This is a genomic window from Algibacter pacificus (assembly GCF_008033385.1).
Taxonomy (GTDB): domain Bacteria; phylum Bacteroidota; class Bacteroidia; order Flavobacteriales; family Flavobacteriaceae; genus Algibacter; species Algibacter pacificus.
Window position 1 is genome coordinate 402,210 of sequence record NZ_VOGY01000002.1, and the last position, 57,671, is coordinate 459,880.

The following is a 57,671-nucleotide window of genomic DNA, read 5'->3' on the forward strand; positions in this document are numbered from 1 at the left end:
TTTAAAGAATCTAAAAAACTTTTAGATGATGTTTTAGATGCGGCAACACAGGTTTCTATAATAGCTGCCAATTTGGAAGGAACCATTACCGTTTTTAATAAAGGAGCAGAAAAACTATTAGGTTATACTGCAAGCGAAATGGTAAACAAACAATCTCCACTTATTTTACATGATAGTAATGAGGTTTTAAATAGAAGTACAGAGTTAAGTATTCTTGAAAATAAAACGATAGAAGGTTTTGATGTTTTTACTCATATTGCCAAAATAAAAGGAGTAGAAGAGCGAGAGTGGACTTATATTACTAAAAAAGGTGATCGTTTAACAATGTCTTTGGTAGCTACACCAATTAATAATAGCCTAAATAAAATTATAGGATTTTTAGTAGTGGGAACAAACATTACTAAAAGAAAAAAAATAGAAACAGATCTTCAAAATGAACAAGTTAGATTAGCATCCTTTGTAGAAAATGCTCCCGCTGCTGTAGCCATGTTAGACAAAAACATAAATTATATAAATGTAAGTCGTAAATGGCGAGAAATGTATCATTTAAAAGATATAGACATTGTGGGGATGTCGCACTCAAAAGTCTTCCCAGACCCTGATGGAGAAAGAAAAAAAAGATATAAAGCTGTACTTAATGGAGAAATTATAAACAAAGATGAAGAAATTTATATTTCTCAAAAAACAGGAAGTAAAAAAACAATTAGCTGGGAAATGAGGCCTTGGTACAATTACCTAGGAGAGGTTGATGGTTTTATGGTTTCCACTCAAAATATAACTCCTATTATAGAACAGCGTGAAGAACTAAAAAAAGCAAAAAAACAGGCAGAACAGGCAAGTGTAGCTAAATCAGAGTTTTTAGCAAACATGAGTCATGAAATAAGAACCCCTTTAAACGGGGTTATCGGTTTTACAGATTTAGTATTAAAAACAGAATTATCCGAAGCTCAAGAGCAATACTTAAACATTGTAAACCAATCTGCAAATGGACTTTTAAATATTATTAACGACATTTTAGATTTTTCTAAAATTGAAGCCGGAAAATTAGAGCTCGATATTGATAAATGTGATCTATACGAAATTGGTTGTTATGCATCCGATATTGTTAACTACCAAATAGAAAAGAAAAATTTAGAACTCCTATTAAACCTTTCTCCAGAATTACCACGGTTTATTTGGGCAGATTCTATTCGGTTAAAACAAATTTTAATTAATCTACTTGGCAATGCGGCAAAGTTTACCGAAAAAGGAGAAATAGAATTAAAAATTGAAAGTATTAAAGCAAATAAAAATAGTGATATCTTTCGTTTTAGCGTTAGAGATACTGGCGTAGGCATAAAAAAGCAAAAACAATCCAAAATTTTTGATGCCTTCTCTCAGGAAGATAGCTCTACCACAAAAAAATATGGAGGAACTGGACTTGGGCTTGCCATTTCTAATAAACTTTTAAAAATGATGGATAGTCAACTTCAGCTTAAAAGTGAATTAGGAGTTGGAAGTACCTTTTATTTTGATGTAGAATTTAAAAGTGAACATGGAAAAAAAACGGAATGGGAAAATTTAACCCAAATAAAAAATGTTCTCATTGTGGATGACAACCAAAACAATAGAAATATTCTCAATCAAATTTTAAGATTAAAGGATATTAAAACAGAGGAAGCCAAAAGTGGTTTTGAAGCCTTACAATTACTATCCGAGAATAAATTATATGATGTAATTATTATGGATTACCATATGCCGTATATGAATGGTATAGAAACCATAAAAAAAATAAGAGAAAACTTTTACAACGTAGATAAAAAAAATCAACCTGCTATTTTGTTGTATAGTTCTTCGAGTGATACAGAGGTAATTAATGAAGTAAAGGATTTAGGTATTACCAAGAGGCTTACAAAACCAGCAAAAATGAGAGAAATTTATGCGTGTTTGTCTGATTTATACTCTAAAGATAGTAATCCAATAATTAATAAAAAGCAAAAAATAAACGCCTTAAAACTAGAAGAAAACACCATTCTTTTAGTAGAAGATAATATTGTAAACCGACTTTTAGCTAGAACCGTAATAGAAAGAAATTTTCCAAACTTTACCGTTGTCGATGCTGTTAATGGAGCTGTAGCTGTAGATTTATTTAAAAAACAACACTTCGATGTAGTTATAATGGATGTCCAAATGCCTATAATGAATGGCTATGAGGCTACTCGTTTAATTAGAGACATTGAAATCGGAAAATCCCAAACTCCAATTGTAGCAATTACCGCAGGTAACGTAAAAGGTGAAAGAGAAAGATGTTTAAGTATGGGGATGAGTGATTTTATTGTAAAGCCAATGGTAGAAAACGATTTAGTAAATATTATAAATAAATGGCTGCCAGCTACCATAGAAATATCTAATGGTAATACCAGAATAACTCCAGAAACAACCAATTGGGATACCCATTTTAATATACAACAGCTAAAAACATATTTTGGTGATGATATAGAAAGTATTGACCGAATGAAATTGGTAATGATTGATCAGGTAATAGAAAGTAAACAGACTATGAAATTAGCAATTAAAGCAAAAGACCTAGATTCAATTAGGGGAATTGGTCATAAATTGTATGGCACTAGCGTAAATACAGGGTTACCAGTATTAACAAAAATAGCTGCCAAGTTTGAACTTTTGGAAAATTATGATGAAAATATTATTGATGATCTTTGGGTACAACTAAAACAAGAAATTGAAATTGTTTTAGAGATTCTTCAAGATTAAAGAAGAGCAGGTATAGTGTTTTTGCAAGGAGGTTAATTATTGCGTTCAATATTGTTTTTGTTCTATACGATCTAAAAAAACAAAATCTAACCGATGTTAAGGTGTTATTTTAAATATATGATTGTAAGCGTTTTAAGGTAAGTCGTTTTGTAAAAACAATGACTAAAAAAGATAAAATTGTCACAATTATTTTAATAGTAATTGGCGCTTGTTTTCGGATTCTATGCTCAAGTTAATAATGCATTCATCTCCTGATAAAATAGGCTCAATAATTTGAGGCCATTCTATAATAACCCAGTGGTTAGAATCTAAATAATCTTCTATTCCAAAATTATAAGCCTCTTCCAAATCGTTAATTCTATATAAATCAAAATGATAAATGTTTTCATTATCCAAGTCATATTCATTTACTAAAGAAAACGTGGGGCTACTTACATTATCCAGACTCCCTAAGGCTTTTACTAGGGCTTTTATTAGTGTGGTTTTACCAACCCCCATATCACCATAAAACAATAAGGTTTTTGATGTTGCTGAAGAAATAAGTTGCTTGGCAACTGCTTCAACTTGGTCTATGCTATAGGTTATATTCAATGCTACAAAATTTACACAACAATATTAATAAATAAAGTTTAAAAACCCCAAAAATCTAATTATGGATTGTTGGGGGTATATTCTATTTTGGGTTGAATACAATAAAAGGAATAATCATTTCTTCCAAGGAAACGCCACCGTGTTGATAAGTATTTCTATAATAACTAACATAGTGATTGTAGTTGTTGGGGTAGGCTAAAAACAAATCGTTTTTAGCGAAAATAAACGAACTGCTCATGTTTATAGCTGGCAAATGGATACTTTTAGGGTCTTTTGCTGCAAATACGTCTTTGTTTTCATAGGTTAAACTTTTACCTGTTTTATAACGAAGATTTAAACTGGTGTCGCGATCTCCAATTACTTTTGATGGGTTTTTTACGTTTATAGTACCGTGGTCTGTGGTTAAAATAAGTTTAAAACCCAATAACTGTGCTTGCTGTACCATTTCTAAAAGTGGAGAATTTTTAAACCAGCTATGCGTTAAAGAGCGATAGGCTTTATCATTCGAGGCTAATTCTTTAACCACTTCCATTTCGGTTTTAGAATGCGAAAGCATATCCACAAAATTATAAACCACTACGGTTAAATCGTTCTTTTTTAAGTTTTTAAAATTGTCTACTAGTTTTTTACCAGATTTTAAGTTGGTTATTTTAAAGTACTCATGTTCTAAATTACTTAAACCTAAACGCTTTAATTGTGCTTCTAAAAATTCGGCTTCAAATAGATTTTTACCACCTTCATCGGTATCATTTTTCCAGTAATTTGGAAAGAGTTTTTCCATATCGCTTGGCATTAAGCCAGAAAATATGGCATTTCTAGCATATTGCGTAGCAGTAGGGAGTATGCTAAAAAAAGCGTCTTCACGTTCTTTTTTGTAATAATTGTTTATTATCGGTTCAAAAACTTTCCATTGGTCATAGCGTAAATTATCGATAACTACTAATAAAGTCGGTTGCTCTTTGCTAAGCTCTGGTGCTATTTTTTCTTTAAAAAGCGTATGAGACATTATCGGAGCTTCGGTGTTTCGCTCAAACCAATCGGCATAGTTTTTTTCAATAAATTTTCCAAAATGAGAATTTGCTTCATTTTTTTGAGACTCTAAAATCTCAAACATCCCAACATCTTCAATATCTTCTAACTGAATTTCCCAATAAATAAGTTTTTGGTATAGGCTAACCCATTCTTCAAAACTATTTACCATAGATAAATCCATAGCTATTTTTCTAAATTCCTGCTGATAGTTGGATGTGGTTTTCTCTGAAACTAAGCGCGAATGATCTAAATTCTTTTTTAAACTTAAAAGGATTTGATTGGGGTTTACAGGTTTTATCAGGTAATCGGCTATTTTGTTTCCAATAGCATCTTCCATAATATATTCTTCCTCACTTTTGGTAATCATAACCACCGGAAGACTAGATTTTTTCTCTTTAAGTTCATTTAAAGTTTCTAGTCCTGAAAGTCCAGGCATATTTTCATCTAAAAATACAATATCGAAATTTTCTTCATCTAAAATATCAATAGCTTCAGATCCATTATTGCATTTGGTTACCAAGTAATTTTTCTTCTCAAGAAATAAAATATGTGGTTTCAATAAATCAATTTCATCATCTACCCAAAGTATTTTTATTTTATTCATTTGTATGTGTTTTGTAAAGATTTATAAGGTATAAAATAAAGCCTATAATTGAAATTTACCACTTGTAAATTGTTAGTTATGCTCATTTCATATACCTATATTTGTATTATAATAATTGTAAAGACTTAAAGTTTGAACAAATTAAAAATATTAAACGACCCAATTTACGGATTTATTACTATTCCAAATTCGCTAATTTTCGATTTAATTCAACATAAATACTTTCAACGTTTACGCAGAGTTACCCAAATGGGCTTGTCTTACATGGTATATCCGGGCGCACATCACACCCGTTTTCATCATGCTATTGGTTGTGTTCATTTAATGCAACAAGCTGTTAAAGTACTACGTTTTAAAGGGGTTAACATTAATAATGAAGAAGAAAACGCCTTGTACATTGCTATTTTATTGCACGATATTGGGCACGGGCCATTCTCGCATGCTATGGAACATAGTATTGTAAATAATATATCGCACGAGGAAATTTCATTGCTTTTTATGGAGCGTTTAAATAAAGAATTTAACGGAAGTTTAACGCTTGCGATAGAAATATTCAAGGGTAATTATCACCGTAAATTTATGTATCAGCTTATTTCGGGGCAGTTTGATATGGATCGGGCCGATTATTTAAAACGCGATAGTTTTTATACCGGTGTAGCCGAAGGACATGTAAATAGCGAGCGTTTAATTACCATGCTTAATGCGGTTGATGATAAATTGGTGGTTGAAGAAAAAGGGATTTATAGTGTTGAAAAATTTATTATTGCGCGTCGTTTAATGTATTGGCAAGTGTATTTGCACAAAACAGGAATTGTAGCCGAACAGCTATTAATTCGGGTTTTAAAACGCGCGAAGGAGTTAACTTTAAAAGGGATAAAACTAGAAGCTAGCTTGCCGCTTCAGTATTTTTTAAATCATAGTATCTCTATAGACGATTTTAATAACGACATATTAAATTTATTTTCGCAATTAGACGATTTTGATATTATTTCGGCTATGAAAGCTTGGCAATATCATAACGATTTTGTTTTAAGTAACATTTGTGAAATGATTATTAACAGGAACTTATTAAAAATTAAGATTAAAAATAAGCCTATAAAAAATCAAAGCTTAGAAAAACAAATTTTAGCCTTTATTCAAACCCATAATATAAGCAGGGCAGAGGCCGAATATTTTGTGTTTTCAGGTAGTATTTCTAACCAAGCCTATCAACTAAAACAGCAGGGAATTAATATCTTACACAAATCTGGAAAAATTGAAGATATTGTAAAGGCATCCGATCAACTCAATTTAAAAGCACTATCAAAACCAGTTACTAAATATTATATATGTTACCCTAAGGTTAAAGTTTAGGACATTTTTCCTATTTTTGCCTAAATTAAATTAAAACTATAAATTTTTAGTGTGAAGTTTACTGCACAGCAAATAGCGGATATTTTAGAAGGAGAAGTCGTAGGAAACCCAGAAATGGAAGTATCTAAGCTATCTAAAATAGAAGAGGGAGTACAAGGTTCGTTAACGTTCTTGTCGAACCCTAAATATAAGTCTTACATATACAAAACAGAAGCATCTGTTACTATTGTTAATAAAACGTTTAATCCTGATAATCCATTAAAAACAACACTTATTAAGGTCGATGATGCCTATATGGCATTTTCTAAATTACTAGAATATTACAATTCGGTAAAACAAAATAAGGTTGGTATAGAGCAACCATCATTTATATCAGAATCTGCCAAATATGGCGATAAAGTTTATGTTGGAGCTTTTAGTTACGTTGGTAATAACGTGGTTATAGCTGATAATGTAAAAATTTATCCAAATTGCTATATTGGAGATAATGTAACTTTAGGCGAGAATACCATTCTGTTTTCTGGGGCTAAAATATATTCAGATAGCATTATAGGAAAAAACTGTGTAGTTAATTCTGGTGTTATTATTGGTGCCGATGGGTTTGGATATGCTCCAAATGAAAATGGAGGGTACAACAAGGTGCCGCAAACAGGAAACGTCATTCTTGAGGATTATGTTGATGTTGGGGCTTGTACCACTATAGATAGAGCCACATTAGGATCAACTATAATTAGAGAAGGTGTTAAATTGGATAATCAAATTCAAATAGCACATAATGTTGAAATAGGTAAAAACACCGTAATTGCCGCTCAAACCGGGGTTGCTGGATCTACTCATATTGGTGAACATTGCCAAATTGGTGGTCAAGTAGGTATTGCAGGGCATATTACTATTGGTAATAATGTAAAAATACAAGCACAATCTGGTATCGCCAGACATGTAAAAGATAATGAAATTCTCCAAGGCTCACCAGCATTGGCCATAAGTGATTATAATAAGTCGTATGTTCACTTTAAAAATCTTCCAAAGATTGTTAAAAATTTAAATGATTTAGAAAAAATAAATGGGAATAGTTAATACTGAGATCAAGCAAAAAACCATTCAAAACGATGTTACATTAACTGGAGTTGGTTTACACACGGGTAAAAATGTAACCTTAACTTTTAAACCAGCACCAGCAAATTCGGGCTTATCCTTTAAACGTGTCGATTTAGAAGGGTCACCTGTAATAGAAGCCGATGCTAACTATGTTACAAGCACTCAACGTGGCACTTGTTTAGAAAAAAATGGAGTTACTATCCAAACTTCCGAGCATGTTTTAGCAGCTTTTGTAGGTTTAGATATCGATAATGCTATTATTGAACTTAATGCAGCCGAACCACCAATTATGGATGGGTCTTCTAAGTTTTTTGTTGAAGCTTTAGAAAAAGCTAAAATTGTAGAACAAGATGCTTTTAGAGAAGAATATGAAGTTACCGATATTATTTCTTACGTGGATGAAGAATCGGGGAGCGAGATTTTAGTTATGCCAGCTAAACAGTACCAAATTACAACTATGGTCGATTTTGGAACTAAAATTTTAGGAACTCAAAACGCGACTTTAAATCAAATGTCAGATTTTAAAGCCGATATTTCAAATTCTAGAACCTTTAGTTTTCTTCATGAAATTGAAATGCTTTTAGAGCACGGATTAATAAAAGGAGGCGATTTAAATAATGCCATAGTATATGTTGATAAAGCATTATCTCCAGAAACTATGGAAAAATTAAGAGTCGCTTTTAATAAAGATAATATTGCCGTTAAGCCTAACGGAATTTTAGATAATTTAACTTTGCATCACCCCAATGAAGCGGCTCGCCATAAACTGTTAGATGTTCTAGGCGATTTGGCTTTAGTAGGAACCCGTATTCGCGGAAAAATAATTGCAAACAAACCTGGGCACTATATTAATACACAGTTTGCAAAAAAATTAGCAAAACTTATAAAAATTGAACGTAGAAATAATGTTCCTAATATAGATTTGAATCAACCGCCTTTAATGGACGTTAATCAAATTATGGAAATGTTGCCTCATCGTCAACCATTTTTATTAATCGATAAAGTTTTCGAATTATCGGATAGCCACGTTATTGCCCAAAAAAATGTAACCATGAACGAAGAGTTCTTTAAAGGTCATTTTCCAGGTGCACCAGTAATGCCAGGAGTTTTAATAGTTGAGGCTATGGCGCAAACGGGAGGTGTTTTAGTTTTAAACACGGTTCCGGATCCTGAAAATTATTTAACGTTCTTTATGAAAATGGATAATGTTAAGTTTAAACAAAAAGTGGTTCCTGGAGATACTTTAATTTTCAAATGTTCGTTAATTACTCCTATACGTCGTGGTATATGCCACATGCAAGGTTACGCTTATGCCAATGGAAAACTTTGTGCTGAGGCAGAATTAATGGCGCAAATTTCAAAAGTAAAATAAAACGTGATTTTTTAGATATCATGAAATTTAAGATAATAAGCTAAAGGCTGAAAGATCTTGTATTTCATTTTTCTACTAAACTAAAATATAAAAAATGAATCAACCATTAGCATACGTGCATCCTGGTGCAAAAATTGCAAAAAATGTGGTCATAGAGCCTTTTACAACTATTCATAACAATGTTATAATTGGCGATGGCACATGGATAGGAAGCAATGTTACAATTATGGAGGGGGCACGCATTGGAAAAAATTGTAATATTTTTCCAGGCGCAGTCATTTCTGCAGTGCCACAAGATTTAAAATATAACGACGAAGAAACAACGGTAGAAATTGGAAACAATGTCACTATTCGCGAATGCGTTACCATTAATAGAGGGACAACCGACAGAATGAAAACAGTAATTGGCGATAATTGTTTAATTATGGCTTATTGCCACATTGCACACGATTGCGTTGTAGGTAAAAACTGTATTTTTTCTAATAATAGTACGCTTGCAGGACATGTTACTGTTGGAGACTTTGTGGTTATGGCCGGAATGACAGCTGTGCATCAATTTGTCTCTGTTGGTAACCATGCCTTTGTTACAGGAGGGTCTTTAGTGAGAAAAGATGTACCTCCCTACGTTAAAGCAGCTCGTGAACCCCTTTCTTATGTAGGGATAAATTCTGTAGGTTTACGTCGTCGTGGCTATGAGTCTGAAAAAATTAGAGAAATTCAAGATATTTATAGAATCTTATATCAAAAGAATTACAACAATACACAGGCTGCTGATTTAATTGAAGCAGAAATGGAGGCTACGCCAGAGCGGGACGAAATTCTTCATTTTGTTAGAAATTCGCATCGCGGAATTATGAAAGGATATTTTAAATCAAATTAAAACCAATTAGTCTTTTTTATCGGCTAAAATCAAACAATAAATTTCAAAAAAAACATTATGGTTACTACAAGTGATATTAGAAACGGATTATGCATTAGATACAGTAATGATATATATAAAATTGTAGAATTTTTACATGTTAAACCAGGAAAAGGTCCCGCGTTTGTAAGAACAAAAATGAAAAGTGTTACTAGTGGAAAAGTTATAGACAATACCTTTTCCGCTGGGCATAAATTAGAAGATGTTCGTGTAGAAACACATAAATTCCAATATTTATATAATGATGGTGAATTTTATCATTTTATGAATGAAGCCGATTATACCCAAATTCGTTTGTTAGAAGCCGCTTTAGATAATCCTGGATTAATGAAAGAAGGTGAAGTGGTTACAGTTTTAATTAACACAGAGGATAATATGCCACTTTCGGTAGATTTACCAGCAAGTGTTATTTTAGAAATTACTGCAACCGAACCTGGAGTTAAAGGAAATACAGCAACCAATGCAACTAAACCAGCAACGGTGGAAACAGGCGCTATTGTAAATGTTCCTTTATTTATCAATGAAGGAGATAAAATTAAAGTAGAAACAGCAAAAGGAACCTATAAAGAAAGAGTTAAGGAATAAAAACAGTATTCTATCAAATTTTTAAACAAAAACGATGAAATTTCCACAGCAACAGAGTCTAAAACAAATTGCAGATCTTATTGGTTGTAAATTTATTGGCGATAAAAACTTTCCTGTTTTAGGCATGAACGAAATTCATGTGGTTGAAGCTGGAGACATTGTTTTTGTAGATCATCCAAAATATTACGATAAAGCATTAAATTCGGCGGCCACTATTATTTTAATTAATAAAGAAGTAGAGTGCCCGAAAGGAAAAGCCTTATTAGTAAGTGATGATCCGTTTAGAGATTTCAATACTTTAACCAATCATTTTAAGCCTTTTCAATCGGCTCATTCTGCTATTTCAGCCTCAGCTAAAATAGGTCAAAACACGGTCATTCAACCTAATTGTTTTATTGGTCATAATGTAACTATTGGCGATAATTGTATCATTCATGCCAACGTTAGTATTTATGACGACGCAGTGATTGGTAATAACGTCACCATTCATTCGGGAACGGTTTTAGGTGCAAATGCTTTCTATTATAAAAAGCGCCCAGAGGGTTATGATCGATTAAAATCTGGTGGACGTGTAGTTATAGAAGATTACGTTGATATTGGCGCAGCTTGTACCATTGATAGAGGCGTAACCGCAGATACACGTATTGGATATGGTTCTAAATTGGATAATCAAATTCAAATAGGACATGATACAGTGCTTGGTAAAAAATGCCTTATAGCATCGCAAGTAGGAATAGCGGGTTGTGTTATTGTTGAAGATGGAGTTGTTATTTGGGGACAAGCAGGCGTTAAAAGTGGTATTACACTTGCGAAAGGAACCGAGCTTTTTGCGCAATCAGGATTAGGGCATTCAACCGACGAAAATAAAGTCTATTTTGGAACTCCGGCTGGTGAAGCTAGAGCAAAATTTAAGGAATTAGCTTATATCCGAAAGATTCCTGAAATATTAAAATCAATTAAGAAATAACCCCAAAAGTAATTCGGTTTTTACTTTAAAAATAGAATTCAAAAAATTACTTTTGTTAAGTAAATATAATAATGATAAAAAATCTTCTATGAGCGTTTTAGTAAACAAAGATTCAAAAATAATAGTTCAAGGTTTTACAGGAAGTGAAGGTACATTTCACGCCAGCCAAATGATTGAATACGGAACCAACGTTGTTGGTGGGGTAACACCAGGAAAAGGTGGTCAAACACATTTAGATAGACCAGTTTTCAATACTGTTTTAGAGGCAGTAGAACAAGTAGGAGCAGACACAACCATTATATTTGTACCGCCAGCTTTTGCTGCCGATGCTATTATGGAAGCTGCCGATGCAGGTATTAAAGTTATTATAACCATTACAGAAGGTATTCCTGTTGCCGACATGATTAAGGCTTCAACATATATTAAAAATAAATCATGCCGTTTAATTGGTCCTAACTGCCCAGGTGTTATTACGCCAGGTGAAGCTAAAGTTGGTATTATGCCAGGTTTTGTTTTCAAAAAAGGTAAAGTAGGTATTGTTTCAAAATCTGGAACTTTAACTTATGAAGCGGCAGACCAAGTGGTAAAACAAGGTTTAGGAATTACTACGGCTATTGGTATTGGTGGAGATCCAATTATTGGAACAACCACTAAAGAGGCGGTTGAATTATTAATCAACGATCCAGAAACTGAAGCGGTAGTCATGATTGGTGAAATTGGAGGTCAATTAGAAGCCGATGCTGCAAACTGGTACAAAGCTAGTGGAAGTAAAAAACCAGTTGTTGGTTTTATCGCTGGTGAAACGGCGCCTGCAGGTCGTACTATGGGACATGCTGGAGCGATTGTTGGTGGAAGTGATGATACGGCACAAGCTAAAAAGAAAATTATGAGAGCATGTGGAATTCACGTGGTTGATTCTCCTGCTGAAATTGGAAAGAAAATTGCTGAAGTTTTAGCTTAAATATTTGCTGAAATAAAAATATAATTCATTTTAAAAATCGTTAACTTCGTTTAGTTAACGATTTTTTTATACTTAATTTTAAGTCCCTTATTAAATGTATTAATATGAATGGAGTAAAATCATTTTTTATTTTTTGAATTTTATACCTTGACATACATTTAATATATATAAATATCGATTTTGAAGGTTTTATAAAATCTAATAAAATTTGAGATATGAATATTTATTTAATTTTAAAAGATTGAACAAATTTGAAATTTAGAAAAAAAGCCTATAGTTTTTTAGTCTAACGGCTTTTTTTAGGTTGAATTATATTTGGAATTATTATATTTGATTTTGGTTAAAATTTAATTCAAATAATAAAACTATAAGATGTTAATTTAAGCGGAATAAATCATAATTAGTAACCGCTTAGTTTTAAAGAACATTCAATTTGTGCTTAGATTTATTTAAGATACAATTGATATAAAAAATAAGTAAATACATGAAATTATTAGAAGGAAAAACAGCTATAATTACCGGAGCGAGTAGAGGAATAGGTAAAGGAATTGCTCAAGTTTTTGCAAAAGAAGGTGCAAACGTCGCATTTACATACAGCGCTTCTGTTGAAGCTGCAAATGAATTAGAAAAAGAATTAAATGCACTGGGCATTAAAGCTAAAGGCTATCAAAGTAATGCAGCCAATTTTGATGAGGCTCAAAAACTAGCCGCTGAAGTGGTTGCAGAATTTGGAAGTATTGATATTCTTGTAAACAATGCTGGTATTACTAAAGATAATTTATTAATGCGTATTAGTGAAGAAGATTTTGATTCCGTTATTGAAGTCAATTTAAAATCGGTTTTCAATATGACCAAAGCAGTGCAACGCACCATGTTAAAGCAACGTAAAGGCTCTATTATTAACATGAGTTCGGTAGTTGGCGTAAAAGGGAATGCGGGACAAACTAATTATGCAGCATCAAAAGCGGGGATTATAGGTTTTTCTAAATCTGTAGCTTTGGAGTTAGGGTCTAGAAATATTAGAAGTAACGTAGTGGCTCCTGGATTTATTGAAACTGAAATGACGGCAAAATTAGATGAAGAGGTTGTAAAAGGATGGCGCGCAGGAATTCCATTAAAACGTGGTGGAACTCCAGAAGATATCGCTAATGTTTGCGTGTTTTTAGCTAGCGATATGTCGGCTTATATGACGGGGCAAACGTTAAATGTGGATGGCGGTATGCTGACTTAATTTAAGTTTTGTTTTTCATATTTCTACGTTGGTGGAAATTTTTTTCACATTGAATTTAAAAACTTAAATGCAAACAGAAACAATACTATATATTTTACTTGCTGGAATTATAGCACTTGGGCTATCTGTTTTTCAGTATGTTAATAAAACGAAAAGCATGTCTAAATTAAACATGCTTTTCGCTTTTTTACGATTTATTACTATTTTTTCAGTACTTATATTATTAATAAATCCAAAATTTACACAAACTACCTTTACTACCGAAAAACCCAATTTGGTTATTGCGGTCGATAATTCCAACTCCATAAAACATTTAAATCAATCTGAAAAAGTTAAAACTTTGGTTAAAACCATTTCAGAGAATACGGAATTAAAAAATAAATTTAATCTAGAATTTTACACTTTTGGAGCTAAGTTTCAAGCGTCCGATATGTTATCATTTTCAGAAAAACAATCGAATATAAACGAAGCCTTTACCCAATTATCCCAAATTTATAAAACAAGCAATGCTCCAACGGTATTAATTTCCGATGGAAATCAAACACTTGGTAACGACTATGAGTTTGCGAGTACAACCTATAAACAGCCAGTTTATCCTATAATTTTAGGGGACACCATTACTTATACCGATTTAAAAATACAACAGCTTAACGTTAATAAGTATGCGTATTTAAAAAATAAATTTCCTGTTGAAGCTATTGTGGTTTACAACGGAAACCAGAAGGTAACTTCAAAATTTGTCGTAAAACAAGGGAACTCAGTTGTGTTTTCTAAAGATGTGGTGTTTTCAAAAAATAATAATTCTTCACTTCTTAACTTTTCTTTACCGGCATCTCGTGTTGGTGTTAGTGCTTATACAGCTACATTAATTCCTATTGAAACTGAAAAAAACAAGGTCAATAATTCTAAAAATTTTGCTGTTGAAGTTATCGATCAGAAAACAAATATTGCCATTGTTTCTAGTTTTTATCATCCCGATTTAGGTAGTTTTAAAAAGAGTATTGAAAGCAATGAACGTAGTACGGTTTCAATTTTAAAACCAAATGAAATAATTTCGAAGTTAAATGATTTTCAGTTGGTTATATTGTATCAACCAAACTATGACTTTAAAGAATTATTTACGCTTTTAAATACTGAAAATAAAAATAGGTTTCTTGTTGAAGGGACTAAAACTGATCTTGATTTTCTTAATGAAAATAATAAAACCTTCGATCACGAAATCACAGATCAAACTGAAGATTATCAAGCAGAATTAAACTCAAATTACACACCATTTATTATTGATGATATTAATTATGAATCTTTTCCACCATTAAAATCCAATTACGGATCGGTGGTTTTTGCTGTGCCTTTTCAAACCATGTTATTTAAAAATGTTAACGGCATTGCTACCCAAGAACCACTATTAGCAACATTAGAAACTAACGGCAGGCGAGAAGCGGTTCTTTTTGGCGAGAACATTTGGCAATGGCGCGCACAGAGTTTTTTGCAAACTAAATCATTCCAACAGTTCGATGATTTTATTGGTAAAATCGTGCAGTATTTGGCATCGAATAAAAAGCGTAGCCGTTTAAATGTAGATTATGAATCTTTCTATAACGGAAGCGGAGAAATTGTAATTAAAGCCGAGTTTTTCGATAAAAATTATGTTTTTGATACTCGTGAAAATCTTCAAATAAAAATTACAGATAAATTATCAAAGGAAGAAAAAACATTGCCTTTAATTCTGAAACACAATAATTACCAAGTGGATTTAAGTCGTTTAGCACCTTCGGAATACGATTTTACCGTGTATTCAAATAATGAAAATTTATCTAAATCGGGGAGTTTTCAAATTTTACAATATAATGTAGAAGAACAGTTCTTAAATGCCAATGTTTCTAAATTACAACAGTTGGCTAAAAGTAGTGAAGGAACAAGTTATTTTATTGATCATACGGATACTTTTATAAACGATTTAATAAAGGACAACCGGTATCAAACGGTTCAAAAAAAGCATAATACAAGTCTTCCGTTAATCGATTGGAAATATCTTCTTGGTATAATAGCCATCAGTTTAGCTGCGGAGTGGTTTTTAAGAAAATATAATGGCCTGATATAGCTTGAAATTAGTTGGGAATGCTAGTACTTAGCTTTTGTGAGTTTTTCAGAAAATAAGTCTTATATTTATTTTGAAGTAGTAATTAAAAATGATGCTTTGGTTAAAACTATTGATTTAAATTTTTATAAAAACATTTCTAAAAGCAACTTGTCTTTGTCCGAACTTTTAAAAGATAACAGTTTGTTTTTTAAAGTTCCAAGTGAATGGTTTATAGTTATTACCGATATTGAAAATTCGACCAATGCGGTTTCCATAGGTTTGCATAACGAGGTTAATTTAAGTGCCACAGGAAGTATTATTACCGTTTTAAATACTTTAAAAAAACTAAATAATAACATTAAGATTCCCTATTTTTTTGGAGGAGATGGCGCCACATTTATAATGCCTAAAACCGTTTTGCCTCCGGTGTTATTGGCTTTAAATAATTACAGCCAGCATATAAAACAAACAACACAATTAAATTTAAGAGTAGGGCATTTACAGGTGCAAAATGTTTACGATAATCAGGTGAGCTTGCGCATTAGTAAAGTGAGTTATAATAAGTATTTAACAATGCCTGTTGTTTTAGGAAATGGTCTAAAATACGCCGAGGATATTATTAAAGCACGTTTTAAACCGTCGGATATACCTAATATCGTTACTACTGAGCTAAATTTGGACGGTATGGAATGCCGGTGGGATAAAATTTACCCCAATAAAACCGATAAAAAGGTGGTCTGTATACTGGTTGATTGTGATAACGAAAGTATACAAGCGCAAGTTTATAGCGAAATAATCAATGCTATTGATGTTATATTTGGAACCTTAGAACAACGTAATCCTATTTCTACAAAAACTTTAAAGTTAGATCTTTCAATCCGAAAGATAAAAAAAGAAATGTATGCTAGGTTGGGCAAGTATCAATTGAAATATTTAATTAGTAATTGGTTTATTACCTTCATTGGTGTTATTTATTTTAAGTTTTTTAAAGCAGGAAAAAAACAGAAACAGCGTATTGTAAAACTTACCGATACCCTCATGATTGATGGCGTGTTAAACACCGTAATTTCCGGAACCTATGAACAAGTGGATCGATTGAAAATAACACTCGATAATTTAGAAAAAAGCAATAAAATAATCTACGGTATCCATGTAACTCACGCCTCTATTATGTCTTGTTATATTGAAGATCGCCAAGAAAAACACATTCATTTTGTTGATGGTACAGAAGGCGGTTACACAAGTGCAGCTATGATGTTTAAGGAAAAACTAAAAAAGGTTAAAGCAAGATCGTAAATTAACGGTGTTTAGAAAGTAGATATTGATTTTAAAAATTGTCAAATGTCATGATGTCAATGGTTTATATGAATTTTTGACAATGATTCTGAAAAAATGACAGCAAGATAAACTCATAATGTAATAGAATTGGTTTGGTATTTTTTTTGTTTTATACCGTATGAAATCGAAAAGGTTTCAAGTTTGAAAAACATGTTTAATTTAAAATTTTGTAATTATGAGCAATTTAGTAAATGTTCCTAAAAACGGAAGTTTATCAAACGTAAATTCAAATGTAAACTTCCCCAATAACTCTAGTTGGTTAGATGATATTTTTAACAGAGATTTATCTTCTGTATTTACTTCAAATTTTAATACCGGGTTGTCGTTACCAAAAGTAAATATCAAAGAAACGGCTGATGCCTACATAGTTGAAATGGCTGTACCAGGCTTAAAAAAATCCGATTTTAAATTGGATTTAGACAATCAAGTGTTATCTATTTCTACAGAGAAAAAAGAAACACACGAACAAAAAGAAGACAATTATACACGTAAAGAGTTTGGTTACGCGTCTTTTAAAAGGACTTTCACTTTACCAGAAACGGTAGATGATGAAAAAATTACTGCCAATTATCAAGATGGTATTTTAAATATCTTTTTACCTAAAAAAGAGGAAGCCAAGCAAAAACCAGCGAGAAGCATTAAAATTTCGTAAAGTATAACGAAACTTTAAAGTAAAAGAGTTTTTAAAGGATTTAGTGAGGCTAATGTTTTTAGCCTCACTTTATTAAATTTTTTGTGTTACATGATATGTTTAATTTAAAATTTAGAATAATGAAAAAGTGTGTTTTATTATTTACTATAGCATTATTAAGTTTGAATTGCAGTGGGCAAAACAACGAAAATAAACAGACCGAAAAACTGAGTAAAGAACAACCAAAAGGATCATGGAAAGTAGATAAAGAATTTGATGAAAATGGAAATTTAATTAAATATGATAGTATTTATTCTTGGTCTTCTAGCAAAAATATAGCGGGGTTATCGGCTAAAGAAAGAGATAGTATGCTGCAAAGTTTTAAGTCGAAGTTTTTTAATAATTATTCAAGATTTGAACATCAAGGATTTGAAAATCTGTTTTCTGAGGATTCTCCTTTTAGCGAGCATTTTTTTAATGACGATTTCTTCGGAAGTGATTTTGGTAGGGACTTTATGGATTTAGATAGTATAACCGAGCAAATGTTTTCTCGTCAAAAAAAGTTTTTAGAAAAGTACCAATCGGAATTTGTTTTACCAGAAGCGTATAAGAATAAGATTTAGAAAAGGAATACCTAAAACGATGTTTTGGTTATCACTAGTTGATGCCTCATAAGAGGGACTAAATATCCAAATCGAAAGTACGGCGTAAAAGTTCTAGATTTGGATTGGCCTCTTTTAGTTTTTCGTATTTATCGGCATCGGTAAACACGTATTTTTTATCCATCACTTCATTGACCGTTATCACTAAACTAATATCAAAATTTTTGAGTTTAGTTCTAATATGAGTCATAAGGTCGTATTGTCCTTGCATAACTTCCTTTTTATTCGTTTCGGTCGGGAAGGTTAAATGGATATTGGTGCCTTTAATTTTTGGCGTATCCATATTTAAAATAGAAGCGAGGTTATGCTGGCCATCTTTGGCTAGTTTATCTACAAAATAATTCCATTCTTTTAAAAAAGCTTCGTCTGTAAAAGGTTCGGTTGGGAGGTTTTCCTCATCGACCACCACTTCCATTTGCTTTATTTGATGCTCTTTTTTAGCGCGAATACTACTTAATGAAAGTCCCGATCTACGTTCTCTACCTTTAGATAAATCTATTTTTATATGAGTGTTTTCCGGTGGTTTTACCGTAGGTTTAACCTTTGCCGGATCTAATGCCGTATTTTCTGTTTTCGCTTGCGCGGAAGGGTTTTGGCTAGGTTCTTTTTTAGGAACTTTTACAGGAACAGGCGTAACACCTTTCTTTTTAAAGTACGACGCTGGAATTATGTAATGTTTGCTATTTTTTTTTTCTCCATCGAAAGTGATAGAGGCAAGCTGCATGAGACATAATTCAACGAGGAGTCGCTGATTTTTACTGGTTTTATACTTGAGATCGCAGTCGTTTGCGAGGTTGATACCTTGCATTAAAAACTCTTGCGAGGTTTTTTGCGATTGTTCTAAGTATTTTACTTGGGTTTGTTCTCCAACTTCTAGCAATTCTATAGTTGAAGGCGTTTTACTTACCAGCAAGTCTCTAAAATGCGATGCTAAACCAGCAATAAAATGGTGCCCATCGAAACCTTTGGATAAGGTGTGATTGAATTGAATGAGTAATTCGGGTATGTTGTTTTCGAGAATTAAATCGGTACTTTCAAAATAGGTTTCGTAATCGAGTACGTTTAAGTTCTCGGTAACCGCTTGGCGCGTTAAATTTTTTCCAGAAAAACTAACCACACGATCGAAAATAGAAAGGGCGTCTCGCATAGCGCCATCGGCCTTTTGTGCAATAATATGCAAAGCATCATCTTCGGCGGTTATGCCTTGTTCTTCAGCAATATATTTTAAATAATTTTTAGCGTCTTTTACGGTGATACGTTTAAAATCGAAAATCTGGCAACGTGATAAAATAGTGGGGATTATTTTATGTTTTTCGGTAGTTGCAAGAATGAAAATACAATGTTTTGGAGGCTCCTCTAATGTTTTTAAAAAGGCATTAAAAGCGGCCTGAGAGAGCATGTGTACCTCGTCAATAATATAAACCTTGTATTTACCAACTTGTGGCGGGATACGCACCTGGTCGGTTAGACTTCTAATATCGTCTACCGAGTTGTTTGACGCCGCATCGAGTTCGAAAATATTAAAAGCGAAATCTTCGTCGCCTGTTTCTTTACCGTCACTATTTATCATTTTAGCTAAAATACGTGCGCAGGTTGTTTTACCAACACCACGTGGTCCTGTAAATAAAAGGGCTTGTGCTAAATGATTGTTTTCAATAGCATTTAACAACGTATTGGTAATGGCTTGTTGCCCAACTACATCCTTAAATGTTTGTGGTCTGTATTTACGTGCCGATACTATAAAATGTTCCAAATTTATTCGCTATTGAGTGAATAACAAAGTTAAAAATTCAATTGGAATTATTAAACTGTAAAATCGAAATTTAAAAGGAGTTATTAACAACGGTGTTTTGAGAAGAATTGAGATTGGTAGAATTAAGTATTAAGTATTAAGTATTAAGAATATAGAAAATAGAGAAAAGTGAATAGACTATAAGATTTTAGAGCTTGGAGTTTAGAATTGGGGATCATAGAATGCAGTTTAAGAGTTTGTTTTTTCTTAATTCTTAATACTAGTATCTTAATTCTAGTTTTTTGATTTTTTAAAACCTAATAAATAAGTTTTATCGTCATCCAAACTACCTGCTTTTGCAAAAGTGCCTGCGTTAGGGATTGGAGCATTGTTGGAGCTCTTTTTGTGTTGTTGCACCTATGCAACACAAAAAAGCGACTGCGGAAAGCCCGACCCTTGGGGAACGCCCAAATTTATATTTTAATGTTTAGCTTTATAATGTTGCATTTTATTATTTGTTTGTTGTAATTTTGACGGCTAGTAGATCGCCTTATCGCTGTCTTGATTTAATTGAGATGGAGGAAAGTCCGGACACCATAGTTCAATATAGTGGCTAACGGCCACCAACCGAGAGGTTAGGACTAGTGCAGCAGAAAGTATGTACAGGTTATGCTGTAGTGAAACCAGGTAAACTCTATGTGGTGCAATGTTATGTAAACCAGTGCTTGAGGGTTGAACGCCCGATGCTGGAGGGTAAGCAGCTAAAGTGTTTTGGTAACAAAACACGTAGATAAATGATAAGGGCTTTTTTTACTTGTTTGGCTTTGGCTTAAACAGGTTTTTAGAAGTACAGAATCCGGCTTATAGATTTACTTACTTATAAAAAAAACCTTCTTGGCTTTGGCCTTGAAGGTTTTTTTAGTTAAAAAAATTTAAGTTAGTAGTTGTTATTCGTTTTCGAAAAAGCTAAACATATTACCACCGTAACTTTTTGAGTAGCTATAGTTTGTTAGTTTAGATAGATCGGTATGTTTAGAGTGTTCTACAACAAGTACACCGTCTGGCAGTAGCATATTGTTTTTAAATACTAATTCTGGTATTTTTCCGAATAGATTTTCGTCGAAATTATATGGTGGATCGGCAAAAATAATAGTGGATTGTAACGTTGATTTTTCTAAAAATTTAAACACATCACTTTTAATGGTGTTTATAGGCATATCGAATTGCTCGGCCGTTTTATTAATAAATTTTATACATCCAAAATCTTGATCTACGCAAGTAATATTTTCAGTGCCGCGAGAGGCAAATTCGTAGCTTATATTGCCTGTTCCTGCGAATAAATCGAGCACGGAAACATCGTCAAAATAATAGGTATTGTTTAAGATATTGAATAGAGATTCCTTAGCCATATCGGTTGTTGGGCGAACGGGTAGGTTTTTTGGAGCTACTATTTTTCTGCTTTTATATAATCCTGATATTATGCGCATTAAAAGCTATTTATTAAAGTGAAATTTGAATGATTTGGTTTTAAAACATTAGTAAATTTGTAGTTATTTTTTAGACTACCAAAACTAACGTTTCTTATGTATTTGTATGCTATATTATATAGTTCGTCGTTTTTATTTACAGCTCCAAGTAAAATAAGATTTAAGGTTTCTGTGTCTAGTTTTAATTGCTCGGCCGTAAAGAGGATGTAATATATAAAATCTTCTTTTGTAGCATATTCAAAACTATTATAAAATTGAAGTTTTCCTTGATTTGTAACAACAATTTCGAAACGATTTTGGTTTACGTTTACATAAAAGTTTGAACTTTCCGAGTTTTTTTCCCATTCTAAAATAGTTTCAATTAGAACAGTAGAGGCGTGCTTATAAGTAAAATCGCCATATAAATCGAAAATATAATTATTCACGTTTACGTAAGGAATATATACGTTTACGCTTTGGTTGATGTCTATGTTGTCGAAGGTTACAAAATCGGACTTTAAAATTTTTGAGTTGAATTTTAAATAGTCGGCTATGGCATTTTCGTTAAAAATAGTTTGGGGCACTAGGGTTGATAATTCATTTTCATGAATCACGTTTAAGGACTCAAATTTGTTTTGTAGCAGTGCCTCGTTATCAAAACATTGCTTTACTTGGTCTAATAACTCTAAAGGGTTTAATTGCTTTTTAAACTGAATTTCTTCTAAAGCAATTATGGTATTATCATTTCGGTTTAGAATACAAAAAGAAAGTCCACTCAAGCTTATTTGAATGGACAGTTCTAAATTTATTTGTGTGTTTATATTATTCGTTATCGCCATAATTTTTTGGCCAGTTTCCGGTTGTTTTAACTTCGGTCATAGAGCCTACTTTTAAAGCATCTCCATTAACGCCATCCACAGCTATTACTTGGTTTTCTTGTACCACTAAATCTGGATTTTGATCGTAAAGAATAACATCTTTTTTAACCAAAGTTTCAAATACAGGAATGTTAATATCATTTTGTTTAATAAATCCTGCTTTTAATTCAAATTTAGCACCTTCTTTTCCAACAGGTACATTCATCATTTTTTTATAACGATCAGAGTTTTTAAACAATGAATCTTTTACAGAAACCGTTCCTAAGGTATCAATAATAACAATATCCATATAGGTATCTACACCGTAACGTCTTGTTAACTCTTTATCAATAACGCTAGAATCACGACGCTGAGTAATGGTAAATTCAGCCGTGTCAATAAACTTAATTAAGTTTTCAAATTTATCTGTAAATTTCCCTGTTACTTGTTTGTGTGCTAATTCAGAATCTCTTATATCTTTTAAACTTTCAATTACTCTTACGTAACGTTCGTTTTTTAGTTTATTAAATTGAATAGGCTCGTAAATAGACATGTACGTTTGATAGCCAAAATAGCCAATTAGAATCCAAAGCAAGATGTTTAAAACGGGCTTTAATTTATTTGGGACAAATTTATCAATTACCTTAACCAAGACAATTGTTGCTATAATCACCGCAACCACAATAAGAATAAATGTTAACATAGTACGTTATTTAATTTTAAAAGTTTATTAATCGTTATTTAGCAAATCTACAATTTTTTTTTAATCGTAAAAACCAAAGCGAGTAAAAATCATTCTATCTTTGAAGAATTTCTAAAATTATTTTTAATAAATGACGGCACCCGAATTCTATTCCCTTATAAAACAGCAGTTTCCGTTTAATCCGACCTTAAAACAAAATATTGTTTTACAGCAATTATCCGAATTTATTTTTAAAAGTGATAAAAACGCGCTGTATTTGCTTAAAGGTTATGCCGGTACAGGAAAAACCACGATTGTAGGAGCTATTGTAAACAATTTATGGAAGGCAAAAAAGAGCGCTGTGCTTATGGCTCCAACGGGTAGAGCCGCGAAAGTAATCGCTAATTATTCGGGAAAAGAAGCTTTTACTATTCATAAAAAAATATATTTTCCTAAAAAAGATTCAGGGGGTGGCGTTAAATTTGTTTTGCAGCCCAACAAGCATAAAAACACCATTTTTATTGTTGATGAAGCCTCAATGATTCCAGATACGCCGAGTGAGTCTAAATTAATGGAAAACGGATCGCTTTTAGATGATTTAATGCAATATGTTTACGCAGGTCATAACTGTAAACTATTATTAATTGGGGATACCGCACAGCTTCCTCCTGTTAAATTGGATATTAGTCCAGCTTTGGATGAAAATACTTTGGCCTTAAACTATAATAAAGAAGTAACTCGAATGGAATTGGACGAAGTGGTTAGGCAAGGCCAAGATTCTGGTATTTTAGTAAATGCAACTATATTAAGAGATGTATTAGCAAGAGAGAGATACGACTATTTTAAGTTCGATTTAAACGGGTTTAAAGATATTGTTAGGCTCATTGATGGCTACGAAATTATGGACGCTATAAACGATGCTTACAGCGAATTGGGTAACGAAGAAACCGCGATTATTGTTAGAAGTAACAAACGTGCTAATTTATATAACCAGCAAATAAGAAGTCGTATTTTATACAATGAAAACGAATTGTCGGCAGGGGATTACTTGATGGTTGTAAAAAATAATTACTTTTGGTTAAAACCTACTAGCGAAGCAGGATTTATTGCCAATGGAGATATTATTGAGGTTTTAGAAATTTTCAGCATTCAAGAATTATATGGTTTTCGCTTTGCGGAAGTCAAAGTGCGTATGGTAGATTATCCAAAAATGATGTCTTTTGAAACGGTTTTACTTTTGGACACCATTGAAGCAGAAACCCCATCGTTGCCTTATGAAGATTCCAACAGACTTTACCAAGAAGTAATGAAGGATTTTGAAGGAGAAACTTCAAAATATAAAAAGTTTTTAAAAGTTAAAGGAAACAAGCATTTTAATGCCTTACAGGTTAAATTTTCTTATGCCATTACTTGCCATAAATCTCAAGGTGGACAGTGGAATACGGTTTTTGTAGAGCAACCCTATTTGCCAAATGGTATCGATAAAGATTACTTACGTTGGCTATATACCGCGGCAACTAGGGCTAAAGAAAAGCTCTATCTTATTGGGTTTAAGGATGAGTTTTTTGAAGAAGATATGCCTTTATAAATTATAATTCAAAGTTTTATGGTTTGGAATAGGTTTTGATTATAAAATCATGTTTAATATTTTTAGTAACTTCGGAAAAGCTTGAAAATTATTTTTTATTCTAAAAACTTATGACAGCAGAAACCATAATTAGTATTTTTTTAGGCGTAGGACTTTCTGCTTCGGTAGGGTTTCGCGTATTTTTGCCTTTATTCACATTAAGTTTAGCGGCGTATTTTGATGTTTGGGAACTTAATGAATCTTGGCAATGGGTGGGGAGTTCTACAGCTATAATTACCTTGGGTGTCGCTACAGTAGTCGAAATTTTTGCTTATTTTATTCCTTATATCGATAATTTATTAGATAGTATTGCAATCCCGTTAGCGGCATTAGCTGGTACAGCAGTTATGCTTTCAACGGTTGCAGATTTAAGCCCTGTAGTTACTTGGGCTTTAGCCATTATTGCAGGAGGAGGAACGGCAGCGGCGGTAGCGGGAACATCTAGCACTACACGTTTAGCATCTACAGCAACTACAGGCGGATTGGCTAACCCTATTGTGGCTACCATAGAAACAGGAACCTCGGTAATTATGTCTACGGTTTCAATTTTTATGCCCATTCTCGCTATTATTTTGGTTATCATTATGTTATTTGTCATTTTCAAATTATATAAAAAGTTTAAACCAAGTAAGGGATAAGTAATTCTATTATTTATGCTATTTTTGATATCGGAATGATTTCTTTTAATAAAATCATCTCAAAACATTTGTTATAATAAATTTTAGGTATTAAAAACCAGTACTATTTCACATGAAAATAATTTCAATGATTCCGGCACGGTACAGTGCGTCGCGCTTTCCAGCCAAGCTTATGCAAGATTTAGGAGGGAAAACAGTTATTCTTAGAACGTATGAAGCTACTGTAGCTACTAAATTATTCGATGATGTTATTGTAGTTACCGACAGTGAAATTATTTATAATGAAATTGTAAACCATGGCGGAAAAGCCATGATGAGTAAAAAAGAACACGACTGCGGAAGCGATAGAATTGCCGAAGCTGTTGAGTTTTTAGATGTAGATGTGGTCATTAATGTCCAAGGCGATGAACCTTTTACGGATAAAGAATCCTTAACAAAACTTATTGAAATTTTTAAAAATGATCCCGACAAAGAAGTTGATTTGGCATCATTAATGGTACACATCTCCGATGAAGAAGAAATAGTAAATCCGAATACGGTTAAGGTTATTGTAGATCAGTCTAACTTTGCACTTTATTTTTCCAGAAGCCCCATTCCATATCCGCGTGATAAAAATGTAGGCGTTAGATATTTTAAACATAAAGGTGTTTATGCGTTTAGAAAACAGGCTATTATGGATTTCTATAGATTACCCATGTTGTCTTTAGAGGCTTCAGAAAAAATAGAATGCATTCGCTATTTAGAATACGGAAAACGAATAAAAATGGTTGAAACCGATGTTCAAGGTGTTGAAATTGATACACCAGAAGATTTAGAACGCGCTAAAAAATTATGGAAATAAATTGTAAAAATATAAAGGTTATTGGTTTTGATGCCGATGATACCCTTTGGGTAAACGAAACTTATTTCCGAGTGGCAGAGGATAAAATTTGTAAATTATTATCTCAATATGAAACACCAAATAAAATAGATCAAGAACTTTTTAAAAAAGAGATAAGTAATTTACCCTTATATGGTTACGGTGTAAAAGCTTTTACTTTATCTATGGTTGAAGTGGCTTTAGAATTGTCCAATTACACCGTATCTAACCAAACTATTGAGGCGATTTTAAATATAGGAAAAGATATGCTTAATAAGCCCGTGGAACTTTTAGATGGGGTAGAAGAGGTATTAAAAACCTTATCAAAAAAACACAAACTTATTTTAGCAACAAAAGGCGATTTACTAGATCAGGAACGGAAATTAGAAAAATCGGGATTAACCAATTATTTCCATCATATTGAAGTCTTAAGTGATAAGCAAGGAGATAACTATTCAAAGCTATTAAACCATTTAGATATTAAACCGTCTGAATTTCTAATGGTTGGAAACTCTCTAAAGTCTGATGTTTTACCTTTAGTAAATTTGAAAGCTCAAGCCATTCATGTGCCATTTCATACCACTTGGGCACACGAAAAGGTTACAAAAAAAGAAATGAATGGAAAAGCATTTATTACCATAAATACGTTAAAGGATTTGTTAAAACTAATAAATTAATTGAAAATAATAAATATAAATACATGGAATAGGAAAGAGCATTTCGAACATTTTTCAAGTTTGAAGGATCCTTCATTTGCAGTAACTATTCCTTTTAATGTAAGCCACGCATATCAAGTTTCGAAAGCAAATAACAGCAGTTTTTTTACCCGTTATTTACACGATTGTATGCGTGCCATTAATCAAATTGAAAACTTTAGATATAGAATTTTAGGTAATGAAGTTGTTGAATACGATGTAATCCATACCTCTCCAACTATTTTAAAAGACGATAACACGTTTGGGTTTTCATTTGTAAAATACAGTGATGATTTGGAGGTGTTTTCTAATAATTTGGAAACCGAAAAAAAACGTGTAAAACAATCAAAAACACTATTTCCGCCTATTAACGGCCTCGATTGTATACATTGCTCTGCATTACCATGGATTAACTTTATTGCTCATAAAGAACCAAATTCGGGACAAATAGATAGTGTGCCTAAATTATCTTTTGGTAAAGCAACTTCCATAAACAATGAGTTAATAATGAATGTTTCAGTGCATGTAAACCATGCTTTGATAGATGGATATCATGTTGGACTTTTTTCTAAGAAATTTCAACAGTTTTTAAACCAGTAGAATTTAAATTAATACTATTTTTACATTTCGTAAAAGAAAACAGAACAAATGAATTATAAAAACTTTCCAATGGTGCCTAGAGTTGTATTTGGCAGAGGTAGTTTCAATCAAATAAATGATATTTTAGCACCAAAGCGCACTAGTATTTACGCGCCTTTTATTTTTTTATTAGACAATGTTTTTAAAAATAACCCTTGGTTAACTTCAAGAATAAAACTTTCTTATGATGATAGAATTATTTTTGTATCCTCTAAAGAAGAACCTAAAACTTCACAGGTCGATGAGCTTGTAGAAGATATTATATTAAAATCTAAAGAAAGGCCCTCGGGCATTATAGGTATTGGAGGCGGTAGCTTGCTCGATATGGCTAAAGCCGTAGCGCTTTTAATAACAAATGAGGGAGACGCACAGCAATACCAAGGCTGGGATTTAATAAAAAATCCTGGAATATACCATGTTGGTATCCCTACCATTTCTGGAACAGGTGCCGAAGTTTCTCGTACCACGATCCTTACTGGTCCAAAATTAAAATTAGGTATTAATAGCGATTATACTCCATTCGATCAGGTTATTTTAGATCCAGAACTCACAGCAGGTGTCCCTAAACAACAATGGTTTTACACTGGTATGGATTGTTATGTACATTGTGTAGAATCTTTAAACGGGACTTATTTAAACGAGTTTAGTAAAACTTATGGAGAGAAATCTTTCGATTTGTGTAAAGAAATTTTCTTAGATGACAATTTATCTGAAGAAGAAGCTCAAAATAAATTAATGATGGCAAGCTGGCACGGCGGTATGAGTATTGCCTATTCACAAGTTGGAGTTGCCCATGCCATGAGCTATGGCTTATCATTTTTACTAGGGGTAAAACATGGTATTGGAAACTGCTTAGTTTTCGATCATTTAGAAGAATTTTATCCGGAAGGTGTTAAAATTTTCAAACAAATGAAAGAAAAACATGGTATTGAATTACCAACAGGTATTTGTAAAGATTTAAGCGATGATGACTTTGATACCATGATTCGTGTGGCATTAAGTTTAGAACCGCTTTGGGAAAATGCCGTAGGTAAAAACTGGAAACAGACCATAACACCAGAAAAACTAAGAGGAATTTATAAAAAAATATAATATGCACTGGCTAGCCAAATTTATATACTTTAAGTTATTAGGTTGGCAAGCCATAGGTAACACCAATTTTTCAAAAAATACCGTAAAAAAAGCAATAATAATAGCGGCACCGCATACCAGTTGGCACGACTTTTACATAGGTGTTTTATTACGTGCCGTTACTCGGGTAAAAACTAATTTTGTAGGTAAAAAAGAGCTATTTGTATTTCCTGTAGGCTGGTTTTTTCGAGTTTTAGGCGGAGCTCCAATAAACCGTCAATCCAACGAAAATAAAGTCGACGCTATCGCTAAACTGTTTTGTGAAAAAGACGAATTTAGAATGACCTTAGCTCCCGAAGGGACTCGAAAAAAAGTGACAACATGGCGCTCTGGTTTTTACTATATTGCTAAAAAAGCCAATGTACCCATCATTATGTTTACGCTAGATTTTAAGAATAAGCAAAACAAAATATCGGAACCATTTTATCCTACAGACAATATGGAAGCCGATTTTAAATTTATAAACAATTTTTATAAAGACGTTAAAGGAAAAGTAGCCGAATATTCATAAAAAGCATTACATTTGGCACAATATTTGAAAATAATTAGTATAGTTGTAGTAAATGAAACATAAAGTAAACACAAGTTGTCCCTAAAAAGAAACATCACTTCAACTAACTACCAAAAGCTATTTCTGTAAAAAGATTTAGCTTTTTTTTATGTGCTAAAGTTTACAAAAACTAAACATAAATTAAATCACTTAATTATAACTAATTTGGGCGTTCCCCAAGGGTCGGGCTTTCCGCAGTCGCTTTTTTGTGTTGCAATAGGTGCAACAACACAAAAAGAGCTCCAACAATGCTCCAATCCCTAACGCGGTATATCTGCAATCGATAAAACCAATCAAAAATGACCTTACTTTTTGCCAATTAAGTATTAAAAAACACTGATAAGAAAATTTAGAATCTATTATTTTTTATATCTTTAGTCATTATGATTAAAGACACAAAAATAGCCGTTTTAATAGACGGCGACAACATACCATCAAAGTACATTTCTGAAATGATGGAAGAAATAGCCAAATACGGAACACCAACAATAAAAAGGATTTATGGCGATTGGACCAATCCATATCTTTCAAAATGGAAAAATGTACTCCTCGAAAATGCCATAACACCAATTCAACAATACGGATATACCACCGGTAAAAATGCCACAGATTCTGCCATGATTATCGATGCCATGGATATTTTGTATTCCGAAAAAGTAAATGGATTTTGCCTCGTGTCTTCCGATAGCGATTTTACCAAGTTAGCCACCCGATTACGTGAAGCTGGTATGGTAGTTTACGGTATGGGAGAACAGAAAACGCCTAACCCATTTATTGTCGCTTGTGATAAATTTATCTATCTAGAAATCCTAGCAAAGGATAATGATGAAGATGAAGATACTAATAAGGGAAAAAAAGGAGCGAAGCCTAAAAAAGAAAATTTATACAGCATTACGCCCAAAGTAATTAAACTTCTTAAAAACTCTGTGGATGACGCCGCAGACGATGATGGTTGGGCTTTTCTTGGCGATGTAGGGTCTTTAATCTTAAAAAAACAACCAAACTTCGATTCTAGAAATTTTGGTTTTCAAAAATTAACACCTTTGTTTAAATCCTTACCACAATTTGAAATGGAACAACGCGACCAAACTAATGGCCGGTTTAAACTTATTTATGTGAAAAATAAGTAGCTTTTTAAGGCATTTAAATTTAACAATAAATATTATTTATTACTCTCGCTTGAGAGCTATGCAGGTTGTTCTTTAGAAAGATGAACATAAATTATATTAAACAAAACAGCTTTCATATGTTTTTAAATATGTTTTAAAATTTATATAATTAAAACATAAGTTATGTTTAATTTTAAAGTAATCCGTAAAGTTAATCAGATTTCATAAAAAAAAAGAGAGCCATTAAGCTCTCTTTTAAATCATTGGTAATTTGTTATTCCGATGTTTCCTCCATGGTGTGATATACGTTTTGTACATCGTCATCTTCTTCAAGTTTTTCTAAAAGTTTTTCAACATCGGCAGCGTCTTCAGCAGACAATGGTTTTGTTACTTGTGGGATACGCTCAAATCCAGAAGATAAAATTTCAATATCACGAGATTCTAATTCGGCTTGAATAGCTCCAAAGCTTTCAAAAGGGGCGTAAATTAAAATGCCATCATCGTCGGCAAAAACTTCTTCAGCTCCAAAATCTATAAATTCTAGCTCTAACTCTTCAGGATCTAGTCCTTCAGCATTAATTCTAAAATTACAAGTATGATCGAACATAAAAACCACCGATCCCGATGTACCTAAACTGCCATCACATTTATTAAAATAGCTTCGTACATTGGCCACAGTTCTTGTATTATTATCGGTTGCGGTTTCAACTAAAACCGCAATACCGTGAGGTGCGTATCCTTCAAAAATGACTTCTTTATAATCGCCTTGGCCTTTTTCACTCGCTTTTTTAATCGCGCGCTCCACATTATCCTTTGGCATGTTTACCGACTTCGCATTTTGTATTACCGCACGTAAACGGGAATTACTAGCAGGATCGGGACCACCTTCTTTTACAGCCATAACAATATCTTTACCTATACGTGTAAAGGCTTTGCTCATGGCAGACCAACGTTTCATTTTTCTTGCTTTTCTAAATTCAAAAGCTCTTCCCATAATTACATTCTTTTAGTTGTTGTGGCATTAATTGGTCTTGTTTATAGAGAAATTAACCACGTTGTTATTATTATATTTCCGCGAGAGCGAAAACGTGTGTACTTTTTTTAATAGCGCAAAGTTAAAAACCTTAGGCAGAAATACAAATTATTCCTCGTCTTCTGGAACAACAATGCTATCTATAGCTTTTGCTAATTTAAAATCTTTAGCTGTAACCCCGTCACTATCATGAGTAGATAATGTAATATTTAGAACATTATACACATTACTCCAATCTGGATGGTGGTCTAAAGCTTCGCATTCAAAGGCAATACGGCTCATCGCGCTAAAGCAATCTTTAAAATTGTCGAATTCAAATTCTGCATGAATGGCATTTTCGTAATACTCCCAATCTGGAAATTGAAGTAATCTTTTTTCTATATCGTCTTCGGTAAGTTTAAGCATCATTTTTATCTGTTTTAAGATACTAAATTAGTGATTATTTATTGATAATTGGGTTCATTTTTGTAATTCTAATAATAGGTCTTCACTTACCAATTGTAAGTGTTTTGGCAACTTATTGAATTTTGGTAAAACGGCTAAATAGCGCTCATCATTAGTAGTGAAAACCTGTTTGTATTTCACTTTTTGTTGTAAATGAAGTGCTTCAACTATTTCTTTTATAAAATCGTCGTGATGCACTAAATCATTGCTTCCTAAATGAAAAATCCCCGATTTATTTCGGTTAATAATGTAATGAATTTGTTGGGTTAATTTATCATAAGAAGTTACGTTCATGACTAAATTAGGGAAAACTTCAATAGCTTCATTAAGACTAATAAGCTGAAGGATTTCGTTAATTCGAGGCGAGTGTAAACCAAAAACCATGGGCAACCTAATAACAGCAACTTTCTTTTTTGGTAACCGCATGAGCATATTTTCAATTTTTATTTTGAAATGGCCGTAAATACTATGGCTTAAGGTTTTATCTTGCTCATAACTCGGGTATTTGCTATAAGCATCGAAAACGTTTGCCGACGATAAAAAGATGAGTTTCGCATTTACCGATAACAAATATTCGGCAATATGTTGATGGAGTAGGACTTGCTTTGAAAAATCGCCTCTGAGCGCCGAAATAATAATGGTTGGTTTTACAATCTCTAAAATTTCGAAAATATCATCTTCTTCAAAATTATATTGAAAAAACTGATGATTTTTTTCTAAGGTTTTGTTTGAGGTATTATAGGTACCATAGGTTCTAAAATAGGGAAAAAGCTCCTTGTAAATGGCATTTCCTAAAAAGCCACTCACTCCTAAAATTAGAACTCTATGTTTGCTTTCCCTTTTTATCATACATAAATCAAACTTATAATAGAAACACCTTTAAAATATGGATAATTTAGTTTGGCTAGTAAAAGCTTCTAATGCCAACATGCCAAGCTTGGAATTTCCTTTTTTGTTAAGCCCGGGAGCCCAAGTAGCAATGGTAAAATGATGCGGTAAAAGCGCTACAATACCACCGCCAACTCCAGATTTTCCAGGCAAACCAACTTCGAATGCAAATTCTCCGGCTTCATCGTAAAACCCACAAGTGAGCATTAAGGCGTTTATACGTTTTACTTGAGACTCGCTAAGCCGTGTTTTATTTAACATACAGGTGCCTTGATTTGCCAAAAACGAGAAGGTTTTTGTAAGCTGGCCGCAAGTCATTTCTAAGGAACATTGATGAAAATAGAAATCTAAAACATCATCTACCGGATTTTCTAAATTTTTAAACGATTTTAAAAGATTAGCAGCGGCATAATTTTTAAAGCCTGTCATTTTTTCAGAATGCGCAACGGCTTCATTATATTCAATAGTATTATCATTGGTTAAATCGCGAACATAATTTAAAAAATCACTTTTAGGATGCTTTAAATTTGAAAGTAAAATATCGGCGATAACAATGGCTCCGGAATTAATAAACGGATTTCTTGGGATACCATTTTCAATTTCTAACAAAGCCAATTGATTAAATGGGTGACCAGAAGGCTCTACATCGATACGCTTCCATATACTTTCACCTATTAACGACATCGCTTTAGAAAGCGCTAAAACTTTAGAAATACTTTGTATTGAAAATGGTTTATTAAAATGACCAACACCATAAGACTTCCCGTCGGAAGTACGCAAATGAATCCCAAAATTATCCTGACTAATGTGAGCTAATTCTGGGATATAAGTTGCCACAGTCCCTTTATCGGGAGCCTGCAATGCGTTTTGATAAATAGTTTCTAAAATAGCTTGAAAATCTGGCATATATTATTTGTAAAACGGTAATTTAACTACCGTTGCAGGGATGGCTTTCTTTCTAATTTGAATATATATTTTGCTATTTACATCAGCAAAAACGGTTGGTACATAACCTAAACCAATACCTTTTCCTAAGCTTGGCGACATGGTTCCAGAGGTTACTACGCCAATTTTGTTTCCATTAGCATCAACGATATCATAATCGTGACGCGGGATGCCACGTTCGTCCAATTCGAAAGCAATAAGTTTTCTTTCCGATCCACGTTCTTTTTCAGCCTTTAAGGCTTCAGAATTTGTAAAATCTTTAGTGAATTTAGTAATCCAACTTAAGCCAGCTTCAATAGGCGAGGTGGTGTCATCAATATCATTTCCGTAAAGGCAATAACCCATTTCTAAACGTAAGGTATCACGAGCCGCTAAACCTATTGGTTTGATTCCATAGTCGGCTCCAGCCTTAAAAACGTTATCCCAAACTTGTTTTACTTCGGTGTTTTTGCAATAAATTTCGAAACCACCGCTTCCTGTATAACCCGTAGCAGAAATAATGACGTTTTCTATACCAGCAAAATCTCCAACAACGAAATTGTAAAATTTAATAGCTGCTAAATCATGACTGGTTAAAGATTGCATTGCTTCAATAGCTTTTGGCCCTTGAATGGCTAATAATGAATAATCTTCACTTAAATTTTTCATTTCTGCTCCAACATCATTTTTAGACAGAATCCAATTCCAATCTTTTTCAATGTTACTGGCGTTTACAACCAACAGGTACGTTTCATCTTTAATTTTATAGATAATTAAATCGTCTACAATACCGCCGTGATCATTAGGCAAACAGCTATATTGTGCTTTTCCAATGGTTAATTTAGAAGCATCATTACTAGATACTTTTTGAATTAAATTTAAAGCTTGATCTCCTTCAATTAAAAATTCCCCCATGTGTGATACATCAAAAACACCTACACCTTGGCGTACGGTTTGGTGTTCAATATTTACACCTTCATATTGTACAGGCATATTATATCCAGCAAAAGGGACCATTTTTGCTCCTAGAGCTTCATGAGTTTTAGTTAAGGCAGTGTTTTTCATATTTTGTTATTCTATTTTTAAGCAAACAAATGTATTGAAAAAATATAGATTTAGTTTTAAACAACTTTAGTCTTAACTTGTTTTATTTAGGTTATGTTATGTTTTAGTTAAATATACCAATTGATAAAGGCTATTTTTAATAGGTGAGTATTAAAAAAACATAAAAAATAATTTATTTAACTTGCATATCATGCTTTTTATCCGTTTTTTGTATAGAATTTTATATCCAAATGCCAAAAAAAGCAGAAACTCGTAAACTTAAAGATCTCATGCGTAATAGTTTTTTTATGCTGGGTATTGGGATCTATTTTTTTGCCATTACAGTTAATATGTATTATGTATATATTAGTTTTTATAATGGTTTTATGGCTTCAGGTTTTGTTTGCTTATTTTCTTTATTAGGGTTTTTAGTGAGTGTTTATCTCTTTCTTATAAAGCGTAGTTATATATTTGGTCCATATATTGTTTTTACATGTTTAGGTAGTGCTACTGTGGCTATGTCTTATCTTGAAGGTTTAATGTCGGGTTATTACTGGTTTCAATTAGGGTTTCTTTTTTCATTACCTTATGTTATTCGACGAGAAACTTATTTTAATAAGCAAACTAATATACTTTATTTTTTAATTATTTTATTTTTGCTTATTTCCTTTATTATTTCCCCAATGTATTCTAATTATTATGAGGAGCTCAATAAAGAGCAAGTGCATTATCGGTTTATTCTGAATTCATCTATTAATTTTGTTCTTATTATGATGTTTTCTCTACAAGCTCTTAGCCATAATAAATTGGTTATAAATAAAATTTATAATGATAAAGAATTCGCCGAAAATGAAAAAGAGCGGCGAACACGAGTTCTATCAAATTTAGGACACGAATTACGTACGCAAATAAATAGTATAAATGGAGTAACGCAATTAATTCTTGGAAATGATACGGCTGAAACACCAAACAAAAAATACTTTCAAATTTTAGAGCATTGTAATAATAATATGCTTTTATTGGTAAATGACATGTTGGATATACATAAAATTGAATCGGGGAGGTTCGAATTATGTAATGAACCAAAAGTGCTTTATGATTTTTTAGTAAAAATAACTATTCCTTTTATTAGTAATGCGGAAGAAAAAAATTTAGAACTATATTCTTATGTCGATCCTAAATTGAAAGGGATAGTTGTTAATGTGGATGAAAAACGTTTAGCTCAAGTAATTTATAATTTGCTCTCCAATGCAATAAAGTTTACCGAACAAGGTGAAATTACGTTCTCGGCCAAGGTTATTAATTTAAGTAAAGGTGGGGTAATAGTTACCATTACAGTTAATGATACAGGAATAGGAATTGCACCCAATAATTTAAACAAGGTATTTGAGAGTTTTCGCCAAATTCAAAGCGAACACAAGCCAATTTATGGAGGAACGGGCTTAGGCTTAGCTATTTCTAAGTCGATAATTGAAGCTATGCATTCTCATATAAAAGTATATAGCAAGTTAAATGAAGGCACTCGTTTTCAATTTACTTTAAACCTAGAGCAAACGGTATTAGCTCCTAAGAATACAGTTAAAGAAGATTGTAATAATACTGATTTTTCATTAAATTCTACTGTGTTAATCGTTGAGGATAATATGGTAAGTATGATGTATGCAAAAAAACTTTTGGTTAACCATGTTTATAAAATATATGAAGGGGCAAATGGCATTGAAGCCATAGACAAAATAAAACAGCACAATGATATTGATTTAGTGCTTTTAGATTTAGAAATGCCTCAAATGAATGGTTTTAAAGCAATTAAGCATATTAAAAGACTAAGACCCGATGTTGTAGTTGTTGCGTTTACGGCCAATATGCCTAGTGCTGAAATTTTAAAAAAACTGGACGATTTAGGATTTGATGATATTCTTTCAAAACCTTTTAGTAAAAAAGAATTGCATACCATTTTAAAAAAGAACACTAAAGAGCGCGTGTTATAAAAAAGCATTGCTAGTACAAAATGTATTTAACAATGCTTTTATTAAGGATGATATGTTGTTTAATTACTTCAATAAAAAATCTTTTAAATCATTATAAGTTGAAATTTCAACAGCTACTTTTTCTCTTCCCATAACAGACTGTATTTGCTCTGGTAAAGGTTGTTTTTCTTTTATAACCTCCTCAACAACATCTAAAAATTTAGTAGGATGTGCCGTTTCTAAAAACACACAATGTGCATTCGAGTTTTCTTTTAAATAAGCTTTAGAACCTAAATATCCAACAGCCCCGTGCGGATCTGCAACATATTTACAGTCATTATAAATTTCTAGCATAGCCTCACGAGTTTCATCATCGGTAAAACTATAAGACGATAAATTTTCTTTTAAGCCTTCAAAATTATTTTTATAAATCTCTTGAATACGGATAAAATTACTAGGAGCTCCAACATCCATAGCATTACTTATGGTTTGCACCGATGGTTTTGGTTCGTATTTTTCAGAATCTAAATAGCGAGTAACCACATTATTTTCGTTGTTAGAAGCTATAAAATGTTTGATTGGTAAGCCTAATTGTTGCGCCATCATTCCAGCACAAACATTTCCGAAATTCCCACTAGGGACAGAAAACACAATGTTTTCATGTTTATTATGAAGCTGTTTATACGCAAACATAAAATAGAATAATTGTGGCAACCAGCGCGCTACATTAATAGAGTTTGCCGAGGTTAACTGCATTTTACTTGTTAAAGTTTCATCTAAAAAAGCAGTTTTTACCATAGCTTGGCAATCATCAAACGTGCCGTTTACTTCAAGAGCTTTTATGTTTTGACCAAGCGTAGTCAATTGCATTTCTTGAATATCGCTCACTTTTCCACTCGGGTAAAGTATAACCACATTCACACCTTTCACTCCTAAAAATCCGTTAGCAACCGCACCTCCAGTATCACCTGAAGTTGCAACTAAAACAGTAACTTCATTGGTGTTGTCTTTATTGAAATACCCTAAACAGCGTGCCATAAATCGGGCACCAACATCTTTAAATGCCATGGTTGGCCCGTGAAATAATTCTAAAGTTGATATATTTTCATTAAGCTGAACCACAGGGAAATCGAATGCTAAAGTTTCTTCAACTATAGTTTTTAATACGTTTTCAGGAATTTCTGGCGAAACAAATTGTTTTATAGCTTCAAAAGCAATTTCAGTATGTGATAAATTATCTATATTATCGAAAAATGATTGTGGTAAGGGCGTAATACTTTCTGGGAAGTATAAACCTTTATCCGGAGCTAATCCTTTTATAACCGCATCTTTAAACGATGTGTTTGCTGCTTGTTTGTTTAATGAGTAGTAGTTCATGGTTTTGTAATATAATCGAAGACAGATGACCGTTGACCGAAGCTTGAACGGAAACCCCAACTGTCTATCGGGATGTTATTTAATATTTTTTCTAAAAGCACTCATCATATTTATTATATGATAAGCTTCATTATATAATTGTAAAAAAATGGATTCCGTAATATATGCTCTTCTTTTTGCTTTGAATAAACAGGTTACCACTTCGGCCAAAGACCGAATTGAATAGCCTATAAATTTTCTTTGTTCAGGATTCGATTGACCAATAGAACCTTCTGCAATATTTAATGCAATAGAATCTGAGGCTCTACAAATTTGAGAAGATAAATTAAACTTTTCTTTATCAGGAAAACGCTTTGAAATTTCATTTATTTCTTCACCAAAATCCATGGCTTTTTGCCAAATAATTAGCTTTTCAAATTTGAATTTTTCCATACTGTTAAAGTTTTATCTAAATACTCTAAACAATCCTTCTTCTGTCACCCGTCATCTCGCTTCTGTCTTTTTTCTAAACTATTTTAACACCTTCTGTATTAATTTTAGAAACGTGAATATCAAATTCTATACCTGTTTCTGCATATACTTTATGAATGGCTTCTTTTACTTTATTTGCTGTTTCTAGTCCTTTACTCAATGAAAAGATAGAAGGTCCAGATCCAGAAATACCACAACCTAAAGATCCTGCTGCTAATGATGCTTTTTTTACGTCATCATAATGAGGAATGAGTTTGCTTCTGTGTGGTTCTACAATAACATCTTGCAATGAATTTTGAATTAAATCATAATCACTAGTATGTAATGCATGAACCAAACTTCCCACATTAGCCCATTGTGTAATAGCATCGGCAAGGGCAACTTCTTTAGGAAGTACCGCACGAGATTCCGATGTTTTTATTTCAATTTGAGGGTGAATTATAGTGGCACAAATTGCGCTTGGCGCAGGAATTTCTAAAATTTGAACCGGATTAATACTTTTCACTAAAGTAAATCCTCCAAAGAGAGCAGGAGCTAGGTTATCTGCATGTTCGCATTTACTAGCAATGGCTTCTCCTTTTATAGCAAATGCTGTTAATTGTGTTTTATTAAACGGACGCCCTAAAAGCTCATTCATTCCAAAAACACTTCCAACAGCACTTGCGGCGCTACTTCCAATACCACTTCCAGGTTTTATGTTTTTATAAATTTCAATTTCAAAACCAAAATCGACATCTATAGCATTATACATGGCTAGTGCGGAAACACCAGCAACATTTAATTCCGTTTCAAAAGGTAAATCGAAACCCTCTATTTTAGTGATGTAGATTCCTTTTTTATCCGTTTTTCTAATCACCATATCGTCGCCAACACTATCCAAGCAAAATCCTAAAACATCGAATCCGCAAGATACATTGGCAACGGTTGCCGGTGAAAATATTTTTATTTCGTTCATTAATTATTTTTTAGAAAATAGATGAAAGAGAAAAGAAAATAGACTGGTATCTCTGTTCTTTTCTCTTTAGTCTTCGGTCTTGTTTTTAATTATTCCCAACTCTAATAATATCGGCAAATAAACCAGATGCGGTAACATCGGCTCCGGCACCAGCACCTTTAATGATCATCGGTTGTTTTGGGTAACGTTGTGTGTAAAACATCACAATATTATCACTGCCTTCTAAATTATAAAACGGGTGTCCTTCAGGAATTTCTTGTAGGCCTACGCTTGCTTTGCCTTCATTAAATTGCGCCACATATTTTAGCTGACAATTGTTCGCTTTCGCGGAAGCGTATAAGGCTTGGTAATGTGCTTCATCTTCAATTAAAGTTTCATAAAAATCAGCAACCGTATCACTTTTTAATCCAGCTTCCGATAAGAATGAAGCATTTTCAATATCTTCTAAATTCATTTCAACACCACTTTCTCTAGCAAGAATTAAAATTTTTCTGGCAACATCTACACCACTTAAATCAATTCTTGGGTCAGGCTCTGTATAACCTTCAGCACCAGCTTGTTTAACAATATCGTAAAACTTAGTTTCATCTGTAAAATTGTTAAATACAAAGTTTAAACTTCCCGATAAAACGGCTTGGATAGAATTCACTTTATCTCCCGAAGCCATTAAATTATTTAGGGTATCGATGATTGGCAAACCGGCACCAACATTCGTTTCAAATAGGTAAGGCGCGTTATATTTTAATGATAATTCTTTTAATAATTTATAGTTTTTATAATCACTAGAGCACGCAATTTTATTACATGCAACAACCCCAATACTTTGTCTTAAATAATCGGCATATAAATTGGCAACATCAGCATTTGCAGTAACATCTACAAAAATACTGTTACGTAAATTTAAAGCTTTAGTGTTTTCGAAAAAGCCTTTTAAGCTCGCTTGTTCACCGTTTTCATCTAATTGACTTTTCCAGTCTTTTAAATCGATCCCTTCTTCATTAAAAATCATTTTTCTGGAATTAGATAATCCAGCAACACGAAGATTAATTTTAAGATTGTCCTTTAAATATTTCTTTTGTTGTTTAATTTGTTCCACTAAGCGCTCGCCAACATTTCCAACACCAGTAATAAATACATTAAGTTGTTTTGTTTTCGATTCAAAAAACTGCTCGTGTAATGTATTCAAAGCTTTTTTAACATCACTTTCTGCAATTACAGCCGAGATATTTTTTTCTGAAGCCCCTTGAGCAATAGCACGAATATTAATATTGTTTTTACCTAAAGTACTAAACATTTTCCCACTAATACCTTGATGATTTTTCATATTATCACCAACAAGCGCAATAATAGAAAGCCCAGTTTCAACAATAATTGGATCTATTTTCTGTAGCGCAATTTCATTCTCAAAAGTAGCATCAATAGCTTCTTGAGCTAGAGCAGCTTCTTTTTCATCAATTCCTAAGCAAATAGAATGCTCGGATGATGCCTGCGTAATCATAATAATATTGATTTTTTCCTGAGAAAGTGTTTCAAACAAACGTCTTGAAAACCCTGGAATACCAACCATACCACTACCTTGTAAAGTCAATAAAGCAATATTACTAATATTGCTAATCCCTTTTACAGGCGTCATTTCCTGAGTTTTTTCATTTGAAATGATAGTCCCAACATCATTAGGTGCCATGGTGTTTTTAATATGAATAGGAATGCCTAAACTTAATACCGGCTGCACTGTTGGTGGGTACAATACTTTAGCGCCAAAATGCGATAATTCCATCGCTTCTTGATAGGAAATTTTTGAAATAGGGTAGGCCTGTTTTACCATTTTTGGGTTGGTAGTAAACATACCGCTAACATCGGTCCAGATTTCTAATTGATCGACTTTTAACGCCGCAGCAACAATAGCGGCAGTAAAATCTGATCCACCACGACCAAGCGTTGTTTGCTCGCCTAATTTAGATTTTGCCACAAAACCAGGTAAAATAGTAATGTTTTGAGGAGTCGATTTAAAGTAATCTTGAATATTAGCATCGGTAACTTTAAAATCGACTTCTGCTTTTGTAAAGTTAGAATTCGTTATTACCAACTCTTGCGAATTTTTTCTATCTGCCGAAAATCCACGATTTTTCATGGTTTCTGCAATAATAAAAGAGGATAGTTTTTCACCAAAACTCACTAATTTATCAGAAGTTTTAGGCGATAATTCATTTATTAAGTAGATTCCGTTTAGTAAATCTTCTAGCTCTGTAAATTCTTTATCAACCACCTGAGTGATTTTTTCACCGTTGCCTAAATTTAATTCATTTATAATGTTAAAATGAATATCCTTTATCAAATTTAGCGTGTCTTTATAGCTAATATCTTTGTTTTGCGCTTGTTTTCCAGTTATAAGTAATTTATCTGTAATACCGCCAACTGCTGAAACTACACAAACTACGGCATCTGTTTTGCCATAATTCTCTAAAATATCGATAACTTTATTTATGTTTTTTGAAGAACCTACTGAAGTTCCTCCAAATTTTAAAACTTTCATGTTTTAATGAATTGAAAAATTAAAAAAAATATGTGTGATTATGCGATTTAAATTACCGCAAAAATTGCCCGAAGAATATATAATTAGCAACCCCAAAGGGTTGTCATTTTTGTAGTGGTACCAAAAATAATAGCCGTTCCTTTTGTAGAAAAAGAAATTGTTGCTTTAGTATTTTGGTTTAATTGAATCATTATAGTTATATAATATGTTCCAAAAGTATTACTTTTAGCTTTATAAAAAAACTAAAATAAATTTTTTATAGAATTCTTATCTAGTTTCATATTTCATAGAAAATAAATGACAAAGTTTCATAAGAATTGAAAAATCATTAATAAAACATTCATGAAAATATTTTCAAAAGAACAAATTTACGAAGGGGATAGAATAACAGGCGAAAAACAACAAATTTCATCAACCGATTTAATGGAGCGTGCAGGGAGCCAAATTTTTAATTGGATGGATTTACGAATGCAGGGGGCGCAAGTGCCCATAAATGTATTTTGCGGTATTGGTAATAATGGAGGCGATGGTTTAGTTTTAGCACGACACTTAATTTTAGCGGGTTATAATGTTCATACTTATGTGGTTAACTGTAGTGATAAACGATCGAAAGATTTTTTAATTAATTACGATCGTATTAAAAATGTGACTAAAAATTGGCCAACACTTTTAAGTTGTGCCGAAGATTTTCCTGCTATTAATCCTGAAGATATTATAGTAGATTGCGTTTTTGGAATAGGATTAAATAGACCTATTACAGATTGGGTAAAAAACTTATTTATCCATTTTAGAGCCTCAAAAGCTTTTACTTTATCTGTTGATCTTCCATCGGGACTTTTTACAAATAAGGCGGTTACCGATGAAGATGCCGTTGTTCATGCGGGGTACACGCTTAGTTTTGCTTCACCTAAATTAGTTTTCTTTTTACCCGAAACCGCAAAATATACGGTACAATGGGAAGTTTTGGATATTGGTTTAGATCCAGAGTTTTTGGCGACAACACAAACCGATGTTCAATTAATTGGTAAAAATGAAGTATTACCAAACTATATTCAACGCGATAAGTTTTCACACAAAGGTCAATTTGGACATGCGTTGGTTATTGGTGGTAGCTACGGAAAAATAGGCGCGGTGTCTTTAGCTAGTCGAGCCACACTTTCTGTTGGTGCTGGATTGGTTACAGCTTTTATTCCTAAATGTGGCTATAACATATTACAAACGGCAATACCTGAAGTGATGGTGCTTACAGATACCGATGAAGAAAAAATAACAACCATTAATGTCGATTTTGAACCTACGGTGATTGGTATTGGAATTGGTTTGGGAACGTCTTCGAAAACTCAAAAAGCATTTGAAGCCTTTTTAAAAACCAATAAAAAGCCTTTAGTTATTGATGCCGACGGGATTAATATACTTTCTAAAAAGAAGAACTTATTAAAATTATTACCCCCAGAAACCGTTTTAACACCACACCCAAAAGAATTAGAACGTCTTATTGGTTCTTGGGAAAATGACTTTGATAAATTGGAAAAAGTGAAGGCATTTTCTAATGAATATAAAGTGATTGTTATTATTAAAGGCGCGAATAGTATTACTATTTTTGATGATACCTTATATATTAATACCACAGGAAATCCGGGATTGGCAACAGCAGGAAGTGGCGATGTGCTAACGGGAATAATTACAGGATTAATTTCTCAAGGATATCATCCGGTTGTGGCTGCTATTTTTGGAGTGTATTTACATGGAAAAGCTGCGGATATTGCTGTTGAGAACTACAGTTATCAAGGTTTGAATGCCAGCCATGTTATTGATTACTTGGGTGAAGCTTTTATCGATTTATTTAAACTCCCCGAACAACCAGAGCAAGTTGAAACTGAACCAGAAAAATAACAACTAAAACGATAATTCTAAAAAAAGCCCATTCTAACTTTTGTCGGAATGGGCTTTTAGTTTTCTTCTATAACTATTTTAATAGTCCTAACTTTTTGGATTTAAAAGCAGATCGATTGTTGCTTTGCAATCCTTATAATGATATTTACTTATACTATTAATAGAATAATTGCTAGCGGTTGAGAGTTGGTATTTTAATTGATTTAATTCGCCACGGGCAATGGCATTAATGTCTGAGTCTATAGATTTAGAATTAAGCAAGTTTCCTAACTTTTTAATATAAGCTTTTTGTAAATTTCTTCTATAAACATCTACATTTGTTTTTTTATTTATTTCAGAAAATATACCTTTTCTTAGATCTTTAATCATCTGTGTTGGTGTGTATACATCGTTAGAATAAACTACAGAATTTATCATACGTTCTAGAGTACTTTCTCCAAGTATAGTGTTTAACATTCTATTTTGATACTTTAAAACACGTTCGGTGTGTTTTGAAGGATATATATAGGTTAATATATTTTTATCCCATAGCCAATCTTGAGTTTCAAATACATTAGTGTTTAACCATTTTATAGCTCTTCGTTGATATAATTTATCACTCGGTTTATAAACTTCTCCAGATTGATTAGGCTTTTTATTATACTCAAAAACACCACCAATTGTTCCTGCAACATGTCCAGAATACCGACTCCAAACGCTTAACAATTCTCCATATAGTTCTTTTAAATCGTCATAATTATTAGTTTGATCCGATGTCCAATTTTTTAAATTTTTTGCAACAATTTTTAAATTTTGAACTCCATAATCACTCGCTTTAATTTGATCGTTACCAATACCTTCGGTTTGGGCAGAAGGATCAAAACGTTGGGCGCCAAATCTGTAGATGGGGTCGTTTCCTTTTTCTTCAATCCATTTATCTAGGGTCGGTATTTCTGCTTCAGGTGTATTGGCATGTTCAATTTGGCGGTATCCCCAATTAATAGCATAATGGTCATAAGGACCTAATTGTCTAACAAACCGAATGTTTTTATCACCTGGTTGCGCTACATAATTATAACGGGCGTAGTCCATTATGGTGGTTGCAATACCATATTTTTGAGTGAAAGCTCCCGAACGAAGTGAGTCTACAGGGTAGGCATAGCTGGCTGCCATATTATGAGGCAAGCCTAAAGCATGTCCTACTTCGTGAGTAATGACCATACGCATCATTTCTCCAATTTCCTCGTCGGGCGTGTCTAATGTTCTGGCTTTAGGATTTGCTGCACCTGTTTCTATTAAATATCTGTTTCTATACGATCGTAAATGGTTATGGTACCAAATAATATCACTTTCAATAATTTCACCAGAACGTGGATCTTCAACCGATGGGCCTATGGCGTTTCTAGTAGTGCTAGCAACATATCGAATGGAGGAATAGCGAATATCTTCCATACTAAACTCTGGGTCTTCTTCCTTTGTTGGAGGGTATTTTGCAAAAATGGCATTTTTAAAACCAGCAGTTTCAAATACTTTTTGCCAATCCTCGACGCCTTGCTTAATATATTTTCGCAGTTTTTCTGGTGTAGCAGGGTCTAAATAATAAATAATAGGCTTTACAGGTTCTACTAATTCTCCTCTAAAATAGGCCGCTTTATCTTTAGGTTCTAATCGCCACCTTTTTATAAATGTTTTATTTTCAGATTTTAACTTTTCTGAATTGTAATCTATAGTTTTTATAGAAAAATACCCCACTCTTTTATCTAATATTCTAGGCATCATGGGTTTTTTGGGTAATAAAATCATAGATTGGTTGGCTCTAATAGTAATGGTATTAGCCTCACTTACACTAGAAGGAGCCCCAGCTTCAAACGTAAAATCTTGAACAACTTCAATATTTTTCGGAAAACTTTTTATCGTGTTTATAAAACTTCGAGAGGGATCTAATTTTTTAATCTTATAGGTTTCTCTATTTTTACTATTTATCGCACTAATACCTTTTATATCGGTCGAGAAAAATTTGGTAACATCAATTAAAGTTGCTGTAGAATCTGGAGTTTTAGCCTCTATATCGAAGGCGTATAAAACAGGTTCTAAATTATTAGATTTTACGGATAAAGCTATAGGAAGTGAATCATTAGCTATGGCGTTATACGACTTTATTTTAAGTAAAATTTTATTTTTATACTGTTCCCAAACTAATACTTGAGTTTTAATTTTGGAGCCCGCATTTAAATAACCACCTCCAAAACCTGAAGGTAACTTTTTTATACGTGTTACCATTAAAAACTCTCTGTTTAGAAGGCTATCGGGAATTTCATAATAGAAATGATCTTTCGTTTGGTGAACTTTAAATAAGCCCTCGTCGGTATTGGTTGTTTGAGTTACATAATCGGAATAGTTTGTTTGTTTTTCTTTTTTTGATACGAGTTCGGTTTCATCTTTCTTTTTTTTGCTTTTGCGTTGTGCTTTAATGCTAATTGAGAAAAAGAACGATAGTAATAGGGTAAAAGTCCATAGTTTTTTCATAGAAATTAAGATGATTGGTTAAAAATGAATTTTAAGTATGTCGAGTTATTTTATATGTTTAATGAATTAAATAACTTGATAAGTTCGGGATTGGATGGGCGAGGGGCATCGGGACTAATGATATCTCCATTTGGATCTATTAATATAAACCGAGGAATACCTTTTATTTGGTAAGCTTGTATAAAATCGGAACGCCAACCACTATCTGAAAATAATTGAATACCTCCCATGTTTTTATCGGCAATCATTTGTTTCCAATCTAATTTCGCTTTTTCAAAACTACCGCTTCTACCAGCATCATCAACCGAAATACTTACAAACTGTATGTTTTTTCCATGGTATTGTTTTTCTAATGCTTTTAAATGCGGAATTTCAACTTTACAGGGACCGCACCAAGTAGCCCAAATATCGAAATAAGTATATTTTCCTTTTAAATCTGAAAGCGATGTGCTGCCACCATTATAATTTTCATAATCTTTAAAATCAGGTGAAGGGGAGCCTTTTGGAAGTATTTTTAGCAAGGCATGTTTTTCATTATGATATCTTTTGTAAACTTTATACATATTTTCAAATTCAGTATCTATCGTCTGAAAAAAAGCATCGTCTAACCCTGTTTTAGTAGACTTTAACTCAGTATAAGCCGTTTTTAAATCGGTAAAGGCTTTATCAAAATCTTCTTCAGATTTCGACATTAAATCTTCGGTTAAATATTGTTCTTGTAGCCTTATATTTTCAATATAAAAATTATTCTTGTCAGCATCATTTCCTGAAAAAATTAAGGTTTCATTAAATTTATCAGCATCAAAATTTAAAGTGGTAGTGTTATTATTTTTCAGATAAATATTGGCATATTCATTGCCATCAGTAAACATATACTGACCTTCTTTTACATTTAATGTGTCAGAAAAAGTACCGTCTGCATTTACTTTTATTTCTTTTTTATAACCTTCTCTATTTAGTATGGTTATTGTTTTAGTTGGATTGGAATTTAAAACGTTTCCTGTAAGCGTAACATAGTTTTTTGGCTTCGATTCGCAAGCTAAAATGGCTAAAGCTAATACGGCTAGTATATATATTTTCATATTTAAAGTTTATGGGTAAGTTTGTTATAGTCCACGATTTCAGGAATAATGTTTAGTGCGAATAATTCTTTTTGCACGTGATTTAATGTATCTTTATCTATTAATTCTTGAGACCATTCGGTTATACTTAACCAATCTTGAACATCGTTTAATTGTTGTTCGTAACGGTTTGCAATGGTTTTATCAATAGAAGGAATATCTTTAAATTCTGAAGTGGTATTATTTATAATTTCAAGAATTGTTTTTAATTCAGCTTCATTATTTTTAATAAAATCTTCTCGAACTGCAATAACAAAACAGGGCCATGGGGATGGGCAATTATCAATTCGTCTAAAAACACCGCGATCTACTAAGGGTTTTGTTGTGAATTTTTCCCATAAAAAGTAATCGGCTGTTCCGTTGGTTAAACCTTCCACAGCGCCGTCAAGATTTTTAATGACTTCAAAATCAAGATCTTTTTCTAAATCCCAATTATTATTTTGTGCGTTTATATAAGCCATTAAATGCGAGCCCGAACCATAACGACTAATGGCTGCTTTGGTGCCTTTTAAATCCTCAACGGTTTGATACGTGGAGTTTTGAGCTACGTGAACGCCCCAATTTAACGGTGTTTTTACAAAAGTTTGTACTATTTTACTTGGGTTTCCGTCAATAATATCTTTTACAATACCTTCGGTAAGTATTACGGCAATATCGATTTCGCTATTCCGTAAAGCTTTGCACATGGCACCGGTTCCTCCATAATAATCTTCCCAACGTAAATTGATATTTTGGTCTTTATACTCACCGTTTTTTAGGGTTAAATACCAAGCTAAATTAAAGTGCTCTGGTACACCTCCAATAGTTACTTTTTTCATGTTTATGACTTGCTATTCAATAATCTTATTAAGAGAAAATTGAATTAAATTATTAATAATTTGCTCGGGGTCTTTGCTAAACGTACCGTTTGCCCGATTGGCAATAATGGCATTTAGTGATACGGCGCGATGCCCTAATAGTTTTGATAAACCATAAATAGCCGACGTTTCCATTTCGAGATTAGTAATGCGGAAATCTTTAAATTTGAAAGCATCAATTTTTGAATTTAATTCTGAATCTTGAAGCCCCAAACGAAGAACTCGACCTTGTGGGCCATAAAACCCGTTTGCCGTTACTGTTATGCCTTGAAAAAGTGTTTGACCTCCATCTTGGAATCTTTCAGCTAAATCTTTACTATGTTCTATAACAATTGGTCGCGCTTTATTTGGGTGCCAGTTGGTTTGCTTAATAAAAGCATTTTCAATGTCTGGATGCGATATATTTTCTGTTTTATATGAATGAAGCATGCCGTTAATGTCCATCCCGTGAGAACTCATTAAAAACGAATCTACAGGAATATCACTTTGTAAGGATCCCGATGTTCCAATTCTGATAATATCGAGACTTTCCAATGCTTTATTAATCGTTCTGCTTTCTAAATTAATATTTACTAATGCATCTAATTCGTTTAAAACAATATCGATATTATCTGCACCAATCCCCGTAGAAATCACTGTTAATCGTTTGCCTTTATAATGTCCTGTTTGGGTTTTAAATTCTCGTTTATGGGTTGTAAACTCTATAGAATCGAAATGTGCTGTTATTTTAGAAACACGATCGGGGTCTCCAACAAATATGATGGTTTTTGCAATGTTCTCGGGTCTCAAATTGAGATGATATACGCTACCGTCGGGGTTTAATATAAGTTCGGATTCTTTAATTGGCATTTGATACCGTTTTTACTAATTTATTTAGTTTTTTATTAAACTGAAAATCATGTTTTTTAACACCTCCATAGATCATTTGATTATCGAGTTCAGCTGAAAAATTACGCTGTCCTAAAAGTGCCTCATGGCCTTTTCTATTAAGGGTTAGGCTATGTTCTTCTTCTGAATAGAAAATATTTAATTTATCTATAATTCTTATTAATTGAAGTTCTGTATAACCATAATAACCTTGATAATTAACCGCATAGCCTAGCAAATGATGTTTAGATTTTATAGCGTTATTTTTTATTATTTTTAAAATGTTACGCTCTAAAATATTTAAGCCATCTTCCGAATTAGGAAAGCGTTCCAAATGAGCTTTTAAGCAGTTGCTTAAATATTCAAAACTAGAACTTTTTACAATGAAAGGTTTTAACAGGTTATGATCTTTTCCACAGTAAATGCCCCAAATTGTTGTAATTAAATCAATATCTTTAAGAGGCAAAAGTATGGGGTTTTTATAAAGATTTAAAAACTGGTTACGGCTTAATTCTATTAGGGTTTTAAAGGTTTTACTTCCTTTAGTACGCCCGCTAGAAACTATATAAATGGGGATATTAATTTTTAGTTCATGTAACAGGTTAATAACCGCAATCATATTCATATGGCAAAATAGATGATATTCAAACCATAAAACAATTTTATAATATTTGTTGTTGGCATCTTCAAGCTTTTTAACCTCTGTATCTACTTGGTTTAAATCTAGGTCGATATTATAAAAATCATTAAGAAATTTACATCTAAAGTCTATAAAATCTTGTTTGTATATTTGTTCTAAAGTAGGACCTTCGCAAATTATTTCTTGCCATGTTAATCGCTCGCCTTCAATTTCTAATTCATTTAAACGTGAGGTAACACGCCCACCATTAGTGATATGTAAAACTTGTTTGTCCATAGAGTTATCCTCCAACTCGTTTTACGTTAAAGCCCTTTGCTTTTAACATAGCCATAATTTTATCCCTGTAATCACCTTGGATAATAATTTTATCATCCTTAAAACTTCCACCAACACTAAGTTTTGTTTTAATGTCTTTAGCTAAGGTTTTAAAATCTTTAGTAGCTCCAGTATAGCCTTCTAAAATAGTGATAGGCTTACCTTTTCGTTTTTCGTATTTGCATAAAATAGGATCATCTTGCATCCATATATCAGAGGCTTTTTGTTCACTTTCAGTTGATTCTTCCTCAACATGATCTGGAAATAAGTTTTTTAGTTGGTCTTGTAAATCCATGGTTTAAGTATCAGTTACAATATTAAGTAGGGGTTTAATTTTGGTTTATTGTATTAAATTACGAGCAGTAATTATTTTTTAAGCCCAAGCTCTATTAAGCGCTCGGTTAAAAATTCACCAGCCGTAATATCATCAAATTGTTTTGGATTATTTTCATCTATACAACTATCTAAAACATCTAATTCCATGGCACTAATTGGATGCATAAAAAATGGAATTGAGTAGCGTGAAGTGCCCCAAAGTTCTTTAGGAGGATTTACAACACGGTGTATGGTAGATTTTAGCTTATTATTGGTATGCCTAGAGAGCATATCGCCAACATTAATCATTAATTCATCAGCTTCGGCAATGGCATCAATCCATTCGCCTTTATGGTTCTGCACTTGTAGCCCCCGACCTTGAGCCCCCATTAAAAGTGTAATTAAATTAATATCTCCATGAGCAGCGGCACGCACGGCCTCTTTAGGTTCTTCCGTTATTGGAGGATAATGTATTGGGCGCAAAATGGAGTTTCCGTTGTGTATATAATTATCGAAATACGTTTCCTCTAAATTTAAATGCAATGCTAATGCACGGAGTACATACTTCGCCGTTTTCTCTAGCATTTTATAGGTTTCTTGTCCTGTTTTATTAAATTCAGGAAGTTCCTTAACAATAACATTATCTGGATATTCGGCTTTTAATGCGTCATTATCATCAACATATTGTCCAAAATGCCAAAACTCTTTTAAATCGCCTTCTTTTTTTCCTTTAGCACTTTCTTTTCCGAAGGATACATAACCCCGTTGTCCTCCAATACCAGGAATTTCGTATTTTTTTTTAGTTTCAGTAGGTAAGTCGAAAAAGCTTTTTACTTGTTCGTATAAATTTTTTACAAGCACATCATCTAGAAAATGACCTTTTAGTGCCACAAATCCAATGTCTTCATAGGCTTTACCTATAGCATCTACAAATTGTTGTTTTTTATGTTTACTACCCGAAGTAAAATCTTTTAAATTAACGCTAGGTATTATGCTCATTATATATTAATTTATTAGTCGTATTACAAATGTACAAAAACATTAGTGAGTTTGATAAACACGATTTTCCTTCATAATTAAGCTATTTATAAAACAAGGCGTAAATTATTTTATTCTATGTAGTTAACATTTCACTTGTTTATTATAAGGTTTAAACTTTAAAGGCTTGCAGCCATGCTCTGGGTTAAAACACCTTGAAATTTATATTAATAAGGGTTATGTTAGAATTTATTAGGAATAAATGAAATAATTGGCTGTAATTTAGTGAAATATAAAAAGTGTTTATTTTCATAATAATGAAAAAATAGCTTATTAAACTCATCTTAATTCAGAAAATCTAATTGATTATTAGGTTGTATAGCGGCTGTGATGAAGATTATTTCGTTAAAAAAAACTATTTTTAATGAATTAAATTAAATATAATTTACGATTTATTTAACAGTTCAATCCTAATAATATTGTTTTTTTTTAACGAAATCCTGTTTAAGGAATGATTATTGTATTAATTTTTTACTAAATTGAAATGTGTATAATTGTGTTTTAAATGATAACATTTATCTTTGAAACTAATTGTAGCAAATTTGTGACCTATTATAATTTAAAGACGCTGAAAGACCAATGAAGTTTTATTTTTCATTTTTTATATTTTTACTTTTCACTATATCTAGTTTTGCCCAAATAGATAGTAGAAATAATAAATCGACTCCATTTCCTGTTATAGAAAGTGAAAAAGATTCTTTAAAAGCTGAAATACCGAAACCTTCAACGCCTATTGAAGCTAAAAGTAATCCTTTAAATGGTATGAATGCGCCAAGAGTTTCAACAGATTTAAGCACACCCAAACGACAAATTTCGATGTTTCCTGAAGAAGAATTTGGAAATCCAGGAGAGTTGTATACCAAAAACTTAGACCGGCAAAAAACAGCTGTATTACCTGACGGCTATGGAGAAAATGCTGGTTTAAAAAAAGATGCTTTTTGGGGAGATTACCATACAAAATCATTATATGTTCAAATTAAATACAGAGATTATAGTGCTGTTGATGGCGATTTACTGCGCATTTTTGTTAATGATGATGTATTAAGGTCTAATGTTCATTTAGGTCGTGGTTTTAGTGGTTTTAGGTTGAAGTTAAAAGAAGGCGCTAATAAAATTGAATTTTTTGCTATTAATACTGGGGCTTCTGGGCCTAACACCGCAGAATATCGTATTGAAGATGAAACAGGTGCTGTTATTGCTAATAAAGTTTGGGCACTAGAAAAAGGCGTAAGAGTTAGTGTGGTGGTAATTAAAGATTAAGACTTCTTATTCGATTATTAAAGAAATTGACTGCGTTCTGCTTTTGAAGGCATTCTGCAAGTTTCCTTTTTTCCAAGTATTTTATATCGGTATTTTGAAATATAAAAATATATAAAATCTCTAATAAAAGCAGGTATTATCAAAAGCGCGTTTCCTAAAAACTTATATTTAGGATTGATGTATTTTATGGCGTATAAAATAGCTTTAGATTTATCATACACCATACCATTTTCAAAAAAATAAATAGTTGAAAACGTATTGCCAAGCGCAATATCATGTTTTTCTAAAATTTCACGAGCCGTATTCGATTGAAGGGAACAAAAAAAAAGTTGTTTCTGCTTATCGCGTTTAATGACAAAATCTACAAAACCATTACACAAATTACAAACACCGTCAAAAAATATTATTTTTTTATCAGCTTGAAGTGTTGTATTTGCATTGGATTCTAAAGACATTTTTTGCAATTTATTTGTTTGTCATGATTTTTATATGAACATTACAACGTATTTAAATCTCATATTTTAGTCTTTAATACCTCAATACTATTACAAACGTCCATGAACTTTTTCTGTTAAAACACCTTTTACATCATATAAAATACCATTTGGTTTTAATAAACTATTCCAATTTTGATTTAAAAATTCTTTATGTGCCACGGTAAGCACAATAACATCAAAGGCGCCTTTTGGAAGCTCTTTTAATGTATCCAAATTATACTCGTGTTTTACTTCATCCACATTCGCCCAAGGATCATAAATAGACATATCGGTTTCATAACTTTTTAATTCGTTAATGACATCTACGGCTTTGGTATTTCGTACATCAGGGCAGTTTTCTTTAAACGTAATGCCTAAATTCAGAATTTTAGCACCTTTAATCGCGATGTCGTTTTTCACCATTAATTTAACAATTTCAGAAGCGACGTATTGTGCCATGCCATCGTTTACGCGACGCCCAGCCAAAATAATTTCTGGATGATACCCAATTTCTTGCGCTTTTTGAGCCAAATAATAAGGATCCACACCAATACAATGTCCGCCAACAAGTCCTGGTTTAAAAGGTAAAAAGTTCCATTTTGTACCCGCTGCTTCCAAAATAGCATGTGTATCGATATGCATTAAATTAAATATTTTTGCCAGCTCGTTTACAAAAGCAATATTAATATCGCGCTGCGAGTTTTCAATCACTTTAGCCGCTTCTGCCACTTTTATGGAAGGCGCAAGGTGCGTACCAGCAGTAATCACACTAGCATATAAAGCATTTACTTTTTCACCTATTTCAGGTGTAGAACCCGAGGTGACTTTTAAAATTTTTTCAATGGTATGTACTTTATCTCCGGGATTAATGCGCTCTGGAGAATAGCCAGCGAAAAAATCTTTATTAAATTTTAATCCGCTTATTTTTTCTAATATAGGTACACATTCATCCTCTGTAGCCCCTGGATATACGGTAGATTCATAAATAACAATATCACCTATTTTTAAGACTTCTCCTATGGTTTTACTCGCAGCATAAAGCGGCGTTAAATCGGGTTTGTTGTTTTTATCAATAGGGGTGGGAACCGTGACAATATAGTAATTACTATCTTTAATATCTTCAATATTGGAGGAACAAATTAATCCAATATCATCATTTTTAGTCGGTTTTAAAACCGATTTTAATAGCTCAGACTCAATCTCTAATGTGGCATCGTATCCTTTAGATAAATTGTTAATTCTAGTTTGGTTAATATCAAAACCAACCACATTATATTTGGTAGCAAACAATCTAGCTAGTGGCAATCCCACGTAACCTAAACCTATTATCGTAATTTTTGTATTCTTCATTATCTTTTTAACGGTTGTTTTTTTACCAAAATTATAAGTTATTCCAATACCAAGCTACTGCATCTTTGAGTCCCGTTTTTATATCAAACTCAGGTTTGTAATGTAGTAATCGTTTCGCCTTGTCTATCGATGCTAAAGAATGTGGAATATCTCCGACTCGATTTTCTCTATATTTAATGTCCACCGTTTTAATATTTTTATCAAATTCAGATAAATAATCTTTCAATAAAACGGTTAATTCTTTTAAAGTCGTCCGTTCACCAAAAGCTACATTGTAGACTGTATTTAATGCGTCTTCATTATTGGTTGTGAGTGCTCTAAAATTCATTTGTACCACATTATCAATATAGGTAAAATCACGAGAATAACTTCCGTCTCCATTAATAACAGGCGATTCCAAATTTATAAACTGCTGTACAAATTTAGGAATTACCGCAGCATAGGCGCCATTTGGATCTTGGCGTCTGCCAAAAACATTAAAATAACGTAACCCAACCACATCTAAATTATAGGTGGTATGAAAAATATCGGCATAAAGTTCGTTTACGTATTTGGTAATGGCATAGGGCGATAAGGGTTTTCCAATAATATCTTCGGTTTTAGGAAGCGCTTCATGATCGCCATAAGTTGAAGAACTTGCCGCATAAACAAAACGATTTACCCCAGCATCTCTGGCAGCAACCAGCATGTTTAAAAACCCTGAAACATTAACGTCATTCGTTGTAATAGGATCGTTAATAGAGCGGGGGACGGATCCCAATGCCGCTTCATGTAAAACATAATCTACGTTTTTACATGCTTTATGACAATCGTCTAATTGTCTAATATCGCCTTCAATTAAGGTGAAATTGGGGTTTATTAAAAAAGGTTTGATATTGGCTTTTTTTCCAGTAGAAAAATTATCTAAACAGGTAACCTTAACGTTTCCTTTTAATAAAAATTCACATAAATTAGAACCAATAAAACCTGCGCCACCGGTTACTAAAACATGTTTTTCTTCTAAAGTTTTTATTAAGTTAAGATCCATTATATTCGGTTTAAAATACTTTCAAACAAATATGTGAAAAATATATCAAACTTGCTTAATAAACTCTCATTATGCTCGTTTTTTTCTAATAAAAAGGAGATTATTATAAAAAACGAAATCCAATTTAAGATTCTGAAGAAAATAGATAAAAAGTATTGTTGTGAATCATCAATTTTTATGATAGTTTTAGCGAAACAAAATAGAAAAGCACTAAGCTCTTTAACTCAAAATAAATGCCAACAAAAAACAAAATTTATCTATCGTCACCGCATTTAGGTAAAAACGAACAGAACTATGTTAGCGAGGCGTTTGCAACCAACTGGATAGCACCATTAGGTCCAAATATAACCGCTTTTGAAGACGACATTAAAACGTATTTGGGTTCAAAAAATGAAGTTGCGGTTTTAAGTTCTGGAACGGCAGCAATACATTTGGCTTTAGATTTAATTGGTGTTCGTAAGGGCGATGAAGTTATTTGCCAAAGTTTTACATTTTCGGCATCAGCCAATCCTATTTTGTATTTAGGAGCCACGCCCATTTTTGTGGATAGTGAAAAGGAGACCTGGAATATGTCGCCAGAACTCTTGGAATTCGCCATTAAAGACCGAATAAAAAAAGGAAAGAAGCCCAAAGCTATTATTGCGGTTCATTTATATGGTATGCCTTATAAAGCCGATGAAATACATGCTATAGCTAGTCAATATGAAATTCCGATTATTGAAGATAGTGCCGAAGCGTTGGGGAGTATGTATAAAAATCAAGCCTGTGGTATACTTTCCGATTTTGGAATATTTTCCTTTAACGGAAATAAAATAATAACAACCTCTGCCGGAGGCGCCTTAATTACCAAAACTAAAAACTTAAAGGAAAAAGCTGTGTTTTTAGCCACACAGGCTAGGGATGATGCACCACATTATCAGCACTCTCAAATAGGTTATAATTATAGAATGAGTAATGTTTTAGCAGGAATAGGGCGTGGGCAAATGGAAGTTTTAAATCAACGTGTTTTAGCAAGACGAGCCAATTATGAATTTTACAAAGAAGGTTTAGCTGCTTTTGATAACATCGAATTTCTTGAAGAACCTACAGGTTTTTATTCCAACAGATGGCTGACTTGTATAAAAACAGATCGCTATGAAACTCGTGAAACATTGCGCTTAGCGCTTTTGGATGATAATATTGAAGCCAGACCTTTATGGAAACCCTTACACAAACAACCTCTGTTTAAGGATTGTTTAAGTTTTACAAATGGCACATCGGAAGAGCTTTTTGAAAAAGGACTTTGCTTGCCAAGCGGATCCAATTTAACAAAAACAGATTTAAATCGAATTTTAGAAATATTGATACCATCGTTAAAATAACCACGGTATCAATATTATTTATTTGATTACAAAAACTAATTTGCATAAAAATCAAAAGCATCCAATATCACCTTATCATCAACTAAACAGTCAATTTTAGTCACGCCAATCGCTTCTAATAGCACGAAGTTAATATTACCGTGGTTGTTTTTCTTATCGTATTTAAGCAATTCAATAATTTCAGGAATTTCAGTTTTTTCAATATCAATTTTCCCGTAATATCCAATAAACAACGCTTTAATACTTTCTGTGGTTTCTTTAGGAAAACCAGCTAATTCTGTAGAAATATAGCAAGCTAAAATCATACCAACAACAACAGCTTCACCATGCAATAAGGTGGTTTTATTCGGGTTGCTTAAAAAGTAAGATTCTATAGCGTGGCCTAAAGTATGTCCGAAGTTTAAGGTTTTTCTCAGTCCGTTTTCAAAAGGATCTTCTTCAACAACATCTCTTTTTATTTCAACAGATTCATAAATTAATGCGTCTAAATCGTCCAATGATAATTTCGATAAATCTTGAAATTTATTCCAATACGTTTCCCCTGTAATTAAACCATGTTTTAACATTTCGGCTAAGCCAGAACGCATTTGGTTGGTTTCTAAAGTGTTTAAATATTTAGTATCAATTAAGACTAAATCGGGGTTACTAATAACACCCACTTGGTTTTTTAAGTGCCCTAAATCCACACCTGTTTTTCCTCCAACCGAGGCATCGACCATAGAAAGTAGGGTAGTAGGTACGTTAATATAAGCAATACCGCGTTTAAAGGTACAGGCTACAAAACCACCAAGATCTGTAATAACGCCACCACCAATATTAATAAGTAAACTTTTTCGGTCGGCATCCAATT

At 32.7% G+C, this 57,671-nt stretch carries 51 protein-coding genes and 1 other RNA gene (2 of these 52 cut by a window edge); 26 read left to right on the top strand and 26 right to left on the bottom strand.

Annotated elements, in window-relative coordinates:
* Positions 1 to 2,751, top strand: partial view of a PAS domain S-box protein gene (locus FQU21_RS04850; RefSeq protein WP_147676863.1) — the 3' portion only. 1,587 nt of this gene lie to the left of the window's left edge; only the last 2,751 of its 4,338 coding nucleotides appear in the window; its start codon lies beyond the left edge, outside the window; the stop codon is at positions 2,749 to 2,751.
* Positions 2,752 to 2,937: 186 nt separating this feature from the next.
* On the opposite strand, the gene tsaE is transcribed toward FQU21_RS04850, so the two are convergent.
* Together tsaE and porX are read right to left on the bottom strand one after the other, a co-directional pair.
* Positions 2,938 to 3,342 (bottom strand): tRNA (adenosine(37)-N6)-threonylcarbamoyltransferase complex ATPase subunit type 1 TsaE, encoded by a 405-nt coding sequence (gene tsaE, locus FQU21_RS04855; RefSeq protein ID WP_147676864.1) that lies wholly within the window; start codon positions 3,340 to 3,342, stop codon positions 2,938 to 2,940.
* An 82-nt stretch (positions 3,343 to 3,424) separates the two neighbouring features.
* Complete coding sequence (porX, locus tag FQU21_RS04860) at positions 3,425 to 4,978, bottom strand: T9SS response regulator signal transducer PorX (RefSeq protein WP_147676865.1); 1,554 nt, start codon at positions 4,976 to 4,978, stop codon at positions 3,425 to 3,427.
* Positions 4,979 to 5,110: 132 nt separating this feature from the next.
* Between porX and FQU21_RS04865 the strand changes: the two genes are divergently transcribed.
* From FQU21_RS04865 to FQU21_RS04920, 12 genes are all read left to right on the top strand, one after another.
* Positions 5,111 to 6,331, top strand: coding sequence for an HD domain-containing protein (locus tag FQU21_RS04865; protein WP_147676866.1), 1,221 nt, complete (start codon positions 5,111 to 5,113; stop codon positions 6,329 to 6,331).
* 51 nt (positions 6,332 to 6,382) lie between these two features.
* Positions 6,383 to 7,408: a UDP-3-O-(3-hydroxymyristoyl)glucosamine N-acyltransferase gene (lpxD, locus tag FQU21_RS04870; RefSeq protein WP_147676867.1), complete on the top strand. Its 1,026-nt coding sequence runs from the start codon at positions 6,383 to 6,385 to the stop codon at positions 7,406 to 7,408.
* On the top strand, positions 7,395 to 8,801 hold the full coding sequence (locus tag FQU21_RS04875) for a bifunctional UDP-3-O-[3-hydroxymyristoyl] N-acetylglucosamine deacetylase/3-hydroxyacyl-ACP dehydratase (protein WP_147676868.1): 1,407 nt from the start codon (positions 7,395 to 7,397) through the stop codon (positions 8,799 to 8,801). The genes lpxD and FQU21_RS04875 overlap by 14 nt, the downstream gene beginning before the upstream one ends.
* 94 nt (positions 8,802 to 8,895) lie before the next feature.
* Positions 8,896 to 9,681 carry an acyl-ACP--UDP-N-acetylglucosamine O-acyltransferase gene (lpxA, locus tag FQU21_RS04880; RefSeq protein ID WP_147676869.1) on the top strand — a complete coding sequence of 262 codons (786 nt, stop codon included), beginning with the start codon at positions 8,896 to 8,898 and terminating at the stop codon, positions 9,679 to 9,681.
* Positions 9,682 to 9,738: 57 nt separating this feature from the next.
* Positions 9,739 to 10,305 (top strand): elongation factor P, encoded by a 567-nt coding sequence (gene efp, locus FQU21_RS04885; RefSeq protein ID WP_147676870.1) that lies wholly within the window; start codon positions 9,739 to 9,741, stop codon positions 10,303 to 10,305.
* 34 nt (positions 10,306 to 10,339) lie between these two features.
* Positions 10,340 to 11,272 carry a UDP-3-O-(3-hydroxymyristoyl)glucosamine N-acyltransferase gene (locus FQU21_RS04890; protein WP_147676871.1) on the top strand — a complete coding sequence of 311 codons (933 nt, stop codon included), beginning with the start codon at positions 10,340 to 10,342 and terminating at the stop codon, positions 11,270 to 11,272.
* Between the two features lie 88 nt (positions 11,273 to 11,360).
* Positions 11,361 to 12,233 carry a succinate--CoA ligase subunit alpha gene (sucD, locus tag FQU21_RS04895; RefSeq protein ID WP_147676872.1) on the top strand — a complete coding sequence of 291 codons (873 nt, stop codon included), beginning with the start codon at positions 11,361 to 11,363 and terminating at the stop codon, positions 12,231 to 12,233.
* A gap of 484 nt (positions 12,234 to 12,717) precedes the next feature.
* Entirely contained in the window at positions 12,718 to 13,464 is a 747-nt protein-coding gene (gene fabG / locus FQU21_RS04900) for a 3-oxoacyl-[acyl-carrier-protein] reductase (protein ID WP_147676873.1), read from the top strand.
* A gap of 67 nt (positions 13,465 to 13,531) precedes the next feature.
* Positions 13,532 to 15,565: a VWA domain-containing protein gene (locus FQU21_RS04905; RefSeq protein ID WP_147676874.1), complete on the top strand. Its 2,034-nt coding sequence runs from the start codon at positions 13,532 to 13,534 to the stop codon at positions 15,563 to 15,565.
* Positions 15,566 to 15,601: 36 nt separating this feature from the next.
* Complete coding sequence (locus FQU21_RS04910; protein ID WP_246124763.1) at positions 15,602 to 16,840, top strand: DUF3095 domain-containing protein; 1,239 nt, start codon at positions 15,602 to 15,604, stop codon at positions 16,838 to 16,840.
* A 217-nt stretch (positions 16,841 to 17,057) separates the two neighbouring features.
* Positions 17,058 to 17,534, top strand: coding sequence for an Hsp20/alpha crystallin family protein (locus tag FQU21_RS04915; protein ID WP_147676875.1), 477 nt, complete (start codon positions 17,058 to 17,060; stop codon positions 17,532 to 17,534).
* 119 nt (positions 17,535 to 17,653) lie between these two features.
* Entirely contained in the window at positions 17,654 to 18,136 is a 483-nt protein-coding gene (locus FQU21_RS04920) for a hypothetical protein (RefSeq protein ID WP_147676876.1), read from the top strand.
* A gap of 58 nt (positions 18,137 to 18,194) precedes the next feature.
* Here FQU21_RS04920 and FQU21_RS04925 read toward each other — a convergent pair whose 3' ends face one another.
* The gene (locus FQU21_RS04925) at positions 18,195 to 19,928 is read right to left on the bottom strand and encodes a DNA polymerase III subunit gamma/tau (RefSeq protein ID WP_147676877.1); all 1,734 of its coding nucleotides are present in this window, start codon (positions 19,926 to 19,928) and stop codon (positions 18,195 to 18,197) included.
* 516 nt (positions 19,929 to 20,444) lie between these two features.
* Here FQU21_RS04925 and rnpB point away from each other — a divergent pair.
* An RNA gene (gene rnpB, locus FQU21_RS04930) (RNase P RNA component class A) lies at positions 20,445 to 20,787 on the top strand.
* A 67-nt stretch (positions 20,788 to 20,854) separates the two neighbouring features.
* Here rnpB and rsmD read toward each other — a convergent pair.
* From rsmD to FQU21_RS04945, 3 genes are read right to left on the bottom strand one after another with little or no spacing between them, the layout of a single operon-like run.
* Complete coding sequence (gene rsmD / locus FQU21_RS04935; RefSeq protein WP_147676878.1) at positions 20,855 to 21,394, bottom strand: 16S rRNA (guanine(966)-N(2))-methyltransferase RsmD; 540 nt, start codon at positions 21,392 to 21,394, stop codon at positions 20,855 to 20,857.
* Complete coding sequence (locus FQU21_RS04940; protein ID WP_147676879.1) at positions 21,394 to 22,212, bottom strand: DUF3822 family protein; 819 nt, start codon at positions 22,210 to 22,212, stop codon at positions 21,394 to 21,396. The genes rsmD and FQU21_RS04940 overlap by 1 nt, the downstream gene beginning before the upstream one ends.
* Positions 22,196 to 22,933, bottom strand: a complete 738-nt coding sequence (locus tag FQU21_RS04945; protein WP_187269322.1) for a hypothetical protein — start codon at positions 22,931 to 22,933, stop codon at positions 22,196 to 22,198. Before FQU21_RS04945 ends, FQU21_RS04940 begins: the two co-directional genes overlap by 17 nt.
* A 130-nt stretch (positions 22,934 to 23,063) precedes the next feature.
* Between FQU21_RS04945 and FQU21_RS04950 the strand changes: the two genes are divergently transcribed.
* The 8 genes from FQU21_RS04950 (at position 23,064) to FQU21_RS04985 (ending at position 30,181) form a co-directional block, all read left to right on the top strand.
* A complete protein-coding gene (locus tag FQU21_RS04950; protein ID WP_147676880.1) occupies positions 23,064 to 24,500 on the top strand; it encodes an ATP-dependent DNA helicase in 1,437 nt (478 codons plus the stop codon).
* A 110-nt stretch (positions 24,501 to 24,610) separates the two neighbouring features.
* The gene (locus tag FQU21_RS04955) at positions 24,611 to 25,177 is read left to right on the top strand and encodes a DUF4126 domain-containing protein (RefSeq protein ID WP_147676881.1); all 567 of its coding nucleotides are present in this window, start codon (positions 24,611 to 24,613) and stop codon (positions 25,175 to 25,177) included.
* 112 nt (positions 25,178 to 25,289) lie between these two features.
* The gene (gene kdsB, locus FQU21_RS04960) at positions 25,290 to 26,018 is read left to right on the top strand and encodes a 3-deoxy-manno-octulosonate cytidylyltransferase (RefSeq protein WP_147676882.1); all 729 of its coding nucleotides are present in this window, start codon (positions 25,290 to 25,292) and stop codon (positions 26,016 to 26,018) included.
* Positions 26,009 to 26,713 carry an HAD family hydrolase gene (locus FQU21_RS04965; protein WP_147676883.1) on the top strand — a complete coding sequence of 235 codons (705 nt, stop codon included), beginning with the start codon at positions 26,009 to 26,011 and terminating at the stop codon, positions 26,711 to 26,713. Before kdsB ends, FQU21_RS04965 begins: the two co-directional genes overlap by 10 nt.
* The gene (locus FQU21_RS04970) at positions 26,714 to 27,331 is read left to right on the top strand and encodes a CatA-like O-acetyltransferase (protein ID WP_147676884.1); all 618 of its coding nucleotides are present in this window, start codon (positions 26,714 to 26,716) and stop codon (positions 27,329 to 27,331) included.
* A gap of 48 nt (positions 27,332 to 27,379) precedes the next feature.
* Positions 27,380 to 28,462 carry an iron-containing alcohol dehydrogenase family protein gene (locus FQU21_RS04975; RefSeq protein ID WP_147676885.1) on the top strand — a complete coding sequence of 361 codons (1,083 nt, stop codon included), beginning with the start codon at positions 27,380 to 27,382 and terminating at the stop codon, positions 28,460 to 28,462.
* 1 nt (position 28,463) lies between these two features.
* On the top strand, positions 28,464 to 29,012 hold the full coding sequence (locus FQU21_RS04980; protein ID WP_147676886.1) for a 1-acyl-sn-glycerol-3-phosphate acyltransferase: 549 nt from the start codon (positions 28,464 to 28,466) through the stop codon (positions 29,010 to 29,012).
* Between the two features lie 422 nt (positions 29,013 to 29,434).
* Positions 29,435 to 30,181 (top strand): NYN domain-containing protein, encoded by a 747-nt coding sequence (locus FQU21_RS04985; RefSeq protein ID WP_147676887.1) that lies wholly within the window; start codon positions 29,435 to 29,437, stop codon positions 30,179 to 30,181.
* 253 nt (positions 30,182 to 30,434) lie between these two features.
* Here the strand turns inward: FQU21_RS04985 and FQU21_RS04990 are convergent, their stop codons facing one another.
* From FQU21_RS04990 to gcvT, 5 genes are all read right to left on the bottom strand, one after another.
* A complete protein-coding gene (locus tag FQU21_RS04990) occupies positions 30,435 to 31,154 on the bottom strand; it encodes a YebC/PmpR family DNA-binding transcriptional regulator (protein ID WP_147676888.1) in 720 nt (239 codons plus the stop codon).
* A 147-nt stretch (positions 31,155 to 31,301) separates the two neighbouring features.
* Positions 31,302 to 31,598 carry a 4a-hydroxytetrahydrobiopterin dehydratase gene (locus FQU21_RS04995; RefSeq protein ID WP_147676947.1) on the bottom strand — a complete coding sequence of 99 codons (297 nt, stop codon included), beginning with the start codon at positions 31,596 to 31,598 and terminating at the stop codon, positions 31,302 to 31,304.
* A gap of 54 nt (positions 31,599 to 31,652) precedes the next feature.
* Positions 31,653 to 32,486, bottom strand: a complete 834-nt coding sequence (locus tag FQU21_RS05000) for a sugar nucleotide-binding protein (protein ID WP_147676889.1) — start codon at positions 32,484 to 32,486, stop codon at positions 31,653 to 31,655.
* 30 nt (positions 32,487 to 32,516) lie between these two features.
* Positions 32,517 to 33,431 (bottom strand): glutaminase, encoded by a 915-nt coding sequence (locus FQU21_RS05005; RefSeq protein ID WP_147676890.1) that lies wholly within the window; start codon positions 33,429 to 33,431, stop codon positions 32,517 to 32,519.
* Between the two features lie 3 nt (positions 33,432 to 33,434).
* A complete protein-coding gene (gcvT, locus tag FQU21_RS05010; protein WP_147676891.1) occupies positions 33,435 to 34,514 on the bottom strand; it encodes a glycine cleavage system aminomethyltransferase GcvT in 1,080 nt (359 codons plus the stop codon).
* Positions 34,515 to 34,744: 230 nt separating this feature from the next.
* Here gcvT and FQU21_RS05015 point away from each other — a divergent pair, with 230 nt between their 5' ends.
* On the top strand, positions 34,745 to 36,481 hold the full coding sequence (locus FQU21_RS05015) for a hybrid sensor histidine kinase/response regulator (protein WP_147676892.1): 1,737 nt from the start codon (positions 34,745 to 34,747) through the stop codon (positions 36,479 to 36,481).
* A 63-nt stretch (positions 36,482 to 36,544) separates the two neighbouring features.
* Here the strand turns inward: FQU21_RS05015 and thrC are convergent, their stop codons facing one another.
* The 4 genes from thrC to thrA all read right to left on the bottom strand — a co-directional run bounded on the left by thrC (position 36,545) and on the right by thrA (position 41,796).
* Positions 36,545 to 37,837 (bottom strand): threonine synthase, encoded by a 1,293-nt coding sequence (gene thrC, locus FQU21_RS05020; protein WP_147676893.1) that lies wholly within the window; start codon positions 37,835 to 37,837, stop codon positions 36,545 to 36,547.
* A gap of 75 nt (positions 37,838 to 37,912) precedes the next feature.
* Entirely contained in the window at positions 37,913 to 38,269 is a 357-nt protein-coding gene (locus tag FQU21_RS05025; RefSeq protein ID WP_147676894.1) for a four helix bundle protein, read from the bottom strand.
* A 73-nt stretch (positions 38,270 to 38,342) separates the two neighbouring features.
* Positions 38,343 to 39,263 (bottom strand): homoserine kinase, encoded by a 921-nt coding sequence (locus FQU21_RS05030; protein WP_147676895.1) that lies wholly within the window; start codon positions 39,261 to 39,263, stop codon positions 38,343 to 38,345.
* Between the two features lie 85 nt (positions 39,264 to 39,348).
* Entirely contained in the window at positions 39,349 to 41,796 is a 2,448-nt protein-coding gene (gene thrA / locus FQU21_RS05035; protein WP_147676896.1) for a bifunctional aspartate kinase/homoserine dehydrogenase I, read from the bottom strand.
* 342 nt (positions 41,797 to 42,138) lie between these two features.
* Here thrA and FQU21_RS05040 point away from each other — a divergent pair, with 342 nt between their 5' ends.
* Complete coding sequence (locus FQU21_RS05040; RefSeq protein ID WP_147676897.1) at positions 42,139 to 43,689, top strand: NAD(P)H-hydrate dehydratase; 1,551 nt, start codon at positions 42,139 to 42,141, stop codon at positions 43,687 to 43,689.
* 87 nt (positions 43,690 to 43,776) lie between these two features.
* Here the strand turns inward: FQU21_RS05040 and FQU21_RS05045 are convergent, their stop codons facing one another.
* The 7 genes from FQU21_RS05045 to FQU21_RS05075 form a co-directional block, all read right to left on the bottom strand.
* On the bottom strand, positions 43,777 to 46,194 hold the full coding sequence (locus FQU21_RS05045) for a zinc-dependent metalloprotease (RefSeq protein ID WP_147676898.1): 2,418 nt from the start codon (positions 46,192 to 46,194) through the stop codon (positions 43,777 to 43,779).
* Positions 46,195 to 46,244: 50 nt separating this feature from the next.
* Complete coding sequence (locus tag FQU21_RS05050; RefSeq protein ID WP_147676899.1) at positions 46,245 to 47,276, bottom strand: TlpA family protein disulfide reductase; 1,032 nt, start codon at positions 47,274 to 47,276, stop codon at positions 46,245 to 46,247.
* Between the two features lie 2 nt (positions 47,277 to 47,278).
* The gene (locus FQU21_RS05055) at positions 47,279 to 48,133 is read right to left on the bottom strand and encodes a substrate-binding domain-containing protein (RefSeq protein ID WP_147676900.1); all 855 of its coding nucleotides are present in this window, start codon (positions 48,131 to 48,133) and stop codon (positions 47,279 to 47,281) included.
* A 12-nt stretch (positions 48,134 to 48,145) separates the two neighbouring features.
* The gene (locus FQU21_RS05060) at positions 48,146 to 49,021 is read right to left on the bottom strand and encodes a nucleoside phosphorylase (RefSeq protein ID WP_147676901.1); all 876 of its coding nucleotides are present in this window, start codon (positions 49,019 to 49,021) and stop codon (positions 48,146 to 48,148) included.
* Positions 49,011 to 49,955 carry a DUF1835 domain-containing protein gene (locus FQU21_RS05065; RefSeq protein ID WP_147676902.1) on the bottom strand — a complete coding sequence of 315 codons (945 nt, stop codon included), beginning with the start codon at positions 49,953 to 49,955 and terminating at the stop codon, positions 49,011 to 49,013. Before FQU21_RS05065 ends, FQU21_RS05060 begins: the two co-directional genes overlap by 11 nt.
* A 4-nt stretch (positions 49,956 to 49,959) precedes the next feature.
* Entirely contained in the window at positions 49,960 to 50,289 is a 330-nt protein-coding gene (locus FQU21_RS05070) for a translation initiation factor (protein ID WP_147676903.1), read from the bottom strand.
* A gap of 71 nt (positions 50,290 to 50,360) precedes the next feature.
* The gene (locus tag FQU21_RS05075) at positions 50,361 to 51,308 is read right to left on the bottom strand and encodes an isopenicillin N synthase family dioxygenase (RefSeq protein ID WP_147676904.1); all 948 of its coding nucleotides are present in this window, start codon (positions 51,306 to 51,308) and stop codon (positions 50,361 to 50,363) included.
* Positions 51,309 to 51,926: 618 nt separating this feature from the next.
* On the opposite strand from FQU21_RS05075, the gene FQU21_RS05080 reads away from it, so the two are divergent.
* The gene (locus FQU21_RS05080) at positions 51,927 to 52,607 is read left to right on the top strand and encodes a hypothetical protein (protein ID WP_147676905.1); all 681 of its coding nucleotides are present in this window, start codon (positions 51,927 to 51,929) and stop codon (positions 52,605 to 52,607) included.
* Between the two features lie 17 nt (positions 52,608 to 52,624).
* On the opposite strand, the gene FQU21_RS05085 is transcribed toward FQU21_RS05080, so the two are convergent.
* From FQU21_RS05085 to FQU21_RS05095, 3 genes are all read right to left on the bottom strand, one after another.
* The gene (locus tag FQU21_RS05085; protein WP_147676906.1) at positions 52,625 to 53,062 is read right to left on the bottom strand and encodes a thiol-disulfide oxidoreductase DCC family protein; all 438 of its coding nucleotides are present in this window, start codon (positions 53,060 to 53,062) and stop codon (positions 52,625 to 52,627) included.
* A 90-nt stretch (positions 53,063 to 53,152) separates the two neighbouring features.
* Positions 53,153 to 54,433, bottom strand: a complete 1,281-nt coding sequence (locus tag FQU21_RS05090; protein ID WP_147676907.1) for a nucleotide sugar dehydrogenase — start codon at positions 54,431 to 54,433, stop codon at positions 53,153 to 53,155.
* Between the two features lie 31 nt (positions 54,434 to 54,464).
* Positions 54,465 to 55,460 (bottom strand): SDR family oxidoreductase, encoded by a 996-nt coding sequence (locus FQU21_RS05095; RefSeq protein ID WP_147676908.1) that lies wholly within the window; start codon positions 55,458 to 55,460, stop codon positions 54,465 to 54,467.
* A 233-nt stretch (positions 55,461 to 55,693) separates the two neighbouring features.
* Between FQU21_RS05095 and FQU21_RS05100 the strand changes: the two genes are divergently transcribed.
* Positions 55,694 to 56,821, top strand: a complete 1,128-nt coding sequence (locus FQU21_RS05100) for a DegT/DnrJ/EryC1/StrS family aminotransferase (RefSeq protein WP_147676909.1) — start codon at positions 55,694 to 55,696, stop codon at positions 56,819 to 56,821.
* Positions 56,822 to 56,856: 35 nt separating this feature from the next.
* Here the strand turns inward: FQU21_RS05100 and aroB are convergent, their stop codons facing one another.
* Positions 56,857 to 57,671, bottom strand: the 3' portion of a protein-coding gene (aroB, locus tag FQU21_RS05105) for a 3-dehydroquinate synthase (RefSeq protein WP_147676910.1). The gene runs 253 nt beyond the window's last position; only the last 815 of its 1,068 coding nucleotides appear in the window; its start codon lies off the right edge, out of view; it ends in the stop codon at positions 56,857 to 56,859.

Bases quoted from the DNA above. Each gene is read 5' to 3' on its own strand.
- porX (WP_147676865.1), bottom strand. From the start codon at position 4,978: ATGAATAAAATAAAAATACTTTGGGTAGATGATGAAATTGATTTATTG.
- FQU21_RS04875 (WP_147676868.1), top strand. From the start codon at position 7,395: ATGGGAATAGTTAATACTGAGATCAAGCAAAAAACCATTCAAAACGAT.
- lpxA (WP_147676869.1), top strand. From the start codon at position 8,896: ATGAATCAACCATTAGCATACGTGCATCCTGGTGCAAAAATTGCAAAA.
- efp (WP_147676870.1), top strand. From the start codon at position 9,739: ATGGTTACTACAAGTGATATTAGAAACGGATTATGCATTAGATACAGT.
- FQU21_RS04890 (WP_147676871.1), top strand. From the start codon at position 10,340: ATGAAATTTCCACAGCAACAGAGTCTAAAACAAATTGCAGATCTTATT.
- sucD (WP_147676872.1), top strand. From the start codon at position 11,361: ATGAGCGTTTTAGTAAACAAAGATTCAAAAATAATAGTTCAAGGTTTT.
- fabG (WP_147676873.1), top strand. From the start codon at position 12,718: ATGAAATTATTAGAAGGAAAAACAGCTATAATTACCGGAGCGAGTAGA.
- FQU21_RS04905 (WP_147676874.1), top strand. From the start codon at position 13,532: ATGCAAACAGAAACAATACTATATATTTTACTTGCTGGAATTATAGCA.
- FQU21_RS04915 (WP_147676875.1), top strand. From the start codon at position 17,058: ATGAGCAATTTAGTAAATGTTCCTAAAAACGGAAGTTTATCAAACGTA.
- FQU21_RS04920 (WP_147676876.1), top strand. From the start codon at position 17,654: ATGAAAAAGTGTGTTTTATTATTTACTATAGCATTATTAAGTTTGAAT.
- rsmD (WP_147676878.1), bottom strand. From the start codon at position 21,394: ATGCGCATAATATCAGGATTATATAAAAGCAGAAAAATAGTAGCTCCA.
- FQU21_RS04940 (WP_147676879.1), bottom strand. From the start codon at position 22,212: ATGGCGATAACGAATAATATAAACACACAAATAAATTTAGAACTGTCC.
- FQU21_RS04945 (WP_187269322.1), bottom strand. From the start codon at position 22,933: ATGTTAACATTTATTCTTATTGTGGTTGCGGTGATTATAGCAACAATT.
- FQU21_RS04950 (WP_147676880.1), top strand. From the start codon at position 23,064: ATGACGGCACCCGAATTCTATTCCCTTATAAAACAGCAGTTTCCGTTT.
- FQU21_RS04955 (WP_147676881.1), top strand. From the start codon at position 24,611: ATGACAGCAGAAACCATAATTAGTATTTTTTTAGGCGTAGGACTTTCT.
- kdsB (WP_147676882.1), top strand. From the start codon at position 25,290: ATGAAAATAATTTCAATGATTCCGGCACGGTACAGTGCGTCGCGCTTT.
- FQU21_RS04965 (WP_147676883.1), top strand. From the start codon at position 26,009: ATGGAAATAAATTGTAAAAATATAAAGGTTATTGGTTTTGATGCCGAT.
- FQU21_RS04975 (WP_147676885.1), top strand. From the start codon at position 27,380: ATGAATTATAAAAACTTTCCAATGGTGCCTAGAGTTGTATTTGGCAGA.
- FQU21_RS04980 (WP_147676886.1), top strand. From the start codon at position 28,464: ATGCACTGGCTAGCCAAATTTATATACTTTAAGTTATTAGGTTGGCAA.
- FQU21_RS04985 (WP_147676887.1), top strand. From the start codon at position 29,435: ATGATTAAAGACACAAAAATAGCCGTTTTAATAGACGGCGACAACATA.
- FQU21_RS04990 (WP_147676888.1), bottom strand. From the start codon at position 31,154: ATGGGAAGAGCTTTTGAATTTAGAAAAGCAAGAAAAATGAAACGTTGG.
- FQU21_RS04995 (WP_147676947.1), bottom strand. From the start codon at position 31,598: ATGCTTAAACTTACCGAAGACGATATAGAAAAAAGATTACTTCAATTT.
- FQU21_RS05000 (WP_147676889.1), bottom strand. From the start codon at position 32,486: ATGATAAAAAGGGAAAGCAAACATAGAGTTCTAATTTTAGGAGTGAGT.
- FQU21_RS05005 (WP_147676890.1), bottom strand. From the start codon at position 33,431: ATGCCAGATTTTCAAGCTATTTTAGAAACTATTTATCAAAACGCATTG.
- gcvT (WP_147676891.1), bottom strand. From the start codon at position 34,514: ATGAAAAACACTGCCTTAACTAAAACTCATGAAGCTCTAGGAGCAAAA.
- FQU21_RS05015 (WP_147676892.1), top strand. From the start codon at position 34,745: ATGCCAAAAAAAGCAGAAACTCGTAAACTTAAAGATCTCATGCGTAAT.
- thrC (WP_147676893.1), bottom strand. From the start codon at position 37,837: ATGAACTACTACTCATTAAACAAACAAGCAGCAAACACATCGTTTAAA.
- FQU21_RS05025 (WP_147676894.1), bottom strand. From the start codon at position 38,269: ATGGAAAAATTCAAATTTGAAAAGCTAATTATTTGGCAAAAAGCCATG.
- FQU21_RS05030 (WP_147676895.1), bottom strand. From the start codon at position 39,263: ATGAACGAAATAAAAATATTTTCACCGGCAACCGTTGCCAATGTATCT.
- thrA (WP_147676896.1), bottom strand. From the start codon at position 41,796: ATGAAAGTTTTAAAATTTGGAGGAACTTCAGTAGGTTCTTCAAAAAAC.
- FQU21_RS05040 (WP_147676897.1), top strand. From the start codon at position 42,139: ATGAAAATATTTTCAAAAGAACAAATTTACGAAGGGGATAGAATAACA.
- FQU21_RS05045 (WP_147676898.1), bottom strand. From the start codon at position 46,194: ATGAAAAAACTATGGACTTTTACCCTATTACTATCGTTCTTTTTCTCA.
- FQU21_RS05050 (WP_147676899.1), bottom strand. From the start codon at position 47,276: ATGAAAATATATATACTAGCCGTATTAGCTTTAGCCATTTTAGCTTGC.
- FQU21_RS05055 (WP_147676900.1), bottom strand. From the start codon at position 48,133: ATGAAAAAAGTAACTATTGGAGGTGTACCAGAGCACTTTAATTTAGCT.
- FQU21_RS05060 (WP_147676901.1), bottom strand. From the start codon at position 49,021: ATGCCAATTAAAGAATCCGAACTTATATTAAACCCCGACGGTAGCGTA.
- FQU21_RS05065 (WP_147676902.1), bottom strand. From the start codon at position 49,955: ATGGACAAACAAGTTTTACATATCACTAATGGTGGGCGTGTTACCTCA.
- FQU21_RS05070 (WP_147676903.1), bottom strand. From the start codon at position 50,289: ATGGATTTACAAGACCAACTAAAAAACTTATTTCCAGATCATGTTGAG.
- FQU21_RS05075 (WP_147676904.1), bottom strand. From the start codon at position 51,308: ATGAGCATAATACCTAGCGTTAATTTAAAAGATTTTACTTCGGGTAGT.
- FQU21_RS05080 (WP_147676905.1), top strand. From the start codon at position 51,927: ATGAAGTTTTATTTTTCATTTTTTATATTTTTACTTTTCACTATATCT.
- FQU21_RS05085 (WP_147676906.1), bottom strand. From the start codon at position 53,062: ATGTCTTTAGAATCCAATGCAAATACAACACTTCAAGCTGATAAAAAA.
- FQU21_RS05090 (WP_147676907.1), bottom strand. From the start codon at position 54,433: ATGAAGAATACAAAAATTACGATAATAGGTTTAGGTTACGTGGGATTG.
- FQU21_RS05095 (WP_147676908.1), bottom strand. From the start codon at position 55,460: ATGGATCTTAACTTAATAAAAACTTTAGAAGAAAAACATGTTTTAGTA.
- FQU21_RS05100 (WP_147676909.1), top strand. From the start codon at position 55,694: ATGCCAACAAAAAACAAAATTTATCTATCGTCACCGCATTTAGGTAAA.